Annotated in this window: 51 protein-coding genes, 8 tRNA genes, 1 other RNA gene and 1 pseudogene (1 of these 61 running past the window's edge); 30 read left to right on the plus strand and 31 right to left on the minus strand. The window is 41.6% G+C overall.

Going from position 1 to position 57671, the window contains the following annotated elements:
- From H3V11_RS10255 to folD, 18 genes are all read right to left on the minus strand, one after another.
- Positions 1-2714: calcium-binding protein (locus H3V11_RS10255; RefSeq protein ID WP_198224844.1), on the minus strand; the 2714-nt coding region annotated here is incomplete at its 3' end.
- A 406-nt stretch (positions 2715-3120) separates the two neighbouring features.
- Positions 3121-4380 carry a UDP-N-acetylglucosamine 1-carboxyvinyltransferase gene (gene murA, locus H3V11_RS10260; RefSeq protein WP_198224846.1) on the minus strand — a complete coding sequence of 420 codons (1260 nt, stop codon included), beginning with the start codon at positions 4378-4380 and terminating at the stop codon, positions 3121-3123.
- 39 nt (positions 4381-4419) lie between these two features.
- A complete protein-coding gene (locus H3V11_RS10265; protein WP_025329856.1) occupies positions 4420-4668 on the minus strand; it encodes a BolA family protein in 249 nt (82 codons plus the stop codon).
- Between the two features lie 52 nt (positions 4669-4720).
- Entirely contained in the window at positions 4721-5482 is a 762-nt protein-coding gene (locus H3V11_RS10270) for an ABC transporter permease (protein WP_078475028.1), read from the minus strand.
- Positions 5479-6399, minus strand: coding sequence for an ABC transporter ATP-binding protein (locus tag H3V11_RS10275; RefSeq protein ID WP_198224848.1), 921 nt, complete (start codon positions 6397-6399; stop codon positions 5479-5481). Before H3V11_RS10275 ends, H3V11_RS10270 begins: the two co-directional genes overlap by 4 nt.
- 46 nt (positions 6400-6445) lie before the next feature.
- Positions 6446-6643, minus strand: coding sequence for a DNA gyrase inhibitor YacG (gene yacG / locus H3V11_RS10280; protein ID WP_025329859.1), 198 nt, complete (start codon positions 6641-6643; stop codon positions 6446-6448).
- The gene (zapD, locus tag H3V11_RS10285; RefSeq protein ID WP_110413830.1) at positions 6643-7395 is read right to left on the minus strand and encodes a cell division protein ZapD; all 753 of its coding nucleotides are present in this window, start codon (positions 7393-7395) and stop codon (positions 6643-6645) included. The genes yacG and zapD overlap by 1 nt, the downstream gene beginning before the upstream one ends.
- A 5-nt stretch (positions 7396-7400) precedes the next feature.
- Entirely contained in the window at positions 7401-8015 is a 615-nt protein-coding gene (gene coaE / locus H3V11_RS10290; RefSeq protein ID WP_084565125.1) for a dephospho-CoA kinase, read from the minus strand.
- Positions 8012-8863: an A24 family peptidase gene (locus H3V11_RS10295; RefSeq protein ID WP_198224850.1), complete on the minus strand. Its 852-nt coding sequence runs from the start codon at positions 8861-8863 to the stop codon at positions 8012-8014. The genes coaE and H3V11_RS10295 overlap by 4 nt, the downstream gene beginning before the upstream one ends.
- Before the next feature lie 6 nt (positions 8864-8869).
- Positions 8870-10102, minus strand: a complete 1233-nt coding sequence (locus tag H3V11_RS10300) for a type II secretion system F family protein (protein WP_084547381.1) — start codon at positions 10100-10102, stop codon at positions 8870-8872.
- A gap of 46 nt (positions 10103-10148) precedes the next feature.
- The gene (gene pilB / locus H3V11_RS10305; protein ID WP_198224852.1) at positions 10149-11828 is read right to left on the minus strand and encodes a type IV-A pilus assembly ATPase PilB; all 1680 of its coding nucleotides are present in this window, start codon (positions 11826-11828) and stop codon (positions 10149-10151) included.
- A gap of 200 nt (positions 11829-12028) precedes the next feature.
- Positions 12029-13726 (minus strand): single-stranded-DNA-specific exonuclease RecJ, encoded by a 1698-nt coding sequence (gene recJ, locus H3V11_RS10310; protein ID WP_198224854.1) that lies wholly within the window; start codon positions 13724-13726, stop codon positions 12029-12031.
- Positions 13723-14697 carry a hypothetical protein gene (locus H3V11_RS10315; protein ID WP_198224856.1) on the minus strand — a complete coding sequence of 325 codons (975 nt, stop codon included), beginning with the start codon at positions 14695-14697 and terminating at the stop codon, positions 13723-13725. The genes recJ and H3V11_RS10315 overlap by 4 nt, the downstream gene beginning before the upstream one ends.
- 102 nt (positions 14698-14799) lie before the next feature.
- Positions 14800-15336: a tyrosine-protein phosphatase gene (locus H3V11_RS10320; RefSeq protein ID WP_100115605.1), complete on the minus strand. Its 537-nt coding sequence runs from the start codon at positions 15334-15336 to the stop codon at positions 14800-14802.
- Between the two features lie 44 nt (positions 15337-15380).
- Positions 15381-17141, minus strand: coding sequence for a M61 family metallopeptidase (locus H3V11_RS10325; protein WP_198224858.1), 1761 nt, complete (start codon positions 17139-17141; stop codon positions 15381-15383).
- A 203-nt stretch (positions 17142-17344) separates the two neighbouring features.
- Positions 17345-18373 (minus strand): type I glyceraldehyde-3-phosphate dehydrogenase, encoded by a 1029-nt coding sequence (gene gap, locus H3V11_RS10330; RefSeq protein WP_084551535.1) that lies wholly within the window; start codon positions 18371-18373, stop codon positions 17345-17347.
- 123 nt (positions 18374-18496) lie between these two features.
- Positions 18497-19075 (minus strand): hypothetical protein, encoded by a 579-nt coding sequence (locus tag H3V11_RS10335; RefSeq protein ID WP_174829712.1) that lies wholly within the window; start codon positions 19073-19075, stop codon positions 18497-18499.
- A gap of 189 nt (positions 19076-19264) precedes the next feature.
- Positions 19265-20128 (minus strand): bifunctional methylenetetrahydrofolate dehydrogenase/methenyltetrahydrofolate cyclohydrolase FolD, encoded by an 864-nt coding sequence (gene folD, locus H3V11_RS10340; RefSeq protein ID WP_198207796.1) that lies wholly within the window; start codon positions 20126-20128, stop codon positions 19265-19267.
- A gap of 212 nt (positions 20129-20340) precedes the next feature.
- Here folD and H3V11_RS10345 point away from each other — a divergent pair.
- From H3V11_RS10345 to rnhB, 5 genes are all read left to right on the plus strand, one after another.
- Positions 20341-20418: transfer RNA gene (locus H3V11_RS10345), tRNA-Pro, on the plus strand.
- A 38-nt stretch (positions 20419-20456) separates the two neighbouring features.
- Positions 20457-20533, plus strand: a tRNA-Arg gene (locus H3V11_RS10350).
- A 19-nt stretch (positions 20534-20552) separates the two neighbouring features.
- Positions 20553-20628, plus strand: a tRNA-His gene (locus H3V11_RS10355).
- 131 nt (positions 20629-20759) lie between these two features.
- Positions 20760-21932 (plus strand): lipid-A-disaccharide synthase, encoded by a 1173-nt coding sequence (gene lpxB, locus H3V11_RS10360; protein WP_110413809.1) that lies wholly within the window; start codon positions 20760-20762, stop codon positions 21930-21932.
- Positions 21929-22534, plus strand: a complete 606-nt coding sequence (rnhB, locus tag H3V11_RS10365) for a ribonuclease HII (protein WP_198224860.1) — start codon at positions 21929-21931, stop codon at positions 22532-22534. The genes lpxB and rnhB overlap by 4 nt, the downstream gene beginning before the upstream one ends.
- 216 nt (positions 22535-22750) lie before the next feature.
- Here the strand turns inward: rnhB and dksA are convergent, their stop codons facing one another.
- The 3 genes from dksA to proC all read right to left on the minus strand — a co-directional run bounded on the left by dksA (position 22751) and on the right by proC (position 25476).
- Positions 22751-23167 (minus strand): RNA polymerase-binding protein DksA, encoded by a 417-nt coding sequence (dksA, locus tag H3V11_RS10370; protein ID WP_025329875.1) that lies wholly within the window; start codon positions 23165-23167, stop codon positions 22751-22753.
- 162 nt (positions 23168-23329) lie between these two features.
- Positions 23330-23893 (minus strand): YggT family protein, encoded by a 564-nt coding sequence (locus H3V11_RS10375; RefSeq protein WP_025329876.1) that lies wholly within the window; start codon positions 23891-23893, stop codon positions 23330-23332.
- Positions 23894-24678: 785 nt separating this feature from the next.
- Complete coding sequence (gene proC / locus H3V11_RS10380) at positions 24679-25476, minus strand: pyrroline-5-carboxylate reductase (RefSeq protein WP_198224862.1); 798 nt, start codon at positions 25474-25476, stop codon at positions 24679-24681.
- A 311-nt stretch (positions 25477-25787) separates the two neighbouring features.
- On the opposite strand from proC, the gene H3V11_RS10385 reads away from it, so the two are divergent.
- Together H3V11_RS10385 and pdxY are read left to right on the plus strand one after the other, a co-directional pair.
- Positions 25788-27539, plus strand: a complete 1752-nt coding sequence (locus tag H3V11_RS10385; protein WP_198224864.1) for a VWA domain-containing protein — start codon at positions 25788-25790, stop codon at positions 27537-27539.
- A gap of 644 nt (positions 27540-28183) precedes the next feature.
- Positions 28184-29050 (plus strand): pyridoxal kinase PdxY, encoded by an 867-nt coding sequence (gene pdxY / locus H3V11_RS10390; RefSeq protein WP_174831045.1) that lies wholly within the window; start codon positions 28184-28186, stop codon positions 29048-29050.
- Between the two features lie 77 nt (positions 29051-29127).
- On the opposite strand, the gene H3V11_RS10395 is transcribed toward pdxY, so the two are convergent.
- Positions 29128-29847, minus strand: a complete 720-nt coding sequence (locus H3V11_RS10395) for a YggS family pyridoxal phosphate-dependent enzyme (RefSeq protein WP_198224866.1) — start codon at positions 29845-29847, stop codon at positions 29128-29130.
- Positions 29848-30006: 159 nt separating this feature from the next.
- Between H3V11_RS10395 and H3V11_RS10400 the strand changes: the two genes are divergently transcribed.
- From H3V11_RS10400 to ruvC, 4 genes are all read left to right on the plus strand, one after another.
- Positions 30007-31050 (plus strand): type IV pilus twitching motility protein PilT, encoded by a 1044-nt coding sequence (locus tag H3V11_RS10400; protein WP_084547955.1) that lies wholly within the window; start codon positions 30007-30009, stop codon positions 31048-31050.
- Between the two features lie 395 nt (positions 31051-31445).
- Positions 31446-32675, plus strand: coding sequence for a PilT/PilU family type 4a pilus ATPase (locus H3V11_RS10405; protein ID WP_198224901.1), 1230 nt, complete (start codon positions 31446-31448; stop codon positions 32673-32675).
- A 131-nt stretch (positions 32676-32806) separates the two neighbouring features.
- Positions 32807-33508 carry an N-acetylmuramate alpha-1-phosphate uridylyltransferase MurU gene (gene murU, locus H3V11_RS10410; RefSeq protein WP_198224868.1) on the plus strand — a complete coding sequence of 234 codons (702 nt, stop codon included), beginning with the start codon at positions 32807-32809 and terminating at the stop codon, positions 33506-33508.
- Between the two features lie 130 nt (positions 33509-33638).
- On the plus strand, positions 33639-34190 hold the full coding sequence (gene ruvC / locus H3V11_RS10415) for a crossover junction endodeoxyribonuclease RuvC (RefSeq protein WP_198190467.1): 552 nt from the start codon (positions 33639-33641) through the stop codon (positions 34188-34190).
- 104 nt (positions 34191-34294) lie between these two features.
- Here the strand turns inward: ruvC and H3V11_RS10420 are convergent, their stop codons facing one another.
- A complete protein-coding gene (locus H3V11_RS10420) occupies positions 34295-35080 on the minus strand; it encodes a DUF2071 domain-containing protein (RefSeq protein WP_198224870.1) in 786 nt (261 codons plus the stop codon).
- A 387-nt stretch (positions 35081-35467) separates the two neighbouring features.
- Between H3V11_RS10420 and dprA the strand changes: the two genes are divergently transcribed.
- The 10 genes from dprA to rpsJ all read left to right on the plus strand — a co-directional run bounded on the left by dprA (position 35468) and on the right by rpsJ (position 42515).
- Entirely contained in the window at positions 35468-36646 is a 1179-nt protein-coding gene (dprA, locus tag H3V11_RS10425; protein WP_100125049.1) for a DNA-processing protein DprA, read from the plus strand.
- A gap of 11 nt (positions 36647-36657) precedes the next feature.
- Positions 36658-37116, plus strand: a complete 459-nt coding sequence (locus H3V11_RS10430; protein WP_025329887.1) for a DUF494 family protein — start codon at positions 36658-36660, stop codon at positions 37114-37116.
- Between the two features lie 141 nt (positions 37117-37257).
- Positions 37258-39552, plus strand: a complete 2295-nt coding sequence (gene topA, locus H3V11_RS10435) for a type I DNA topoisomerase (protein WP_198224873.1) — start codon at positions 37258-37260, stop codon at positions 39550-39552.
- Between the two features lie 78 nt (positions 39553-39630).
- Positions 39631-40203 (plus strand): 16S rRNA (guanine(966)-N(2))-methyltransferase RsmD, encoded by a 573-nt coding sequence (gene rsmD, locus H3V11_RS10440; RefSeq protein WP_198224875.1) that lies wholly within the window; start codon positions 39631-39633, stop codon positions 40201-40203.
- 91 nt (positions 40204-40294) lie between these two features.
- Positions 40295-40549, plus strand: coding sequence for a YfhL family 4Fe-4S dicluster ferredoxin (locus H3V11_RS10445; protein WP_037392355.1), 255 nt, complete (start codon positions 40295-40297; stop codon positions 40547-40549).
- Positions 40550-40662: 113 nt separating this feature from the next.
- Positions 40663-40746 (plus strand) — tRNA-Tyr (locus H3V11_RS10450).
- Between the two features lie 37 nt (positions 40747-40783).
- A tRNA-Gly gene (locus tag H3V11_RS10455) sits at positions 40784-40857 on the plus strand.
- A 22-nt stretch (positions 40858-40879) separates the two neighbouring features.
- Positions 40880-40954, plus strand: a tRNA-Thr gene (locus H3V11_RS10460).
- Between the two features lie 41 nt (positions 40955-40995).
- The gene (tuf, locus tag H3V11_RS10465) at positions 40996-42186 is read left to right on the plus strand and encodes an elongation factor Tu (RefSeq protein WP_025329891.1); all 1191 of its coding nucleotides are present in this window, start codon (positions 40996-40998) and stop codon (positions 42184-42186) included.
- Positions 42187-42203: 17 nt separating this feature from the next.
- Positions 42204-42515: a 30S ribosomal protein S10 gene (gene rpsJ, locus H3V11_RS10470; RefSeq protein WP_025329903.1), complete on the plus strand. Its 312-nt coding sequence runs from the start codon at positions 42204-42206 to the stop codon at positions 42513-42515.
- A 294-nt stretch (positions 42516-42809) separates the two neighbouring features.
- Here the strand turns inward: rpsJ and H3V11_RS10475 are convergent, their stop codons facing one another.
- The 3 genes from H3V11_RS10475 to H3V11_RS10485 all read right to left on the minus strand — a co-directional run bounded on the left by H3V11_RS10475 (position 42810) and on the right by H3V11_RS10485 (position 45655).
- On the minus strand, positions 42810-44006 hold the full coding sequence (locus tag H3V11_RS10475) for a PLP-dependent aminotransferase family protein (protein ID WP_174829729.1): 1197 nt from the start codon (positions 44004-44006) through the stop codon (positions 42810-42812).
- Positions 44007-44265: 259 nt separating this feature from the next.
- Positions 44266-45492 (minus strand): diaminopimelate decarboxylase, encoded by a 1227-nt coding sequence (lysA, locus tag H3V11_RS10480; RefSeq protein ID WP_198224877.1) that lies wholly within the window; start codon positions 45490-45492, stop codon positions 44266-44268.
- Positions 45485-45655, minus strand: a complete 171-nt coding sequence (locus tag H3V11_RS10485) for a lipoprotein (protein WP_078474526.1) — start codon at positions 45653-45655, stop codon at positions 45485-45487. The genes lysA and H3V11_RS10485 overlap by 8 nt, the downstream gene beginning before the upstream one ends.
- Positions 45656-45787: 132 nt before the next feature.
- Here H3V11_RS10485 and cyaY point away from each other — a divergent pair, with 132 nt between their 5' ends.
- Together cyaY and H3V11_RS10495 are read left to right on the plus strand one after the other, a co-directional pair.
- Positions 45788-46111 (plus strand): iron donor protein CyaY, encoded by a 324-nt coding sequence (gene cyaY, locus H3V11_RS10490; protein WP_084586041.1) that lies wholly within the window; start codon positions 45788-45790, stop codon positions 46109-46111.
- Between the two features lie 22 nt (positions 46112-46133).
- Positions 46134-47033: a LysR family transcriptional regulator gene (locus tag H3V11_RS10495; protein ID WP_078474528.1), complete on the plus strand. Its 900-nt coding sequence runs from the start codon at positions 46134-46136 to the stop codon at positions 47031-47033.
- Positions 47034-47190: 157 nt separating this feature from the next.
- Here H3V11_RS10495 and H3V11_RS10500 read toward each other — a convergent pair whose 3' ends face one another.
- On the minus strand, positions 47191-48606 hold the full coding sequence (locus H3V11_RS10500; RefSeq protein WP_198224879.1) for a pyridoxal-dependent decarboxylase: 1416 nt from the start codon (positions 48604-48606) through the stop codon (positions 47191-47193).
- Positions 48607-48803: 197 nt separating this feature from the next.
- Here H3V11_RS10500 and thiL point away from each other — a divergent pair, with 197 nt between their 5' ends.
- The 3 genes from thiL to H3V11_RS10515 all read left to right on the plus strand — a co-directional run bounded on the left by thiL (position 48804) and on the right by H3V11_RS10515 (position 50984).
- Positions 48804-49766 carry a thiamine-phosphate kinase gene (thiL, locus tag H3V11_RS10505; protein ID WP_198224881.1) on the plus strand — a complete coding sequence of 321 codons (963 nt, stop codon included), beginning with the start codon at positions 48804-48806 and terminating at the stop codon, positions 49764-49766.
- Complete coding sequence (locus H3V11_RS10510) at positions 49750-50301, plus strand: phosphatidylglycerophosphatase A (RefSeq protein WP_370524692.1); 552 nt, start codon at positions 49750-49752, stop codon at positions 50299-50301. Before thiL ends, H3V11_RS10510 begins: the two co-directional genes overlap by 17 nt.
- Before the next feature lie 131 nt (positions 50302-50432).
- Positions 50433-50984 carry a ZapG family protein gene (locus H3V11_RS10515; RefSeq protein WP_198224883.1) on the plus strand — a complete coding sequence of 184 codons (552 nt, stop codon included), beginning with the start codon at positions 50433-50435 and terminating at the stop codon, positions 50982-50984.
- 68 nt (positions 50985-51052) lie between these two features.
- Here H3V11_RS10515 and H3V11_RS10520 read toward each other — a convergent pair whose 3' ends face one another.
- Positions 51053-52471, minus strand: coding sequence for a 3'-5' exonuclease family protein (locus tag H3V11_RS10520; protein ID WP_198224885.1), 1419 nt, complete (start codon positions 52469-52471; stop codon positions 51053-51055).
- Positions 52472-52708: 237 nt separating this feature from the next.
- On the opposite strand from H3V11_RS10520, the gene H3V11_RS10525 reads away from it, so the two are divergent.
- Positions 52709-52785, plus strand: a tRNA-Arg gene (locus H3V11_RS10525).
- Between the two features lie 7 nt (positions 52786-52792).
- Positions 52793-52867 (plus strand) — tRNA-Glu (locus H3V11_RS10530).
- Positions 52868-52974: 107 nt separating this feature from the next.
- On the opposite strand, the gene H3V11_RS10535 is transcribed toward H3V11_RS10530, so the two are convergent.
- From H3V11_RS10535 to H3V11_RS10545, 3 genes and pseudogenes are all read right to left on the minus strand, one after another.
- Positions 52975-53703 (minus strand): SIMPL domain-containing protein, encoded by a 729-nt coding sequence (locus tag H3V11_RS10535; protein ID WP_198224887.1) that lies wholly within the window; start codon positions 53701-53703, stop codon positions 52975-52977.
- A 118-nt stretch (positions 53704-53821) separates the two neighbouring features.
- An RNA gene (gene ffs, locus H3V11_RS10540) (signal recognition particle sRNA small type) lies at positions 53822-53919 on the minus strand.
- Positions 53920-54214: 295 nt separating this feature from the next.
- A pseudogene (locus H3V11_RS10545) lies at positions 54215-55451 on the minus strand (DEAD/DEAH box helicase); the annotation flags it as partial.
- A 430-nt stretch (positions 55452-55881) separates the two neighbouring features.
- On the opposite strand from H3V11_RS10545, the gene recA reads away from it, so the two are divergent.
- Complete coding sequence (gene recA, locus H3V11_RS10550) at positions 55882-56931, plus strand: recombinase RecA (protein ID WP_198224891.1); 1050 nt, start codon at positions 55882-55884, stop codon at positions 56929-56931.
- Positions 56932-57241: 310 nt separating this feature from the next.
- Positions 57242-57671 carry the 5' portion of an anthranilate synthase component I gene (trpE, locus tag H3V11_RS10555; RefSeq protein WP_198218879.1) on the plus strand. 1046 nt of this gene lie beyond the right edge of the window, so only the first 430 of its 1476 coding nucleotides appear in the window; it begins with the start codon at positions 57242-57244; its stop codon lies beyond the right edge, outside the window.

Raw genomic sequence — 57671 nt, forward strand, 5'->3', positions numbered from 1 at the left:
TTACCATCGCCGCCATAGATAATAGCCCGGCCATTTTTTAAGGTGATGGAATCATTGCCGGTAGTGCCATAAAGCACCATACCTTTAGTCCGTAAATCATCCAGAGTGAAGGATTTGTCTTTAAAGACAAAATTTTCGATAGCGTAAGTATCACTATAGAAGAAATCGGTGACGCGGATAGAATCTCCTTTGTTATAATCATAGATAATTAAATCATTTTTATCTTTGCGGAATTTGACTTCGTCAGAATTAACATCGGTAAACTGGATGGTATCAGAAGCACCCTCAATATCATAAATTCTGTCCTGTCCATGACCTTTGGAAAATATATAAATATCGTTTCCCTTACCACCTTCCAGATAATCGTTGCCATTACCGCCAAACAGGATATTATTAGAGTTATTACCAATTATGGAATCATTACCATCCATTCCAAATATAATATTATTATTTTTAATGATGTCATCATTATTAGATCCGATGTATATTCCAGCTTTTAATAATGTTTTTTGATCAATTTGATTAAACCAGTCTGTTGTTAAATTATTTATTTCGGCATATTGTATATATTGTGCAAATATTGAATTACTTTCAACCCATTCATTACGTATCTCTGGCTTGTATGCAAATAATTCTATTAAATCATTAAATGCAGTTAATGGATTTTCTTGAAATACTTTATCAAACTGAGTAGCAACACCGCCATAGTCTGCAATATACTGACTATCCTGTTTAAAATAATCAATCTGTGTAATATATTGTTTTAATCTTGTCTGAAATAATAACCCTTCATAAATTCCTTGTGCCATATTGTCATAACTTGATCTGATAGCATTCAATAAATTTTGCTGGTCAGTTTCAGTTAAGGCATAGAATTTTGAAGAAGTTTGACCTGTATAAGTATTTAAAATATTTACTTTCTTGGTCAATTCCTGAAAGCTGGCAATCCATTCATTACTCGGTGTATGTTGACCGCGATTTACCTGCCCGGGGGTAAGTCCAATGCCTTCTCCGCTGGTTATCACCCAATCTTCACTTAATGCTATACTTTTATTGATATCAAAAGCAGGGTCTGTTTTTGCCCATTCAATTATTAGTGAATCCAGTAATTTTAATTGTTCTTCTTTGGTTTTAGCCTTTGAATATTGCTCAAGAACTGATGCTAAATCTTTTGATAATGCTGCTGCTTCCCTTAGATCACGTAATCGTCCAATACCTCTAAGATTAGCTGATTGCATCTGCTCTTGAGTTAAATCTATATGATTAGTAAATTTACTATATAAACTATCATACATGAAATTGAGATCACCCATAGTACGTTCAGTACCATCTATGGTTTCGTAACTGCCTTTTTGGGCTAATATATTGCCATTTCCAAGTGCAGTATTAGTGTCTTCATATTGTAATTTGAGTGATTTTATTCCCAGTTCTTTTAATGTAAATAATTCATTTTCCTGACTAATGCCATCCTGATTTAAATCGCGCCAAACTTTCAGCTGATTAAAGTTGACATCTTCATCGTTAATGATACCATCGCCATTACTATCAAACTCACTTAATGCTTGATAACCATTAGTGGCTTTTGAGCCATCTGAAAGAATAGTTCCGTCACCAAAAAGTTCACTACCGTCATTAATAATTCCATCACCATTACGATCAACTACCAGAAAACCATCATCAGGTTTAACCCAGCCGGTCGCTGTCTGTATACCACTTTTATCATGGTCAAACATAGCACCTTTAAAACCACCAGCAGCAACAGTCTCAATTCCATCACCGTCTAAGTCTAATACCAGCGGATCATAGAGATGGTATTTCCCATCCCGATTTAAATGTTGCCAGTCACCAAAATTAGGTAAATCACCATTCCAGCCTGTTTTATCGTATACAAAACCGAAAAAGGGATCAAATGCAGGTTCATTGGGGTCAAGTCCAAGTTTCTCTCCTACATTAAAATAATCCCATAACCAGTTTATTCCCATACCCACTCCAAAACCTACACCTGCTGCAATAGCTGCTGGAGCTGAGGCTCCGGCAGCTGCTGCAATAGCCCCAGCAGCAGCTGCTGCAGCCATTGAGCCTAGGATCGATACTCCTGTTTTGGCAATTTGATTTGCATCATTACTGTAAAGAGCCTTTCCCATTTTAGCTATTTTAAATAGAGAACCTAACATACCCATACTATCTTTGATGCCATAGCTGCCTATATCATCAGGAATATATGTTGGTTTCATTTGATTATAAATATTGTCAAGCGATGGTTCTAAAGTATTAAGAGCCTGAGTACCGATATCTTTAGAAAGCAATCCTTTTGAGGTAAAATTATTCAAGCCGTCTATAACTTTTTGGCTGCTATTCATAGCCATTTGCTGATAGGCATTCTGATTTGCTAAAGCTTTAGTATATTCATTACTTTCATTATTTTCTGACTTATATTTAGCAACCTGATTTGCATAATATTGAGCTTTAGCAAGATTTATATTTTTCTCAAAATTGTTACTTACTATTTCGACAAGTTGCTGACGCTGTACGTCTGATAATTCAGTTTCATCATACGTATATTTTATATATTCATTAATAGTATTTTTCAGAGTATTAGAAATAATTGTAGGTTTATCAGGCTGAAAACAAGTTTTAATTTCATTCCATAATGAATTAATTTCATTATCAGAAAGATTAAATGATTGTTGGGAATTTTTATTAAAGTTTTCCATAAGACATGTCTCAGGTGGTTGAAAAATATATACGGTATTGCGAAAGCAGAATAAATAAAATTAACAAAATTATTTATATATATTACAAATAAATAACTTTAATTTACATATAAAATTCATTATATATATTTTTTTTATATAAATCTAATGCTTATGTTATTTTTATAAAAAATGTAAAATTTTTTTATATTTAGGTATTTTGAAAGTACAGGATATAATTTATTTAAAATTGCATTTCAAATTTCAATTGAAGTATATTTTTATAAGTTAAATTAAATTTATAAAATTTAAAATATTATTTTTATATTAATTTATTAGATTTATTAATTCAATGTTTCTAAAGTATAAATATAAATAAACAGAGCTATTTAGAAATTTCTAAATAGCTCTGTTTGATATATATCAATTAGTGGTCATTAATGCGTTCAATAATTGCGCCCACTCCGCCTAGCTTCTGTTCTATATTTTCATAGCCGCGATCAAGATGATAAATACGTTCAACAGTAGTTTCACCACTGGCCACCAGACCGGCAAGTACCAGACTGGCAGAGGCGCGTAAATCGGTAGCCATAACAGTTGTACCAGATAATTGTTCTACACCTTCCACAATTGCAGTATTGCCTTCAGCGGATATCCGGGCACCCATACGATTAAGTTCGGGTACATGCATAAAACGGTTTTCAAAAATGGTTTCTACTACTTTACTGTTACCGCTGGCAATACTATTCATTACCATAAATTGTGCCTGCATATCGGTAGGAAATGCCGGATAGGGGAGAGTGCGGATATCGATAGCTTTGGGACGCTGTTGCATGTCGATGCTGATCCAGTCGTCACCGGCTTCAATAATTGCGCCGGCTTCACTCAGTTTTTCCAGAATAGCCTGCATGGTTTTAGGTGCAGTATGTTTAAGAACGACTTTGCCGCCGGTCATAGCCACTGCACACAAAAAAGTTCCGGCTTCTATGCGGTCGGGAACGACACGGTGACTGCATCCATGCAATTTTTCTACACCGGTAATAGTAAGAGTCGGTGTACCTATTCCCTGAATATTGGCACCCATTTTAACCAGGCAATCGGCAAGATCGGTAACTTCCGGTTCCATGGCAGCATTTTCCAGAATAGTCGTTCCGTTTGCCAGTGTTGCAGCCATTAACAGATTTTCTGTGCCGGTTACGGTAACCATATCCATAACAATATGTGCACCTTGCAGACGTTTTGCCCGGGCTTTGACATAACCATGCTCAATACTGATTTCTGCCCCCATGGCTTCAAGCCCTTTGAGGTGCTGGTCTACCGGTCTCGATCCGATGGCACAGCCTCCGGGTAGGCTGACCTGAGCCTCACCAAAGTGTGCCAGTGTGGGACCCAGTACCAGAATAGATGCACGCATGGTTTTAACCAGATCGTATGGTGCACAGGTATTATTGATACTGTTACAGTTTATTTCAAATTCCTGAATATTATCGGTAAGTACACGTGCTCCCATGCCCTGTAACAGTTTTTGGGTGGTTTTAACATCACGAAGCATGGGCACATTGGTCAGATGCAGGGTATCACGAGTCAGTAAGGAGGCACATAACAAAGGTAAAGCGGCATTTTTAGCGCCGGAAATAACAATTTCACCGTGTAATGCGCCGTTAGCACGGATTTTTAATTTTTCCATATGGATTCTCAATTATGGCAATAGTGTCTGTTTGCCGGATTAATGCTGTTTGACAGCCCATTCGTCAGGAGTGGCGGCAGTGGTAATGGATAATGCATGTAATTCATTACTGGCAATCTGCTGCGCCAGCCCGTCTTTAATCATACGATGGCGTGCCAGACGATTTTTTCCGTTAAAGGCACTGGATACAATCCGGGCAAAGAAATGGTGACCATCGCCTTCAACCTCAAGATATTCGCAAGGCAGAAGGTTTGCAATCATGGTTTTAACTTCTTCTGGTGTTAACATAACGTGCTCCGGAATAGTTATTAATAAGGCGGCTATTATAGCGTTGCTGTGTCTAATTGCGTAATTTCCAGCCTGATTTCAGGATACCGCAGACAAGAATACACAGGACGACGGCAAAGCTGCCGACTACCGTTAGTGCAAGCCAGGGAGAGGCATCACTCTGACCGAAAAAACCAAAACGGAAGCCGTCAATCATATAAAAAACCGGATTGAAATGGCTGAGTGAACGCCAGAATTCAGGCAGACTATTGATAGAATAGAATACACCGGACAGAAATGTTAAAGGCATGATAAGAAAGTTCTGAAAAGCAGCCAGCTGATCAAATTTTTCTGCAACAATGCCGGCAAGTAAGCCAAACATACCCATAATGGCACATCCGAGCAGTGCAAATGTTATTATCCAGCCGATATGATGTGGCATGGTTAATCCGAAAAAAGCTGTTACTGCTATGACTCCAATACCTACCATCAGTCCGCGCAGGATGGAAGCGCCGACATAAGCGCAAAAGAAAGCAATGGTACCCAATGGAGGCAACAGAATAAATATCAGATTACCGGTAATCCGTGACTGAATCAGGCTGGAAGATGAGTTGGCAAAAGCATTTTGCAGCATAGACATCATAGCCAGGCCCGGTATCAGAAATACATTGTAACTGACTCCCGGTAATATATCAGGACGCCCCTGCATTACATGAGCAAATATCAGCTGATACAGCAGGGCGGTGAGGATAGGAGCAGATAAAGTTTGAAAACCTACTTTCCAGAATCGCAATACTTCTTTTTTAAAAAGGGTGTAGCAACCAATTGTATTCATTTTGTGCCTTTCACATGGTCACTGGTCAGGCGCAGAAAGACGTTTTCCAGATCGTTTTCCAGAATATTCAGATTGATAACGTTAATTCTCTGAGTCTGCAGAATTTGTAATAAGGCTGTTAGCTGGTTGTAGTCAGCGAGTTTAAGCAGATAATGGTTATTATCATCTTCTTTAATCAGATAATGACGTAAATTATCCGGTAATGTTTGATCTGTAGTTAATGCCAGCCGTAATTCTGTTTCGGTATCCAGCAAATTGCGTGTGCTGTCCAGTGCGACAATTTCGCCATGTTTCAGCATGGCGATGCGATTGCATAATGATTGTGCTTCTTCCAGATAGTGCGTGGTTAGAATAATGGTATGGCCGTCTGTATTCAGCCGGGTAATAAACTGCCACAGATTCTGACGTAATTCTACGTCTACTCCGGCTGTGGGTTCGTCCAGTACGATAACAGGCGGCCGGTGTACTAAAGCCAGAGCAACCATAACGCGGCGTTTCATCCCGCCAGACAGATTACGTGTATTCGTGTCGGCTTTATCTGTCAGTCCGAGACCGGCGATAATTTCATCTATCCAGTCATCGTTATTACGCTGACCAAAATAGCCGGACTGAAACTTCAGTGCTTCACGTACATTAAAAAAAGGATCGAAAACCAGTTCCTGCGGAACGACACCCAGAAGTTTACGGGTAGTGTTTGCTTCCAGTTGTACATCATGACCACAAATGCTGATTTGTCCGGAAGTCAGGCGGCTTAGTCCGGCCATTGCAGAAATGAGAGTAGTTTTGCCGGCACCGTTAGGACCGAGTAAACCAAAAAACTCACCGGGCTGGACACTAAAGCTGACACCTTTTAAAGCAGTAAAACCATTAGCATAGGTTTTTACTGCTTGTTTAATACAAAGAGCAGGGGAAGTCATAAAATTGAATATTTGTGAGGTTATAAGTGATATTTGCCGCTGTTTATCAATGCTTTGATGGTGTTATTTCTTCACTTAGCGGCTGATCTTCATCGGCTGGCAGATTATAATTTTCACTAGCCCATGCTCCCAGATCAATCATTTTGCAACGCTCTGAACAGAACGGACGAAAGCGGCTGGACGGAGTCCAGTCAACATTTTTCCCGCATATCGGGCAAATTACAGTGGTGATTTTTTCAGTCATTATTTGATTACCGGATCAAAGCTGCACATGACCAGAGTAAATGGTATATCAGTGGTTAAAACCTGGCCGCGTGCCTGTTGTTGTGATGCCTGTAAAAAGCGAATATGGGTAAAATATTTATTGGCAGATACTTCGGGCAGTGCAGTGGCATTCTGGGAAACATTAATACCCAGTAGATGAATGTTCTGTGCAAGGCTGTTGTGCTGATAACTTCCGCTTGTTGCCAGACAGTCTACAGACAGACTGTTTTGACGCAGAATTTCCAGTAGCAGTTTGATGGCTTCATAAGTAGGTAACAGACTCTGGATCCACTGGCGTAACTGTAATTCACGTTCTGCCGGCTTTTTTTGCTGCCAGTAATAATAGGAAGGCAAATCATATGGGCTGGTACCGCCGGGTACGAACATGCGCTGCTTGATTGCCATCAGCCATTCATTTTCGCGCAAATGCTGTCCGAATTTTTGCTGAACACTTTGCAGATTTGTAATTGCAGTTTGTATATCTACCAGGACATTTTTACCTTCTTCACCACGTTGTCTGGCCAGACTTTTTTGTCGTTCCAGTTCTTGCAGAATATCCAGTTTCAATTCGGCACGTGCTGCAGCTTCCATGATTTCGAATAGTGAGAATAATGCACAATGATGTGCCCAGATTTCACTGCGTATCACTACTTCATGGAAGTGTTTGAACAGATGTGCTATGCGCAGGAAATTACGGACGCGCTCAGACAAAGGATGTTCGAAATGGATAATATCTGTCATAACTTGGCTGGTGTTAGAGCTTGATAGAAATGATGCAGCTGGATAACTTTCCGGTTTAGTTCCTGCCAGTTGCCATCGTTGATAATGATGTCATCGGCAATGGCTTTCCGGCTATTGCTGTCAGCCTGCTGCGCCATGATAGCACGGATTGTTGATTCGTCCAGATTACTGCGCTGCCGAACTCTTTGAATACATATGTTAACCGGTGCTTCGATAATGAGTATACGTTGTACCAATTGTTGAAATTCTGGTTTTTCTGCCAGTAAAGGAATTTCAATAATTCCATAATGCTGATTCAAAACGATTTGCTGTTTGGCTTGTTGAAGACTTTGCAGAATTAACGGATGGAGAATATTTTCCAGCAGAATACGATTCTGTGAATCGGCAAACACCCAATTACGCAGTTTTGGCCGATCCAGACTGCCGTCAGTAAGAAACAGATTATTCCCGCACTGTCTGCGGATTTCAGGTAAAGCCAGACCACCAGGAGCAGTAAGCTGGTGTGCGATTTCATCTGCATTCAGTACTGGTATGCCCAGAGCAGTAAAACAGCTTGTTACGGCAGATTTTCCACTACCTATGCCACCGGACAGACCTATCCAGAACGTCATGCATTAAACCCGGAAAGACGCAGCCACCAGTAAATCAACTGATTAATCTGACTGTTTGTCATCCACACAATCCAGCCTGCAATGGCCAGTGCCGGACCAAAAGCCATAGGCTGGCTGCGGGCAACTCTGAGAATAAGTGAAGCAATAATACCGACAATTGCTGCCATAAATACAATTAAGGGCAATGCCGAAGCACCCATCCACGCACCAAGGGCAGCCAGTAGTTTAAAATCACCATAACCCATACCATCTTTACCGGTCAGCAGTTTGAATAACCAGAAAAGTGACCACAAGCTCAGATAGCCCAACGCAGCACCCCAGACAGCAGAAGCTAAGGGAACAAACTCACAATACCAGTTAAACAGTAAACCCAGCCAGAGTAGAGGTAAGGTGATTTGGTCAGGCAACAGCTGGGTTTCGGCATCTATAAAGGTCAGTGCAATCAGTGCTGCAGTCAGTATCAGACCGCCCGCAGCAACAGGTGTGACATCATAACGCCAGACTACTGCAGCAAATGCAATACCGGTTAATAATTCCACACAAAAATAGCGCGGGCTGATGGATGCTGAACATGAAGCACAGCGTCCGCGTAGTAGTATATAACTGACAAGAGGTATGTTCTGCCACCAGCGGATTTTATGCTGACAGTACGGGCAGGCTGAATGCGGAACACAGAGATTAAAGCGACTGGTGTGTTCTGCAGGCAGTTGCAATGCCATTCGTGCTTCTGCCTGCCAGCTTCGTTCCATCATAATGGGTAAACGATAGATCACTACATTCAGAAAACTGCCAACAGCACATCCCGATATTAATGCAATGACGCTAAAAAACAGAGTATCAGTTAACATCAGGTATTAACCTACGGCATTACCGATATTAAATAGCGGTAAATACATGGCAACCAGAATTATCCCGACAATACCACCGAGTACAACCATAATAATCGGTTCCATCAATGAAGACAGTTGTGCAACGGCAGTATCTACATCTTCTTCATAGAATTCTGCGGCCTTATTGAGCATGTCATCCAAAGAACCTGATTCTTCACCGATTGACGCCATTTGCATCACCATGTTCGGAAACAACTCTGTTGCCTGCATGGCTGAGGTAAGAGAAATACCCTGATTAACTTTGGCACGGATTTCCTGAGTAGCTTCTTCATAGCGAATATTACCGGAAGCTCCGGCAACTGAATCAAGAACTTCTACCAATGGTACGCCTGCTGCAAATAGAGTTGCTGTTGTACGAGACCAGCGTGCAATGGTGGCTTTACGAACGATTTGGCCGAAAATAGGCATTTTTAACAGCATATAATCAAAACGTTTTTTCAGATCATCTGAGTTCTGATACCACTTAAATAAGCCAATTGCACCACCTATCAGTGCGATGATGACAAATACGCCGTAATGTACAAAGAAATCGGAAATATTCATCATGAACTGAGTTAAACCAGGTAATGGTACGCCCATACCCTCGTAAACTTTACCGAATGAAGGTAATACGAACATCATCATGACGATTACCAGTGCAATTGCAACAACTACAACTACAGCTGGGTAGGTCAAGGCACTTTTAACTTTTTTCTTGATACCCTGAGTTTTTTCTTTATATACTGACAGCTTGTCAAGAATAGCCTCTAGTACACCACCGGCTTCACCCGCATGCACCAGATTACAGTAAAAATGATCGAAATATTTCGGATGTTTGGCAAAAGACTCTGCCAGAGATGTACCTTGCTCAACATCAGAGCGGATTTGCAACAGTAGCTGGGTCATTGCCGGGTTAGAATGGCCTTTGGCTGCAATATCGAAAGCCTGCATCATAGGCAGACCGGATTTCATCATGGTGGATAATTGCCGGGTAAAGACGGTAATATCTGCCTGACTGATTTTCTTTTGGCGCTGTTTTTTGACCTTGGCAATCTGTATTACACGAATTTGACGCCGGGTTAGCTTGGCGCGTGCATCAGCCTCGTCTTTTGCGACAACTTCTCCGCGTACAATCTGTTCAGTTTTAAGATTTTTACCTTCAAAACTGAAACTGGTTCCGGAGGATTTGGTTTTGGATACTGCTACGGGTTTATTCATAGTGTTCTCTCACAGTATTAACTTAATTGTAGGTGAGCAATCAGTTTTAATCATTGGTGGTTGCCAGAATTTCATCCAGAGACGTTATGCCTTCCATGACTTTCAGTAAACCGGCATGACGTAAATCAACTAGCCCTTCCTTGAGTGCCTGATTGCTGATATCAACTTCATTACCATTATTCATGATAATACGTTGCATTTCATCACTGACCGGCATAACTTCATATACGCCGGCACGTCCTTTATAGCCTTTACCCTTACACCTTTCACAGCCGACCGGCCGATAAAATGTCCATTCTTTGGCGAGATCTTCATCTGAAAAACCTGCTTTTTTCAGTGCGAATTCAGGCGGACGCTCTGCCGGTGCCTTGCAGGTACATAAACGCCGCACCAGACGCTGTGCCATAATCAGATTTACTGAGCTGGCAATATTAAACGGAGCAACGCCCATATTCAGCATACGGGATAATGTAGCAGGGGCATTATTGGTATGCAGAGTTGAAAATACCATATGGCCGGTTTGTGCAGCTTTAATGGCAATATCTGCGGTTTCCAAATCACGGATTTCCCCCACCATAATGATATCCGGATCCTGGCGCAGAAATGATTTTAACGCTGCAGCAAATGTCAGTCCCTGTTTATCATTAACATTTACCTGATTAATACCGGGCAGGTTAATTTCCGCAGGGTCTTCAGCAGTGGAAATGTTAACACTGTCGGTATTAAGAATATTAAGGCAGGTATACAGTGATACGGTTTTACCGGAACCGGTAGGGCCGGTAACCAGCACCATACCGTATGGCCGGTGGATGGCTTCAAGCAGTAATTCTTTCTGAAATGGCTCAAAACCAAGTTGTTCAATATTCAGACTAGCCGCATCCGAATTCAGGATACGCATTACGATTTTTTCCCCAAACAGAGTGGGCAGTGTGCTGACACGGAAATCAATTGGCTTGGCACCTTTACGGAACTGAATCTGAATACGTCCGTCCTGAGGAATACGTTTTTCTGAAATATCCAGTTTGGCCATCACTTTAATACGTGAAGCGATCTGGCTGCGAATATTCAGTGGCATACGTACCACTTCACGCAACTGTCCGTCAACGCGAAAGCGTACTCGTGCCATTTCTTCATAAAATTCAAAATGTATATCTGATGCGCCGCTATTTAATGCATCACCTAGTATTTTAAAAACAAATTTTGCAATTGGTCCATTTTCGCCATCTTCGTCATCTGCAGACATGGCGTTATTTTCTACAGCACTGGAGTCACCAATTGAATCCATATCTTCCAGAAGGGTGGTGGATTCCTGACCAAGATTTTCCAGTAATTGGCGTAACTGACTATCGCGGACTATAACCAGATTCAGTACGCAGCCGGCATCTGTGGCAATTTTCTGGTAATGCTGAATTGATGTAGGATCAGATACAGCTAAAAACAGTCGATTACCGCGCTTGAATAGCGGCACGCAAATGTATTGCTGCATAATTTTCAGATTAATTAGATCCAACGGTACCAGATTTTGGTTATATGGCTCCAGATTCAGGTAAGGAATACCGAATACACCGGACAGAAAGCTGGCCAGTTTATCAGCACTGATGGCTCCAGATTGTAGTAATGCCGGTATAACCGGATGTTTCTGTTCCAGTTCCTGACGCAGCTTTTCTGCTTTTTCTGCGTCAATAATCTGGTGCTTATATAAAACCCTGATCAGTCCAAGACTCATACAAATTAATTCCCGTCTCCATAACTTCTGAGTTTACATTTGGTAAATACTGTACCTGTTCAGGTTTGGCTGAAATATTACTGCATACAGCACACTTTTTTCTAACCTGTATCAGATAAAAGACCAGAGTAAATTCATGTTAATGTTTAATTGTGCTAATTATAAGTGAATTTGTGTATTTAAACAGCCTATATATCGGTTTAATTACAAATTTCCCAGTAATCTGCATATAACTGTAATTCCATTTGCTGGTGCCACTGGTTGGCAATTAGCCGGTAAACCACGCGAATATGTTCCGGTAAGGTGGCTGTACAGCGGAAAAACATAACTTCATATTCACAGTTGTTCTTGTGTAACACTGCTTTAATATGGCCGGTACCCACTATTTGTTGTCTGATTACTTTAAATTCATCGCAAAAACAAGGTTCAGGAAAATTCTGGCCCCATACCAGAGCCGCCAATTGCTGTGCTGTGGCTAAGTTCAGATATTGATTGTCTAATGAACCATCAGTCTGGTACGTATAGTTTAAATCTGCCGGCCGTATGAGCTGCCTGCAGACTGCCTCAAATTCATTTTGGAAAGCTGCCAGATGTATTTCGGAAATACTTAAGCCAGCAGCCATAGCATGTCCGCCAAACTTCTGGATAATATCCGGCCGGCGTTTACTGACTATATCCAGTGCATCACGCAGGTGTAAACCGGTAATAGACCGGCCGGAGCCGCGTAATGTACCATCTTCTGCCTGAGCAAAAACAATACTGGGTCGATGAAAGGTTTCGCGTAACCGGCCTGCTAAAATTCCGGTTACTCCCTGATGCCAGTTATCATGATAAGCAACGATGCTATAGCTGTTTTCTGTATTGAAGCCGGCCAGTTGCAGATTAGCTTCATCCTGCATGCTGCGCTGAATCTGACGACGTTCATGGTTCAGATCATTCAGTTGTTCGGCCAGATCGGTTGCACTTTCCTTATCATCGCTCAACAGACAGGCTATACCCAGACTCATATCATCCAGTCTGCCGGCAGCATTAAGACGGGGGCCGATAGCAAAACCCAGATCAAATGCATGTGCCTGTTGCGGGTTGCGTTTGGCCACTGCAAACAATGCGCGAATTCCTGCTTGCATTTTATCAGCTTTAATTCGTCTGAGCCCCTGAGCTACCAGCAGGCGATTATTCTGATCGAGAGGTACCACATCGGCGATGGTGCCCAGTGCCACCAGATCAAGCCATTGAGCAAGATTGGGTTCCGGATGTTTACTAAACCAGTTTTGCTGGCGCAGATGGTAACGCAAAGCCATTAGTACGTAGAACATCACACCCACACCAGCCAATGCTTTACTGGGAAATTGATCACCTGGCTGATTAGGATTAACAATAATACATTCAGGCAGTTGTTCACCCGGCAGATGGTGGTCAGTAATCAGAACGTCCATGCTTAGCTGTTGTGCGCGTTGTACGCCAGCTACACTGGCAATACCATTATCCACGGTAAGCAGCAGGTTTGTACCTGCCTGAGCAGCAAGCTCAGCAATTTGTTCAGTTAATCCATAACCATGTTCAAACCGGTTGGGGACGAAAAAATCGGTTTGCGCTCCCATTGCCTGTAATCCGCGTATCCCTAAGGCACATGCTGTGGCTCCGTCTGCATCATAATCGGCAACAATCAGAATTTTTTCCTGCCGTTCGATTGCCTGAGCCAGTCGCTCACTGGCGGCCTGAATATTTTTCAAATTCTGAAACGGTAACAGTGCAGACAAATTGTATTCAGTTTCACTTTTGTTTTTAACTGCCCGTGTTGCATACAGTTTGGCTAGCAGAGGATCAACACCCTGAGCAAGCAAAGTTTGCAGAGCATCAGTATCTACCGAACGGGTAATAATATGTGCCGGCTTCATAAATTCAATCCGGTAAAAGGTTGGGTTTTAGGCAGGAACAAACGAAATCTGGGCTTGCGAATCTGAAGCAGTCCGGCTTCACAGCGAATATTCAGCTGGCTGATATGTCTGTTTTTTAATCCTGACAGCAAAGGTTGCCACCAGTCTTGTTCCCATTGTTGGAGTATTTGTGCATAGGTATAAACATCCCCCTGATTTACTGGTAAGCATAAACTATCATTAAACAATACAATTTCCTGCTGGCCTGAATCTGACAGAGTATCCATTAATGCTGCGTAATTTGCCGGTAATTCATGCGCATGCAATGCCCACGAACTATTGGTATAAAGTAGTGTGTCGTGCTTTGCTGTGCCATTAAGGTCTTTTTCAAACCATAAACCATTAATCGTGGGCAGACCGCGTGTGCTGCGTTCCTGATTCAGTGGATGCTGATGCAGCAACATTTGCAGCTCAGTTTGCTGTTGCAGAATCAGGGTTGCATCTTTACCCGAAGGTTTGGCGGTACCATCTATGCAACCTGACAAATCAAGTAAAGATGACAGGGTAAAATCAAATACCCGTGGCGTGGTAACTAGCCATAAATCCGGTCTGACCGGAGAAAACCGCCAGCCATCTGGCTGTAACCATGTGCTTAATACTTCACAGAAAGCTTTTGCCTCTTCTGGATTCAAACCAAGAGCATTTCCGTCAAGATACTGAAGCTGATGCATGCCGGCTGTCTGGTTTATAGGTGTGACAATAAGGCCGCAATATTCCCGGTTTAGGTTTAATTGCTGCTGAGCCTGTTGTACCCATGAACCTTCCCACAGATATTGCCGGTATAACTGACTTCTGTTTATGGTTTGTAATGTATGCTTGCTCCATTGCCGTAGTGTATTCAGTGCCGGTAGCTGTAAGTCAGGTAACGCAGCTTCTTGATGCGGCCATAATAAACCCGGCAGAACGAGAGTTATACTTAAATCGGCTGACATGAATACACAATTTCCCAGTATAAAAGTCAATATCACTTTGAATTTTTTATCAAATCAGATTGTTAATTTGATGCTATACTTTTAATTTATTTCATCACGGAATTATTCGAATACAGCCTGACGAATTTTTTCAACATCAACATCTTCAATATACCTTTGTATGTTAGGGTAAACATTGTAATGATGTTCCAGTTCAGGCTTCATTAATTCATCAATAACCTGTTTTTTAGTCCAATTTTGAAAGATTAACCGATACATCGCGATAACTACTCCGGTGCGGTCACTGCCATGCCAGCAATGAATTAATATCGGTTTAGGCGAATTTTTGATGGCTTTAAGGATTTGAATTATTTTTTCATCAGTAACCTTACCTGCCCGCATATTAATCCGAACCTCAGCAATTCCGGTATTGGTCAGTTTATCCCGATCACTATGCCATAAACGCAAATTAATTATCGTTTTAATCCCTATCGTATTAAGCTGTTCAATCTCTTTTAAAGAAGGTTGTTCAGACCGGTATATATCGTCAGATACTTTATAAAAGTTGTCGGGTAACTGATTAGAATTATCATTGGATCGACAGCTGCTAATGATTAAACATAAGCAGCACCATAAAAAAATGTTCGCTATTTTTGTCATTCTAAAACCATTGTAAAGATAACGGTAAAAATATGCGGTTGAATTTAAGATTGTGGTTGTAACCATTGCTGTAACAGCAATACATCATCAATACTTAGCAGCGCAGTATCTGTTAATGCTGCCTGCGCCTGTAAGGTAGTCTGTCGCAGCAAACCATCACGGATGAAGTGTATCTGTACTGTTTCACCAACATGAATACGTGCCCACTGCTTATTAAAATCGGTAATAATTTCATCATTAATAGCAATCAGCTGGTCACCGGCACACATACCGGCATTCTCGGCACTGCCTTGATTAAATACTTGTTGCAGGCTGACGCCGAATGAGGCTGGCTGAACGCGGGCACCCAGATCTGCACCGGGCTGTTCGGCAACGGAGTAATGCTCAATATATGCACCACCATGCTGGCGAGGCAGGGCAGCCCAGTGAAGCTGTACACCAGCCTGCTGTAGTTGTTCTGCCAGAGGCAAGTCTGCCGTGGTCATAATATATTGCTGATAAACCTGAGTTAAGTCTATTCCGGTAGCTTGCTGGGCTATTTTCAGCCATTCATTTTCAGCCAGCCCCATACTCCGCTGACGCCAGTCCTGATACAGGGCACGCATAATATCATCCAGATTTTTTTGCTGGCCGGTATGCCGGCGGATATAGTGATCGAGACACAGGGCTGCCAGTGCGCCTTTCTGGTAATAGCTGACAATACTGTTGGCACTGTTTTCATTCTGTTTGTAATATTTTGTCCATGCAGTAAGGCTGGAATCTGCTAGGCTTTGCTTTAAACGGCCGGTACCCTGTTGCACACGGGTAATGGTTTTGGCCAGTAATTGCAGATACTGTTCTGGTGTAATCACACCGCTGCGTACCAGAAACCAGTCATCATAATAGGAAGTGATACCTTCAAAAGCCCATAACAGCTGTGTATAAACTTCATCATCCAGTTTGCTGTTTAAAAATGCAGAAGGAATAATAGATTTTACGTTCCATGCATGAAAATATTCATGGCTGAACAAACCTAGTAATGTGATATAAGCGTCGGTATTTTTTCCGTCTTTTTGCGGCAGATCATGCCGGTCGGCCATGAGGGCAGAGGAAGATTTATGTTCCAGTCCGCCATAAATGCCGTTTCCGACAAAAAGTAAAAAGCTGTAGCGTTCAAACGGTGCCGGTGCGGCAAACATAGCAATTTCACTGGCACATATTTTGCTTACATCATCTACCAGACGCTGCTGATCGAAAGACGAGAAATGGCCGCTGATAACAATTTCATGTTCAATGCCGCCTGCACTAAATGACAGACGCAGCAAATAGCCCATTTCCACTGGATAATCAATTAAAGAGCGGTAATTATTCACCTGATAAACATGGGGCTGTGATGTTTGCGGCATGGTAGTGGCAATATCCCAGTTTTCAGGCAGACCGGTAATGATTAACTGGCAATTCTCCTGTTCACGTTGATTATGACGTAAAAACAGACAGGCACCATCAAAGAAACCTCGTTCAGTATTTAAAAAAGAGCCGCGCACTGAAGTATCGAAAGCATATACCAGATAAGTGATCTCCCAGTTACCTGCCTGTCCGTTGCAAGCCCAGGTATTTTTATTTATCTGTTCAGCTGATGCCGGTGTATTGTTGCAACTGGCCGATAAAGTGACAATATGACGGGCAAAATCACGAATCATATAACTACCGGGTACCCAGCTGGGTAAACTCAGACTGAAATTCTGATTATCCAGTTGTGTAAAACTAAGGCGTACTTGCCACAGATGCTGAGTCAGAGAATGGGGTTGCAAATGATAGTTAAGCATAATTTGTGCCTCAATGAAGCGGAAAAGAAATATCAGCGCTGTCTGTCAGAGAAAAATTGCCTAGATTAATATTAATTTGGTTGAATTTGTTCTGGTGTTTGTATGGCAAACAGGTACTGATTCTGTTTGCCACAATAGGCTCAGGCTGTCTGAAGCCTGTAAAAGCGAATTCAGACAGCCTGTACTTCTGCTGGTAAAACGATTTAAGCGAGTGGTGTAACTTCCATGCCAAACATAGCACGTGCGGTATTCAGCATCTGGCAGCTAAAACCCCATTCATTGTCGTACCAGGCCAGTACTTTTACCATATTACCATTGGTAACTTTAGTTAATGTACTGTCAAATATCGAAGCCTGAGTTGTATGATTAAAATCGGTGGAAACCAATGGTAGAGTATTGTAGCCCAGAATATGTTTCATACTGCCTTCACTGGCTGCTTTAACTATGGCATTAACTTCTTCGACACTGGTGTTACGAGCGGCTTCAAACGTTAAATCAACCAGTGAAACATTAATTGTGGGAACACGTACTGCAAAGCCATCAAACTTACCCTGTAATTCCGGTAATACCAGTCCGATAGCCTTAGCTGCTCCGGTTTTGGTCGGAATCAGATTTTCAACAGCACTGCGGGCACGGCGTAAATCTTTATGGCGAACATCAGTCAGTACCTGATCATTGGTAAATGAATGAATGGTTGTCATTAAGCCTTTTACCATTCCCAGTTCGTCGTTAATGGCTTTTGCCACCGGTGCCAGACAGTTGGTTGTGCAAGAACCATTGGATATTACTGTCATTTCCGGTGTTAACACCTGATGATTAACTCCGTATACCACGGTGGCATCCACATCGGCACCGCCGGGTGCGGAAATCAGAACTTTTTTGGCACCACTTTGTAAATGAATGCTGGCTTTTTCTTTGGTAGTAAAAGCACCGGTACATTCCAGCACCAGATCGATACCCAGTTCACCCCAGGGTAATTCTGCCGGGTTACGGGTAGAAAAAAAACGGATGCGGTCGCCATTAATAATTAAAGCATCATCATCAGATGAAACATCTGCGGCAAAACGGCCATGAACTGTATCAAATTTTGTCAGGTGTGCACTGGTTTCCAGTGAACCACTGGCATTTACCGCAACAATTTCCAACTGGTTGCTCAAGTTATAGTCATAGATTGCACGCAATACCTGGCGGCCAATACGGCCATAACCATTAATGGCAACTTTTAACGTCATGCTTATTCCTTTTTAGATCAACAAAACCAATCAGGCAAATTTGGGATGTACAGGGCCAAATGGTTTAAACCGTACCAAAAACATCATGTATTATAGCTGAATCAGCCTGTTTCCACATCTGTATCAGCGCATACCTGTTCCAGCTGACTGTGCTTCCAGCATTTGCCGGAATGCATCTGACATGCTGTTAATATCCACCCAGCCCATGGTGCTGAATAACAACAGCAGTATGCCTCCGGCCAGACAGGTAATTAAGAAATAGATAATATATCCCAAAAATACTTTAAATATATTTTGCTGACTGATGCGAACAAAGCCAAAGATCTGTACTATCAATGTCCATAGTAGCCATAAAGATCCCGGAGCAGCTAATACCTGTGGCCAGTATAGTGTGGCCAGTGTAGGCAGGATCAGCACCTCAGTGGCCAGTACATAACCATACCAGTGTCCTGGCTGCTTATTGTAATAGCCTAGAATGATCTCCATTGCCATGCTCAGAACACTCCAGCGCACTACCGTTAATACAATGACAAAGATGGTTATGCCGGTTTGCCGTCCCAGAATCTGTGACATATTGGCCATATTCATCAGACCAAGCGCAAGTAAAACGGTAACGAAGATTAATGGATTGTAACGATAATGTGTTTTGGGATAAAAGCGCAGGCGCAGAGCAGCACAGGCGTCCAGAAAAAATTGATACATCAGGTCAATACCACAATTAGGGTTGTAAATAAGGATAGCTATTCTAACCGGCAGCCATTCTACAGCATCATAATCAAGTACAGGTCAGAAGACTGGTATGTCTATTTTATCAAGCAAACATGTTTGTTGTTTTGTATGATGGCTGATATTATTGTGTAATCAATACACAATATAGCTTTACCGATAGCATCACGATTGTTTTGTATCGTGAATTTCTGCTGCTTTCAATGTGTTTTCCATTAAGGTAGCTATGGTCATAGGGCCTACTCCGCCCGGTACCGGTGTAATCATAGATGCACGTTCTCTGGCTGCATCAAACTCTACATCCCCGCACAACTGTCCGTTTTCCAGACGGTTAATTCCCACATCTATTACTACAGCCCCGGGTTTAATCCATTCACCTTTAACAAAGTTCGGAATGCCGACGCCTACAACCACAATATCAGCAGCAGCAACTTCCTGTGCCAGATTCCGGGTAGCACTATGACAGATTGTGACTGTCGCACGTGCCAGAAGTAATTCTAACGCCTGCGGTCGGCCGACAATATTTGAAGCGCCTACTACAACAGCTTTTTTACCGGTGATTGGTACCTGATAGGCATCCAGTAATGTCATTACTCCTTTAGGTGTACACGGACGCATTAATGGCATTTTTACCGCCAGCCGGCCAACATTATACGGATGAAAACCATCTACATCTTTATGAGGCACAATCCGTTCCAGTACCTGCTGACTGTCAATATGTGCAGGCAGTGGTAATTGCACCAGAATTCCGTCTATACCATTATCTGCATTCATTTCGTCAATCAAGGCCAGTAATTCGGCTTCAGTGGTATGTACAGGCAGCTCGTAACTGCGGGATTCAAAGCCAATGGTTTCACAGGCACGCTTTTTATTGCGTACATATACTGTACTGGCCGGATCTTCACCAACCAGAACCACAGCCAGACAGGGGCGGCGTAGCTGATTATCCAGACGCTGCTGTACACGAATGGTTAATTCTTGCAGGATTTGTTGGGAAATTTTTTTACCATCAATGAGTTGAGCGGTCATGAGAAAATTCCAGAGAAAAAGATTATGCCGATGGCAGGTAACTATCAGCTAATATTTACAAAAATAGCATTGTCGCATTTTTTTTAAGCGGTTTCATCTGCTTTTATATATAGCCATTCATATAAATCAGCCATATTTCAAAAATATGGCAAAAAAATTTACTTTACCTCTTGACGATAGTTTTTCAGGGCTGTATAGTTCGCCTCTCTCGTCGGGGTGTAGCGCAGTCTGGTTAGCGCATCTGCTTTGGGAGCAGAGGGTCGTGAGTTCGAATCCCACCACCCCGACCATATCGACCGAATCCTTGTCCGGATAGATTTGAGAGTACGCGCCCGTAGCTCAACCGGATAGAGCACCGGCCTTCTAAGCCGGGGGTTACAGGTTCGATTCCTGTCGGGCGCACCAAAGTTTGAAAAGTTTTATGGTGGCTGTAGCTCAGTTGGTAGAGCCCTGGATTGTGATTCCAGTTGTCGTGGGTTCGAGCCCCATCAGCCACCCCAATATAAAAGCCCAAGCCGTTTGCTTGGGCTTTTAATTTTTATGATACCCTTCGGGAATACACTATCGCCTGCTAAACTTGCTATCTATTACGTCTTACTATAATAGTTGCTTATAAAACTGCTATCCTGCTATGAATAAAGCTGCAACTGAACTTCCCATTTTAACCATAGCCTTGTGTGCCGGCGAAGCATCTGGTGATTTACTGGGTGCCCATTTGATGAATGCGATCCGTGCACGTTATCCGAGGGTACAGTTTGTTGGTATTGGCGGACCGCGGATGCTGGCAGCCGGAATACAAAGTCTCTATGATCAGGAAAAACTGGCAGTACGCGGTTTTGTTGAAGTTGTCAAAAAACTACCGGAAATTCTGGCCATTCGTCGCGGTCTGATTCGTTCACTGAAACAAATCAGACCACAGGTATTTGTCGGTATTGATGCACCGGATTTCAATCTGGGTGTTGCCGAAAGTTTAAAACAGGCCGGTATTGCTACCGTACATTATGTCAGTCCGTCTGTCTGGGCATGGCGGCGTAAACGGGTAAAAAAGATTGTTAAACAGGTGGACGAGGTATTATGCCTGTTTCCGATGGAACCGGAACTATACCGGCAGGCAGGCGGACGGGCACGTTTTGTCGGGCATCCTCTTGCTCAGACTTTGCCACTGGTTATTGACAGAAAGGCGAAAAGGCAGCAGCTGAAACTTTCTGAACAGGCACCAGTGTTTGTTTTAATGCCGGGCAGCCGGGTCAGTGAAATTGATTTCATGGCACCGATTTTTTTACAGGCTGCTGAAATTATTCACCAGCGTTATCCTCAGGCTCAGTTTTTACTACCACTGGCTACGGCGGCAACACGGCAGCGTATGCAGGATATTCTGGCTCAGCCGGTGTGGCAAAAATTGCCGATACGTTTAATGTCTGCACATGCAGAAATGGCCTGTCAGGCAGCCGATGTTGCACTGGTTACCAGCGGTACGGCCACGCTGGAAGTGGCTTTATGCCAGTGCCCGATGGTAATCAGCTATAAAATTTCACCTTTAACCTATGTATATGTCAAACATAAAATTAAAGTGCCGTATGTTGGTTTGCCTAATATTCTGTTAGACAGAGGTGTGGTACCTGAATTACTGCAAAGTAATGCAACACCACAAAAACTGGCAGAGGCTGTGATTCACTGGTACGAATCGCCACAGGAAGTACAGGATTTGCAGGCAGACTTTTCAGCACTACATCAGCAGCTGCGTTTGAATACTGATGAACTGTCTGCACAGGCGGTATTGCAGCATGCAACGGGGCAAATATGAATACAGAGCTGATGGTATTACCCAGCCATGCCGGTGTAGACGAAGCCGGTCGTGGTCCGTTAGTTGGCAGTGTATATGCAGCAGCTGTTATTTTACCGGCAGATTATGATTTACCCGGTCTTACTGATTCAAAAAAATTGTCTGAGAAAAAGCGTGATGAGCTGGCAATATTAATTAAGCAGCAGGCAACTGCATGGTCTGTAGCTGCAGCAGATGTGGCAGAAATACACCAGTATAATATTCTGTTTGCTACTATGCGTGCCATGGCTCGTGCTGTAGCCGGTTTGCATATTCAGCCGGATAAAGTGTGGATAGATGGCAATCGCATTCCTGTTGATATGACTTTGCCGGCAGAAGCAGTAGTTAAAGGCGATCTCAAAATAGCCGCTATTTCAGCCGCCTCTATTCTGGCCAAAACGGCACGTGATGCAGAGATGTATGAGCTGGATAAATGTTATCCGCAGTATGGTTTTGCCCGTCATAAAGGCTATGGTACAGCCGCACATCTTGCTGCATTGCAACAGTTTGGTGTACTGCCACAGCACCGGCAGGATTTTGCACCTGTGAAAGCCTTGCTGGCGCAGGGAAAATACTGTCTCTGAGGCTATTCAACCGCGGGATTGTACTTTTATGCTTAATCTGTACATCGCTGTTATATTAATATTTTATGATTTCTGTTGAATTAATATCAAATAATTAGCAGCAGTTAATAATTATGCAAATCAGCGGTGAGGCATGCATTATCGCAATGATGATATGTAGCAATAATGCAAAAACGCTTTCCGGCAGGAAAGCGTTTTTAATCCATAACAGATAAATTAATCAACAAACTGTTTTTTAATTCGTTCACGTCGTTCCTGCGCTTCTACCGACAAAGTTGCAGTAGGGCGAGCGAGTAACCGTTTCAGACCAATAGGTTCGCCGGTATCCTGACAAAAGCCATAATCGCCTTCGTCTAGTTGGCGCAATGAAGCCTGAATTTTACTTAATAACTTACGTTCACGGTCACGGGTGCGCAATTCTAATGCATATTCTTCTTCCAGTGTTGCGCGGTCTGCAGGATCAGGCGTAGTAGCCTGCTCCTGTAAATGTCCGGCCGTATTGTTGGCATTATGAATCAGCTCATCCTGGAGTTTTAACAGCAAATCACGGAAGAAAGCTTGGTGTTCTTCATTCATGTATTCTTCTTCAGGGCCATTCCAGGCCTGGATGTCTTGTTCTGTGAGTTTGGCCATTGTACAGTCTTTCTTTTGCATAGCTCGATTAAGCAATTAGCTCAGGAACTGACAGCTTAATCTGGATTTGAAAATAACAGATACTGGATTTCAGGCTGTTAAAAAAGTTCGGGCATAATAGCATGTTTTTATAATTTATTAATAATTTTGCATTCGACAACATTATCCGAATATCAGCCAGTATGAAATCTTACTGCTTGCCTGCGGCAGCCACCATTCGAGACAAAGCCAGAGCACAAGCAGAATAATTGTCGCAGAAAAATCATATTTACCAATACGCATAAAGGCAAACGGACGGGTTAACGGAGCATAGATACGTTGCAAGGTAAATAGCAGTATTGAATAAGGTTTGCTCAGACTTAAAAACATTCTTATTACCAACCCGATGAATAATACATAGCACAGTGCTTTCAGGGAAAACAGAATGCAAAGAGCCAGACTGGCTGCAATAGTGCGAATATCCGGTAATACCCATCTAAGGCTGATAAACAGATTTAACGTACATGCCAGGTAATAAATAATGACAGTAGCCAGAATGCAGGCAATATCCCATTGGTACAATGGTGGTATAATTTTACGCAGAGGGCGTACCAGCCAGTTGGTACTACGTACACAAAACTGAGCCAGAGGATGCAGAAAAGGTAATTTAGCCCACTGTAACAGAAGCCGGGCCCAGCATATAATACTCAGTGCACTGGCTAATAAAAATAATGTTTTACTAATCACATATTGCCTTTAATGTCCGACGGATATTGAACTTTCTTTTTATAGAAAAAGATTCGGGCGGATTATATTATGGAAAAATTTGAACAAACAAATTCTGACTTAAGATTATATTGTATACAATATAAGAGATAAATAATGATATTTGATAAATATGATTTGTTTATTTAAAGTCGGGTTTACCGCTGTAATAATACAATCCATTGATTGTGGGCGGAATTCATAGTCTAAAAATCTGATCTGAATTGCAGTGCTATGATATGAGCAGCTTTTCTTGGTTTTGAATTTTGCTTTGACTGTTAAAGTATATCTGTAGCAGCTAATAAAATTTTTTCTTCTGCACTCCGAGTAAATATTGGTTTACTTTAACTATATTAATAATCAAATCATGTATTGTTATTTTATTCATTTTGTACCCTTCACAAGAGTACATTTGTTTTGCTGATTAATATATTTGATGTATTTTTATTGATGATTAATACAGTGCCAATAATTGCATAGAGAGAAAGTATTTTAATTTTACTAATTAATCAAAACCAATAAATTAAATATGTAAAACAAATCTTTGTTAAGTAAAAGCCAGAAATATAGATTTGGATTAGTCGATTAACATTGAAGTATTTTTAAATACTTAATATAAACAAGATAAAATATCAATAAATGAAGTACATTATAAGTGAATATGTTAAAAATATACTCTTTAATGTACTTCATAAAAACGCCTGAAGTTTTTTATAATTAGGTCAAAATAATCTAATTAATGTGACTCTATATCAAAATAATAACTTTTAAAAAGGTGCAAGTTGTTGCTGCATTTCTTCTGCTCGCGCAACACTGGCAGCAACACCGTCAATTACAACCTGTGTCAGCTGATGCCGGTCAAAAACTGAAGTCGCAGCAAATGTGGTGCCACCTTTAGATGTTACATTTTTTTGTAGTTGAGCAAATTCGGTGCCAGACTGTTCTGCCAGATTTACCGCACCTTTGAATGTATCAAGTGTTAAACGATGAGCCTCTTCAGGGCTGAAACCCTGTTGTATGGCAGCCTGTTGCAGGGCATTAAGAAAATAGAAGACATAGGCCGGACCACTGCCACTAATACCAGCGATACGATTAATGCCACTTTCTTCTTCCAGCCATACTACTTCGCCTGTTGTGCGCATGATATTTTCTGCTATGGTTTTGTCTGCTTTACTTATGCCTGCCGGTGCATACATACCGGAGATTCCCTGGCCAATCTGGCAAGGGGTATTGGGCATAATACGGATAATACGCTGGTGATTACCCAGAAATTGACTTAAAGTACTTATTGTTAAGCCTGCTGCTATGCTTAATACAAGCGCACCGTTAAGCCGGATACCGGTAGTAGCCTGCTGCATATCTTGCGGTTTAACTGCCAATACCAGGATATCTGTGGCTGCTAGTTCAGTTAATTTAGTACTGGTACGTACCTGATATCGTTCGCTTAGATATTGTCGTTTATTCTGATTACGGTCAATTACTTCAATCTCATAACCGCCTTGCTGAGTCATACCGGCTACGATAGCTGTTGCCATATTGCCACCGCCAAGAAAATATACGTTCATACGATTTTCCTCAGTTTTTATTAAAAATAATTAACTTAATCGGTAATATTGTCTGAATTGAATAAATTTAAACAATATTGGTTTGTAAAGACTTTTTATATTCAATATTAGCTTAATTATAGGTTCAATGTATAACGGATATAGTCAATATGGATTGCAGCTTCATATTCAGCAGCTAAATATTAACTAATTAATATTTTATTTTACTGATTTTATTGATTTTAAAGCTGATAAGAAACAAATAAAATTACTGGTGTTAATTAAACTGTTATGTTAATAATGTATTTTTATCTGATAAATAAAGAATATTTATGTTAAAAATAAAATCAATAGGTCGTAAGGCTTCTTATGGTTTAGTCTTGGTGTTATTAACCAGCATACTGAGTGCTTGTAATACGGCTAGCACCAGTAGTACGGATAAGACTAGTAATAAGGTTAGCGCCAGCAATCAATCAGATGGTCACTATGAAAAAATGTCAGCGGGATATGAGACTTCGTATTCTGGTGCCGACCTGGCACTTAAGAGTAAATCATCTTCGTCCAGGGTGGAGTATGAATCCAGAATAGGATTCAGGGGGGCAGACTATCAGAGTCCAGGCTCAAGGGCTGTATTTGAAACTCAGCAGCCGGATACTGCGCAATATAAAAATTATTCTGATAACCCGGTAAAACAGGTAGTTACTGAACCTGTTAGTACATTCAGTCTGGATATGGATACAGCCAGTTATGCAAATAGCCGACGGTTTATTGCACATGGCCGGATGCCGCATCCGGATGCAGTGAGAGTAGAAGAATTTATTAATTATTTTCCAAGTACTTCGAATGAGAAATTAACGTCAATAACAGGTTCTCCTTTTTCTGCCGGTTATGAGCTCGCACCCAGCCCATGGAACACAGATAAGGTTCTGTTAAGAGTTAATATTAAGGCAAATGATGTCAATTTTAATCAATTACCCCCCTCGAATCTTGTTTTTCTGGTAGATACATCCGGTTCGATGTATGGTGAAGACAGACTGGATTTGCTCAAAGAATCATTAAAATTACTGGTAAATAAACTGCGGCCCCAAGATAAAGTTTCTATTGTTGCTTATGCCGGAAGTGCCGGAGTGGCACTGGAACCCACTTCTGGTAGTAATAAAGCCAAAATTCTGGCTGCTATTGATAAATTTGAAGCCGGAGGCAGTACCGCTGGCGGAGAAGGGCTGCAACTGGCTTACAAGATGGCAGAACGGGGCAAAGTAAACGGTGGAATCAATCGGATATTGCTGGCTACTGACGGTGATTTTAATGTTGGTATTAATAGCACAGAAGAACTGAAAGCATTTGTCAGCAGAGAAAAAGAAAAGGGTATAACATTATCTACACTTGGTTTTGGTACTAATAATTTCAATGATGCAATGATGGTTCAGATTGCCGATGCAGGTAATGGTAATTACAGCTATATCGATAGTCTCGAAGAAGCGCAAAAGGTATTGCAGGAGGAGATGAGTGCCACTTTGGTTACGGTAGCTAAAGATGTCAAAGCTCAGATCGAATTTAACCCGGCTCAGGTACTCGAGTATCGCCAGATTGGTTATGAAAAACGGCAGTTAAAGCAGGAAGATTTTAATAATGATAAAGTTGATGCAGGTGATATTGGTGCAGGGAAAAAGCTGACGGTTTTATATGAACTGACGCTGGCCGGTGGTAAACCAAGTATTGATCCTTTACGTTATCAGAGCAAAAAATCTGCAACAGCTACAAATGCAAACAATAATGAAATTGCTTTTCTTAAATTACGCTGGAAAGCACCACGTGGTCAAAAAAGTGAACTGGCTTCCCTGCCTATAGAAAAGAAAGCTCTGACCAGTTCTTTTGCTAAAGCCGGAGTAGAAACACGGTTTATGGCCGCAGTAGCAGCATACGGACAAAAATTGCGTAATAATCCTGAACTGTCTAAAACATCTTATCAGCAGATAGCAAGCTGGGCAAATAATGCCAAAGGTGAGGATAAGCAGGGCTATCGTGCTGAATTTGTAAAATTAGTCAGAAAGGCAGCTGCTCTGGAAGATAAAAACAACTAAGGTATGATTCAGTAGCATATTAAATTCTATTTCTAATAGAAAATAAACAGAGTTATTGAACCGGATAGTTTAATAACTAAAAAAGCCAGTTTTTTAAAGCTGGCTTTTTCGTTTTTATTGCTTATGAATCAGTCTTGTTTGCTCACTACAATTATCAGATTTGATAGATACAAACATTTATGCTTTTGAAGTAATTTAAAGGTTGTAATTTATTTCAGTAATAAAAATAATTATTTTTAGTTTAATTCAATTCAACTATTGTCTGGTTTATGTTCTGCAATCAGAATCTGTATTGTTCAGGTCATGATATGCAGTATGTATTCTGAATGTATAAAACCAATAATTATTGGGAAAAAATAAAATACAAGGTTTGGCTGTTAGATGAATATCTGTGTATTTTGTAAATAAATTTTATATCGTATTATTTTTGCAATGCTAGAGATAAATCCGGACAAATTATGTCGTAATTAGTGTGTATACAGGTATGAAAAGCAAGATTCCGGGCTGAGGTGTTGATATAAGTAATGATTTATCCGAACCAATATAATCTGAGTATAATCAGTTTTGTCAGCATGTTTAGCTGATTATCAGGTTTTTATGAAATCCGCCGGGTAAGCACTCATCGGATTGTAAATGGCATTATTATGAAAAATATACTTTCAATTCAGTCTCACGTGGTATTTGGTCATGCAGGTAACAGTGCTACTGTTTTTCCTATCCGTCGGTTAGGTGTCAATGTCTGGCCATTAAATACAGTACAGTTTTCTAACCATACTCAGTACAAGCAATGGAAAGGTATGGTAATGCCGGCTGCACATTTACTGGATATTGCAGATGGTATTGCTGCAATTGATGAATTAAAAAATTGTGATGCTGTACTAAGTGGTTATATGGGTTCAGCTGAGCAAGGCAATGCGATTACTGATATTGTCAGAAAAGTGAAACAGGCTAACCCGCAAGCCATTTATTTTTGTGATCCGGTAATGGGACATCCGGAAAAAGGCTGTATTGTGGCAGGTGGTGTAGCTGAATTTTTGTGTGATGTGGCTTTGCCGCTGAGTGATATGATTGCGCCGAATCTGTTTGAGCTGGAAGAATTGAACAACAAACAACGTATTCATAATGTTGAGGAAGCAGTTGCAGCCTGCCGTGCTTTATGCAATAAAGGTCCGCGGGTGGTTCTGGTGAAACATTTGAGCCGTGCCGGCTATAAGACAGACTGTTTTGAAATGCTGCTGGTCACTGCTGAGGAAGCATGGCATATTCACCGGCCACTGGTGGATTTTGGTGAGCGGCAGCCGGTAGGTGTGGGAGATATGACCAGTGGTATTTTTCTGGCTGACTATCTGTCCGGTAAGACCTTGCTGGAATCATTTGAGCATACTACTGCTGCAGTATACGGCGTTATGCTGGAAACTCTGAAACGCCGGCAGTATGAGTTGCAGGTGGTCGCTGCTCAGGAAGAAATTGCTCATCCTGCACATCGCTTTCAGGCTGAGAAAATAGCCTGATTGATTTATATATTTATCATAATGATGATAATTTTTTGTGCTGCCGGTAAGAAATCCTTACCGGCATAATTTTATTTCTAAGAATTATTTTCTGTCTGAGTGTAGTTGCGCTGCCCGAAAATTGCACTGCCTACCCGTACATGAGTAGCTCCGCAAGTTATAGCAATACTTAAATCCGCGCTCATACCCATTGATAATACATCAACTGCAAAACCGGCCTGGTGCAAGTACTGTAACAGGTTTTGCATCTGATGGAACTGTTGCTGTAATTCAGAGTCTGTGCTGCCGGCCTTGGCTACACACATAAGTCCGCGAAGTTTAAGACGAGGTAATTCGCTGATCATATTAGCCAGTGCCAGTAATTCGCTTTTATCCGGGCTAATACCATGTTTATTGCTTTCTGCTGAAATATTCACCTCAATACAGACATTGAGGGGCGGTAAATATTCAGGACGCTGCTCATGCAGCCGCCGGGCAATTTTTTCACGATCAATAGTGTGTACCCAGTGTGCCCGTTCTGCCACAATTCGGCTTTTATTTGACTGAATATGCCCTATCATGTGCCAGACAACATCCAGCTCAGCGAGCTGACTGGTTTTTTCGCTGAATTCCTGAATATAGTTTTCACCAAAATCACGCTGACCAGCCTCATATAAAGTAATGATATCATTGGCAGGAAAGGTTTTACTGACAGCAATCAGCTGTACCGGCTGTGGTGCCGCAGTTTGCCGACAGACATCATTTATGTTTGCCAGTACCTGTTGCCAGTGTTGAATTAAGATGTCTGTATTTTTCATAATTAATGGTGTTTTTCAATTTTTCTGATTAAATCTAATTATATTTGTAAAAATTTTGACATAGTGACAAATATTTTCATTTTAAAGATACGACAACTTGATTAAAATAAGAACCATATTTTGTGCCTGTATCATGCAGGCAAGCATAATGGAGTAAATATGCAGATAACCGATTTATTGGCCTTCGGCGTTAAAAATAAAGCTTCTGACTTGCATCTGAGTGCTGGTCTGCCTCCCATGATACGCGTTAATGGTGATATCCGCCGTATCAATCTGCCTGAACTGAGTGCAGAAGAAGTAGGTAAAATGATTGCTTCTATCATGAACGATTATCAGCGCAAGGAATATCAGCAAAACCTGGAAACTGACTTTTCGTTCGAATTGCCCAATGTATCTCGGTTCCGTGTGAATGCCTTTAATACTGAACGCGGTCCTGCAGCCGTTATGCGTACCATTCCGAGTAAAGTTCTTACACTTGAAGAACTGAGGGCTCCGGCAATTTTTCAGAAAATTGCAGAACTGCCGCGCGGGCTGGTACTGGTAACCGGTCCTACTGGTTCCGGTAAGTCAACTACACTGGCAGCAATGATCGACTACATCAATAATAATGATGCCGGTCATATTCTAACAATTGAAGACCCGATTGAGTTTGTACATCAAAGTAAAAAATCGTTGGTAAACCAGCGTGAACTGCATCAGCATACTCATAGTTTCGCCAATGCCCTGCGTTCGGCACTGCGTGAAGATCCGGATGTGATTCTGGTAGGCGAAATGCGTGACCCTGAAACGATTGGTCTGGCCTTAACTGCTGCCGAAACAGGTCACTTGGTATTCGGCACTTTACATACCACAGGTGCTGCTAAAACTGTTGACCGTATTGTGGATGTATTCCCGGCAGGTGAAAAAGAAATGGTTCGTTCCATGCTGTCAGAAAGTTTGCAGGCAGTGATTTCTCAGACTCTGCTTAAAACCAAAGATGGTAACGGCCGTGTGGCAGCACATGAAATTATGATCAGTACTCCGGCAGTACGTAATCTGATTCGGGAAAACAAAATTGCTCAGATCAACTCCACCTTACAAACTGGTCAGAAATTCGGAATGCAGACACTCGATCAGTGTTTACAGCAATTAGTGCGTGAAAACCGTATTAGTATAGATGTTGCACGTGCCAAAGCAGTAAGTCCGGATCAGATGGTAGGCTAATTGTTTGTTGTTTTTATATAGGAAAGTGTATTGATATGGGTACGTTGAAAGGTTCTGCTGAGGAGTCGTCCGCTTTGACTGATTTACTTGCAGATATGGTTAAACATTATCAACATCCTGCAGCAACCGGGGCTGCCGATAATTCTGCTTCCGGTACAGCTGCCAATACATCCACAGTGACAACAGAACAACCGCAGTCTAATGTTGTTGCAAAAGAGGTTACGGTAACGACAGCAAACCAAATACCAGCACCGAATACAACAGCCACAACAGCAACTGCAAGAAATATGACAAAATCTGCTGTTACAGCGGTATCACAAACTGAAAAAGCTGTATCTGTACCGGTTGCAGAACGTATTCCTGCAAAGACTTCTGTTACTTCTGAAATCAATACAATGACAAAACCTACAAGCACAATGACAGATTCACATACACCAGATATCAGTGCAGCTGCCTCTGCCAGTTCTCCTGCTTCCCTTACTCTCGAACGGGAAACCATCCACCTCCATCCGGTACTGGAAAAAATGGCTGTGGAAGCTGTGCGTTTAAATGCTGCTGATATCTTTATCAGTCCCGGATTCCCGCCATCATGGAAAATTGATGGTAGGATCACACCGGCGCCTACTAAGCCTTTAACTGCTGATGAAACTGCCAAAATTGCTATGTCAACCATGACTATGGCGCAACGTCAGCGGTTTATCCAGGAACTGGATCTTAACTATTCCATTATTGCTAAAAACGGCGTGCGCTTCAGAGTAAATGCCTATCATGAACAAGGTCGGGTAGGCATGGTACTGCGCCGGATTACCACCGATATTCCAACTACTGAAAGCCTTTTTCTCCCACCGGTGCTGGATGAGCTGGTAATGAAAAAACGCGGGCTGATTATTCTTGCCGGTCCTACCGGTAGCGGTAAATCCACTACTATGGCTGCTATGCTGGATTATCGCAATGCTAATTCTGCCGGCCATATTCTGACTATTGAAGATCCGATTGAATATGTTCATAAACCTAAGAAAAGCATTATTACTCATCGCGAGGTAGGCGTAGATACGCTGAGCTGGGATAATGCTATGCAGAGTGCACTGCGTGAGGCTCCTGATGTAGTCTGTGTGGGGGAGGTGCGCAGTGATGAAAGCATGGAGTATGCATTAAAGCTGGCTCAAACCGGCCACTTATGCTTTTTTACTCTGCATGCCAGCAGTGCAAATCAGGCTATTGAACGTATTCTGAATTTTTATCCGGAAGAGCAGCATAAACAAGTATTGATGGATTTGGCACTGAATCTGGTATGTATTATTGGTCAGCGTCTGGCTTCGAAAAAAGATGGTAAAGGCCGTCGTGCTGTGGTTGACTTACTTATTAATACTGCTACTGTTCAGGACTATATCTACAAAGGCGAATTAATGCAGATAAAAGAACTGATGGCTAAAGCAGGTAATGATGGCATGCAAACTTTCGATCAGTGTCTGTTTCAGTTATATGCTGATGGTATTATTGATTTTGACGAAGCCTTGCGTCAGTCTGATTCACCCAATGACTTACGTTTACGTATTAATCTGTATGAACAGGGTGAAAAGGGTGCGGCAATCTTTGATACTGGGGCAGATTTGAATCTGATTTAAACTGATTAAATTTATTAATCAGCTATGATTTCGAATATTCAGGCAAAGCTATATGCTTTGCCTGTTATATTATCGGCTTGATCTATCAGCCTGTAATTTTAACTGTATTTACTACGGAATAATCAATCACCATGAAAGCCATGATTCTTGCTGCCGGACGCGGTGAGCGAATGCGTCCACTGACAGATACTTGTCCGAAACCATTGATGAATGTTGGTGGTCTACCTTTAATTGCTCATCATTTACGGCGGTTAAAGGCAGCCGGAGTTAATGATATTGTTATTAATCATGCCTGGCTTGGACAACAAATTGAAGATACTTTAGGCTCAGGGCATGCTTATGGCGTGGATATCCGTTATTCAGCAGAAGCTGAGGGTGGGTTGGAAACGGCCGGAGGGATTGCTACAGCCTTACCTTTATTGGGTCATGCCCCTTTTCTGGTTATAAACGGAGATGTCTTAACCGATATTGATTTTGCACAGGCTTTCAAGATTAGTAAAAAGTTACAGCAAACAGGTAAGCTGGCACATTTATGGCTGGTTAATAATCCGGGACATCACCCAGAAGGTGATTTTAGCCTGACGGACCAAGGGGATATTATTGAACGACAGCCAGAAAACCCGGCATTTACTTTCAGTGGTGTAGGTGTTTATCATCCAGCTCTTTTTAATGAGATACCAAGATATACCCGGGCTAAACTGGCACCTTTGTTGCGTACAGCTATGCAAACCGGGCTGGTGAGCGGTGAGTATTATGATGGCTATTGGCTGGATGTAGGTACAGTAGAGCGATTGCAACAAGCAAATCAATGGTTTGCTGAAAAAATATCATGAATCACTAACAGATATGATTAATATACGGTAACATAATTTACTCAGCTGGCAGAGCGAATATCCGTTTTATAAGATAGTGTCACAACCGGTCAGCATAAATCCTTGTTTTTCAGCGATTAAGTAGTAAAACATGCAAAAACAGCCGACAGAGCAAACTCATATTCGAATTCTGGGCGTTGATCCTGGCAGCCGAGTTACCGGCTTTGGAGTTATTGATGTCATCGGTAGCCAGCATATTTATGTGGCTTCCGGTTGTATTAAAACGACTTTAGGTGCCCCATTAGCTGAGCGTATCCGTATAATCGTTCAAAATTTACGTGAGGTGATTACAACCTATCAGCCAACGCAAACTGCTGTAGAACAGGTTTTTGTCAATGTTAATCCTGCTGCAACATTGGTACTGGGACAGGCTCGTGGAGCCGTATTGGCAGCATTAACCCTGGGAGAACTGCCTGTATTTGAATATACTGCATTACAGGTCAAACAGGCTGTAGTAGGTAAGGGGAAAGCTGCTAAAGAGCAGGTGCAGCATATGGTGGTGCAAATGCTGTCACTCTCGGGTACGCCTCAGGCTGATGCTGCGGATGCTTTAGCGGTAGCATTAACTCATGCTTTACGAAATTATAGTCTGGCTTCAAAAATTCAACAGGGGCTAACCATTAAATCTGGTCGTTTTCGTTGAATTCTGTCTGCCAGACGATATTCTGCTATTTGTCAAAGTACTTATTTCTATTTTCTATGTGCAGAACAATACAATTAGTAAATTATAATTTTTGTTGATAAAATCTATAACGCTGTAGGTGGTAAATAGATGGTAAATTCGTTGATAGGCTGAAGTAAAACGCTGTAGGGATGCTGCTGTTCATCCTGATTAACTAAATTCATTCTACTTAACAGGCCAAATTGTGCTGACTCAAGTTTTGCCGGCTTTACGTCCAGTCGATCATGCCAAACACGGTAAGTTCCCAATTTACCATTACGCCGGTAGTAGAAGCCGGCCAGTGGATGAGTCAGATATACCAGTGCCGTTTCATTATCAGGAAACCCCTGAAAATGAAATTGTTGGTCTGGCTGCTGGCTTAATTGTACCTGTGCAGGTGCCCAGTCAGACTCTGTATGCATTTCATAGTGCTGGTAACATTTGGAAAGTGGGTCAAAGTGACAATTGAAACTTATTTTGCCCCGATGCCAGGGTAATTTCCATACATTCCGGGGTACCATAATCGTCCAGGAATCCAGAGTTGTGCCTAAAAACCAGACACAGCGTTCACCAGTAGTGGTATCTATAATATAAATTCTATAGTTGGTTTGCCCCATGGTAAAAACAGGGAACGGATAAACGGCTGAAGTGAAATCAACATCCATAAAAGGTACTACTGATAACAAGCCTTTTTGCTCACCATTAATTATGACACTATCCAGCTGAAAACGTGATGGAAATAATCCTGCAAATCTCTCTGCATCAATCGCGTAAGTAATAATAGCAAAATGTTTTAATTTACAGTCTACATCTATGCCTGATGTAGCCGGACGCGGATGCAGAAAATCTTTAAATTTAAGAGGCGTTAGCATATCAATACCTTTAATTCTTATCTGGAAATCTAATCAGTATCAGGAGTCATAAATTTTCCTAAATTTAGTATATATATTAAATTTACAAAAGTAAACATTATTTAAAATAAATTATTAAATTTATTTTAAATATTTACATTATAAAAAATAATAATTTCATATCATAAATTAATTTTTTTATATATAAAGAATATTAGATAAAATTATATTTTTAAAAGCTAATTAATTAGCTTATGGTAAACGGGGAATTATGTATTTAATATGTTTGTCATAATTGTAAAATTATTTGATTTGAATATTATGTGAATAAATAATAATAAAAAACAAAATTTGTTTATTTTTAATAATTTTGTCATAATCAAATGTAATAAATATTAAAAATATAATATGGATACACAAGAACGCCTAGCCTGGATTGAATTGGCATTGACTCCGTTTGTAGGTGCTGAAACTTTTCTTCGCATAATTAAATATTTTGGTTCCGCGCAAAATGCTCTTAGTGCATCGGCTGCTGAAATATCGCCTTTTTGTCAACGGCAAATCAGTAAGTATTGGCATAGTGATGTAGCAAAGCAGGCAACTGAAGCAGCTATAGAATGGGAGCAAGCGCATACTGATGCACGTTTATTACTACTGGCAGATAATGATTTTCCGGCAATGCTAACCAAGGGTTTAACACCGCCTCCATTATTGTTTGTTCGTGGTGATAGTCAGTGTTTGCATCAACCTGCTTTATCAATTGTTGGTAGTCGGCATGCAACACCACAAGCCATGCGCATTACACATGATTTTGCAGCTGCACTGGCACGGAAAGGTGTAACAATTGTTTCAGGCATGGCTAGTGGCGCAGATACAGCAGCACATCAGGGTGCTTTGCAGGCAATCGGTACAACAGTGGCAGTTTGGGGTACAGGTATTGACAGAGTATATCCGGCACGCAACAAAAATTTAGCCACACAAATTGCAGCTCATGGCTGTATTATTTCTGAATTTCCCTTGGGTACTCGTCCTTCGCCGGGAAATTTTCCGCGACGTAACCGCTTGATTGCTGCACTTAGTCAGGGTACGCTGGTAGTTGAAGCCGCAACTGAATCGGGCTCATTGATTACTGCAAGACTGGCTGGAGAAATGGGGCGGGAAGTTATGGCGATACCGGGTTCTATTGATAACCCTTTAAGTAAAGGCTGCCACGCATTAATCAAACAAGGTGCCAAATTAGTAGAAAATCTGGAAGATATTTTGCAGGAATGTCCACGCCTCTTGCAAAAAAAAGATTTGCAATCATATAGCAATCGTCCTCATCTGCAAACTGATGATATAAGTAAATCATCTACAAATACTGATAGTTCAGAAGATTCATTATCAGTTCATTCACCAGATTGTATACTTAACCCGATGGAGCAGCAGGTGCTGGACGGACTGGGTTACGGCATAATGCATCCGGATATGTTAGTTACAGCACTTGGCATGGCTGCTACAGATGTGTATGCTCATCTCGTGACATTGGAGCTTGGTGGCTGGATTACCACTCTGCCAGGCGGTTGTTATCAACGCATTAAATCTTGAGAGGAAAGCAAATGATTGATGTAATAGCGTTTTTGATTGAGCACTTTCAAGACGTTGATGCATTTCCACCGCGTAAAGACTTAGGCGTATTGTTGGAAGAAGTCGGTTTTAATGATGAAGAAATCGGCGACGCTTTATCCTGTCTGGACGATTTGCGTTTTGAACCATTAATTCCGGCAGAAAAGTTACGCAATAGCACTGGATCACGCATTTATAATAATGAAGAGCTCGATGCGCTTCCGCTTGAAGTGCGTGGACTGGTACATTTTCTGGAGCAGAATGGTGCTCTTAATCCGGAGCAGCGTGAATTTGTACTCAATGCCCTGATGAACTTACCTTACGAAGATATTACGGTGGATCATGCTAAAGTATTAGCTTTACTGGTGTTATGGGCACACCGCTCAGAATTACCGGTGCTGATAGGTGATGAATTAATGGCTGCGCTCAATGGTGAAGCCGTCATGCAGTAAGTTACTGAAACGATACAGTTGCTTGAAAGCTTTCAGTCAGCGTGTCTGAAAGCTTTTTGCATTGTTCAAATGTATTTATTAGAATAATCCAGACTAACAACATATCACAAATATTTAAATTACGAATGTGAGCCTGAACTAATGGCAAAAAACCTGTTGATTGTTGAATCTCCATCTAAAGCGAAAACGCTGAAGAAATATTTAGGTAGCGATTTTGAAATTCTCGCTTCCTACGGTCACGTGCGTGATCTGGTTCCCAAAAGCGGTGCAGTGGATCCGGAAAATGACTTTGCTATGAAATACCAGTTAGTAAGTCGTAATGCCAAACATCTCGATGCAATTGTGGCTGCAGCTAAAGAGGCTGATGCATTGTATCTGGCTACCGACCCGGATAGGGAAGGTGAAGCCATCTCATGGCATTTGCAGGAAATACTGAAATCCAAACGCGGTCTGAAAAACCTGCAGCCAAAGCGGGTAGTGTTTCATGAAGTGACCAAAAAAGCTGTACTGGATGCAGTAGCCCATCCGCGTGAATTGTCACAAACGCTGGTAGATGCACAGCAGACAAGACGGGCACTGGACTACCTGGTGGGTTTTAATCTGTCACCTTTATTGTGGAAAAAAATTCGTCGTGGTTTATCTGCTGGCAGAGTACAAAGCCCGGCATTACGCATGATTTGTGAACGAGAAGAGGAAATCCGCGAGTTTACTGCACAGGAATACTGGACTGTACACCTTGATAGCCATAAAGCACGTACTAAATTTACCGCTAAACTAACCCATTGGCAGGGGCAGAAGCTGGAACAATTTGACATTCCTGATGAAGAACGTCAGCAAGGTATCGTTTCAGCTTTGGCCGGTCAGCCAGCACATGTATCTAACGTAGAAAAGAAAAAGCGCAGCCGTAATCCTGCAGCTCCATTTACCACTTCGACTATGCAGCAGGAAGCAGTACGTAAGCTGAGTATGACAACTGATCGTACCATGCGTACCGCACAGCAGTTATATGAAGGTGTGGATGTCGGACAAGGAGCTGTGGGTCTGATTACGTATATGCGTACCGATTCGGTTAGTCTCTCAGATGAAGCTGTAACAGAAATACGTCATTATATTGACAACAAAATCGGTAATGAATTTTTACCTTCATCGCCCAAAATATACAAAACCAAATCTAAAAATGCACAGGAAGCGCATGAGGCTATTCGTCCTACCTCAGTGTATCGCACGCCAGAAGCAGTAAAACCATTTCTGACTGCCGACCAGTTTCGCTTGTATCAGATGATATGGCAGCGGGCAGTGGCCTGTCAGATGGCGCCTGCACGCTTTGATACTACCAGTGTTGATATTGTTGTGGGTAAAGGTATCTTCAGAGTAACCGGACAGGTACAAACTTTTGCCGGTTTCCTCAGTGTCTATGAAGAGGGTGTGGACGACAGCGAAGAAGATGAGAATGCCAAAAAATTGCCGGAACTACATGAGGGTGACAGTTTGCCGGTTGACAGGATTTTTGGCGAGCAGCATTTTACCCAGCCGCCACCACGTTATTCTGAAGCCAGTCTGGTCAAAGCACTGGAAGAGTATGGTATTGGTCGCCCATCAACCTATGCCAGTATTATTTCCACACTAAAAGAGCGGGAATATGTTACTCTGGAGCAGAAACGTTTTATGCCCACTGATACCGGTGAAGTGGTTAATAAATTTCTGACCGAACATTTCGGTCAGTATGTGGATTATAACTTTACTGCCAGACTGGAAAATCAGCTGGATGATATAGCCGGCGGTAAACGGGAATGGAAACCCGTAATGCAGCAGTTCTGGAAAGGCTTTGATAAAGAAATCAAAGCTAAGGAAGATATACCCCGCGCAGAATTAACTGCCGAAAATCTGGATGAAATCTGTCCTAAATGCGGTACCCACCAATTACAAATTAAATTTGGTAAGCGCGGGCGTTTTATTGCATGCAGCGGTTATCCGGAATGTGACTACACCCGCAATGTTAATGAAACAGCCGAGGAAGCAGCAAAGGCAGCGGAAGAACCGACAGTTGTAGAAGGGCGGGTTTGTCCGAAGTGTGAAGGACAACTGGTATATAAACGCGGACGTTACGGCAAATTTATCGGTTGTTCCAATTATCCTAAATGTAAATATATTGAACCGCTTGAAAAGCCAAAAGACACTGGTATTGAGTGCCCTAAATGTCATAAAGGCAATCTGATTGAGCGTAAAAGCCGTTATGGTAAATTATTTTACAGTTGTAATACTTATCCGGACTGTGATTATGCTGTCTGGAATCCGCCGGTTAAAGAAAGCTGTCCGCAGTGTGGCTGGCCAATAATGACCATCAAAACAACTAAGCGGCATGGAACTGAAAAAGTGTGTCCGCAAAAAGAGTGCGGTTATACCGAGCAGATTGAACCACCTGCACCAAAAGAATAAATCAGGCTGCTTTAAAAAATTAGATGTATCAAGACTTTCAGAATGCCTGAAAGTCTTTTTTTATCGGAGTGAGTATACGTGGCAAAAGTACAGTATCAGCATCGCAATCAGGTACGCATTATTGGCGGTACTCATCGCGGACGTAAATTAACATTTCCGGCAGCCGAAGGACTGCGTCCGACTGCAGATAGCGTGCGTGAACGATTGTTTAACTGGCTGGGACAGGATTTAACCGGAATGGCAGTTCTGGACCTTTTTGCCGGTAGTGGGGTAATGGGGCTGGAGGCTGCATCACGAAATGCTGCCAAAGTTACTATGATAGAAAAAAATCGTCAGGTTGCTGCGGCAATAAAAAGTAATGTGCAACAATTGAATTTTGGGCAGATAGAGCTTATCTGTACAGAAGCACACAGTTTTCTCATAAATAATCACCAGCAATTTAACATAGTATTTCTCGATCCGCCGTATGTCTGGCAGCAATGGCATGAATTGCTGGATGCTCTTTCATTACATTTGCTTCCGAATGCGCGCGTATACATGGAAAGTAACACATTACCTGCACTTCCAGCTGGCTGGGAGGTACTTAAACAAGGAAAGTCAGGTATAAGTCGTTTTGAATTATTAACTTATCATAAAATTAATACTGAGTAGAGAGAAAGACCGGATTGCAGGAGAGAAAACAAAATAGTGCTATAATCCGCGCCCAACGGTTTAGAGTTAAATTTAACGATAAAGGAAAAACATGTCACTCTTGATAACAGATGAGTGCATTAACTGCGATGTATGTGAGCCTGAGTGCCCGAACAACGCTATTTATCAGGGTGATGAGATTTATGAAATCACCCCTGAGCGCTGTACACAGTGTGTCGGCCATTATGATGAGCCGCAATGCCAGCAGGTTTGCCCGGTAGACTGTATCATTATTGATGAAGAACATCCGGAAAGCGAAGAAGAGCTGGAAGCAAAATATCAGCAGCTAATGGCGGAAAAAGAGTAAATTTTTCCAAGCATGAAATGTATTTGAAACAGTTGATTACTATTTTAAGCAAAAAAAAATGCTGAATAGACTTGACGAAGTGGCAAATGAACATTATCATGCCGTTCTCTTTTGGAGGGATTCCCGAGCGGCCAAAGGGGGCAGACTGTAAATCTGTTGCGAAAGCTTCGAAGGTTCGAATCCTTCTCCCTCCACCAAAATTCCAGTCTTACTTGTAGTTTTTTAAGTGAGTATGCGGGTGTAGCTCAATGGTAGAGCAGAAGCCTTCCAAGCTTACGGTGAGGGTTCGATTCCCTTCACCCGCTCCAGATAAGTAAATACCTACCGTACGCCCATGTAGCTCAGGGGTAGAGCACTCCCTTGGTAAGGGAGAGGCCGACAGTTCAATTCTGTCCATGGGCACCATAGAATTGATAAACCTAATCATCTTTAGATAGGAAGTAGCCATGGCTAAAGAAAAATTCGAGCGGAGCAAACCGCACGTAAACGTTGGCACCATTGGTCACGTTGACCATGGTAAAACCACTTTGACTGCTGCAATGTGTACCATTCTGTCCCAGAAATTTGGTGGTGCAGCCAAAGCTTATGATCAGATTGACAATGCCCCGGAAGAAAAAGCCCGTGGTATTACCATTAATACATCACACGTAGAATACGAAACCGCAGAACGTCACTATGCACATGTTGACTGCCCGGGACACGCTGACTACGTGAAAAACATGATTACCGGTGCTGCCCAGATGGACGGCGCGATTCTGGTGGTTTCTGCAGCTGACGGTCCGATGCCGCAAACCCGTGAGCACATCCTGTTAGCTCGTCAGGTAGGTGTACCTTACATTATCGTTTACATGAACAAATGTGACATGGTAGACGACGAAGAGTTGTTGGAACTGGTAGAAATGGAAATTCGTGACCTGTTGTCAAGCTACGAATTCCCGGGTGATGATGTTCCTTTGATTAAAGGTTCAGCTCTGAAAGCACTGGAAGGTGACCAGTCAGACATCGGTGAAGCTTCAATTATGGCTTTGGCAGATGCACTGGACAGCTACATTCCTACACCGGAACGTGCAGTAGACAAACCATTCTTGTTGCCGATTGAAGACGTATTCTCAATTTCAGGTCGTGGTACCGTGGTTACCGGTCGTGTAGAACGCGGTGTAATCAATGTAGGTGACGAAATTGAAATCGTTGGTTTGAAAGACACCCAGAAAACCACATGTACTGGCGTTGAAATGTTCCGCAAATTGCTGGATCAGGGTCAGGCAGGTGATAACGTAGGTGTATTGCTGCGTGGTACCAAACGTGAAGAAGTAGAACGTGGTCAGGTACTGGCAAAACCGGGCAGCATCACTCCGCACACCAAATTCAAAGCCGAAGTATACGTACTGAGCAAAGAAGAAGGTGGTCGTCATACACCGTTCTTTGCGAACTACCGTCCGCAGTTCTATTTCCGTACAACAGACGTAACTGGCGCAGTAAGCCTGGCGGAAGGAGTGGAAATGGTAATGCCGGGAGAGAATGTAACGATAGACGTAGAACTGATTCATCCGATTGCGATGGAAGAAGGCTTACGCTTTGCGATTCGTGAAGGTGGCCGAACAGTTGGTGCCGGTGTGGTTGCTAAAGTTATCGCTTAATCAGGAAGAATATAGATATGAAAAACCAGAAAATCCGTATTCGTCTGAAAGCTTATGACTACGCTCTAATTGATCGTTCTGCACAGGAAATCGTAGACACTGCCAAACGTACTGGCGCTGTGGTAAAAGGTCCGATTCCTCTGCCAACCAAAATCGAACGTTTTAATCTGCTGCGTTCTCCTCACGTGAATAAAACTTCACGTGAACAGTTGGAAATTCGTACTCATTTGCGTCTAATGGATATTATCGATTGGACTGATAAAACCACTGATGCATTGATGAAACTGGACTTGCCAGCTGGTGTTGATGTTGAAATTAAAGTTCAATAATTAATTGAATTACTAAAACGGACTGGATATTTTCCAGTCCGTTTTTTATTTATTCTTAATTCGGCTAATTGAGTAGGCTAGAATAACCAATCCAAAATTTTAGGCAAAATCTGTTCTGTGATAGGTAAGGTGGATATTTTACGATTAATGATTTTTCCATTAATTCGGAATTTATTAGCCAGCTTGAATTAGTGTGCAGAGTATTTAGTTAATAGTTTAAGCCATAAAAAAACCAATACCATACTGGGTATTGGCTGTGGTGGAAAAAACAGATTGATGCAGTTTGCTAATATTTCACAGCAATTGTTGTTGAATGTGATGTTTAATTATATCTGCCATTTTTTTTATTCCTATATCAATTTTTTCTTCTGAAACAGTTACAAAAGCCAGCCTTAAACAATTATTTTTTTCACCGTGTACATAGAAAGTTTCACCGGGAGCAAAAACTATTTTCTGAGCAATGGCTTCTTGGAGTAATTCAGTAGCATTAATATATTCAGGTAATTCAACCCAGATAAACATACCTCCTTCAGGTTGATTCCAGCTAACTTCTTTAGGCATATACTGTGCTAATGATTGCAACATATACTGGCAGCGGGCATTATAGAGCTGGCGGATTTTCGGAATATGATGATTGAGAAAATTATTTTTACTAAGAACCTGATAAGCAATGTACTGGGTCAGGCTAGGGGTATGTAAATCAGAAGCTTGTTTTAGCGGAAGCAGTTTACTGATGAATTGCTTATTCGCAACCAGATATCCTAAGCGGAGCCCCGGCGCTAAAATTTTGGAAAAAGAACCTAAATAAACAGTGTTTTCTGGTGCCAGCGTATATAAAGCAGGCAAACGCTGACCCTGATAATCCAAATCGCCATAAGGATCATCTTCAATCAGCAATAAATTATTCTGTTTTGCTTTTGCGGCTAAAGCTTGTCGTCGGTGTAATGGTAACCGACGTCCGGTAGGGTTTTGAAAGTTTGGAATGCTATATAGAAATTTTGCAGAGCTTGCCAGTTCATTATCAATAGTTTCAGGAATTAAGCCTTCATTATCACTGGCAATAGCTATATATTCGGGATTGTATTGATTAAAGGATTGTAATGCCCCAAGATAAGTCGGAGTTTCTACCAGTACTTTATCGTTAGTATCAATTAGTGCTTTCCCGATTAAATCCAATGCCTGCTGCGAACCAGTTACTATCAGAACTTCATCACTACTGACAGATACATGATCACGTTCAGATAAATAATTAGCTATCCATTGCCGTAAAGGTGTATAGCCTTCACTTGGTCCATATTGTAGTGCACCATAAATATCCTGGTTTTCCAGTAAGGCATTAGCTGCATCTTTGATTTCTGATAATGGAAATGTATCTGGTGCCGGTAAGCCGCCAGCAAATGAAATAACATCTGCCTGTTCGGTGACTTTAAGGATTTCTCTGATGGTTGAGCTTTTTAAATTTTGTGCACGTCGGGAAAATTTCCAAGGCATAAATCTGACCTTTTTAGATGATATTTGCTTAATTGTTAAAATATATTTATCTTATTTGATTTTAAAATTATTTTTTAATTGTGGTTTGGATAATGCAACGAATTTTATATCGTACTTATAAAGCGTAATATCAGCCGGAGAATATTCAATATCTGAAAAGCTTTTCGATGAGTAACATAAAATTAGTATAGCGTTTGTGCAAAAATACTGGCAGATGACGCTATACTTGTGCTTTATTATTACAATAAGTATGGATTATTCATAAGCATGCTGTTTCGGTAGCCAACAGACTGTCAATTGTTTCTCGCTCTCGAATCAGATGATGTTCTGTACCATTAACCAATACCTCAGCGGCACGACAGCGAGTGTTATAGTTACTTGCCATACTGGAAGCATATGCCCCGGCACTTTGTATTAACAGTAAATCACCTGCTTTAGCCGCAATGGTTCGGTCTTTAGCCAGAAAATCCCCGGTTTCGCAAATTGGTCCGACGACATCAGCAACAAATTTATCTGCAGTTGTCGGACTGGCGTTAATAATATTGTGATAGGCCTGATATAGTGAAGGCCGCATCAGATCATTCATGGCCGCATCTACAATCACAAAGTTCTTTTCTTCACCTTGTTTAATGTATTCAACTGTAGTGAGCAAACTGCCGGTATTACCAATCAGACTGCGCCCGGGTTCGAGTATTAATGGCAGGTTACGCCCGGATAACAATTTGCTGACTGCTGCTGCATAAGCATTCAGATCAGGCACATTTTCGTTTTGATAAACAATACCTATGCCACCACCCAAATCAATATGCTCTATCTGGATTCCCAGTTCGTCGAGTTTGTCTACTAGTACCAATAATCGTTGCAATGCTTCGATTAAAGGTGATAAATCAGTGAGTTGTGAGCCAATATGGCAGTCAATTCCTGTAATTTTTAAGTGCGGTAACGTAGCTGCAAGCTGATATGCTGCTAATGCATCCTGACTGGCAATTCCGAATTTATTGGCTTTTAACCCAGTAGAAATATACGGATGGGTATGAGCATCAACATCAGGATTAATACGCAATGATACCGGAGCAATTTTATTCAGACGCTGGGCAATACTATTAATACGTTCCAGCTCAGCCAGTGATTCAACATTAAAACAGCGAATATTGTTTTTCAGGGCAAATTCAATTTCAGCACTGCTTTTGCCCACGCCGGAAAAGATGACCTTGTCGGCAGCTCCGCCAGCCAGTAACACCCGTTCTAATTCTCCGCCTGAAACGATATCAAAACCGCAGCCCAGACCGGCAAAATAGCGCAGAATAGATAAATTTCCATTGGCTTTGACTGCGTAACATATTAAAGGTTTTAAATCGGCAAAAGCCTGCTGATAAAGATTAAAAGCATCTGTCATTGCTTTCTGGCTATAAACATATAATGGTGTACCATACTGTGCAGCCAGTACAGAGTAGGGTACTTGTTCACATTTCAGGGAATTAGTCATGTTTAGGTAAATTTTTCTGATCAATCGGATCAATAGTCAGTCCGGTTTGTACAGGTCCGTATTTAGCTTTATCTCCCTCTTTTGGCAAATAAAGATCACCCTTATAACCACAGGCCGCTAAACAACTGGTTGCAATTACAGTTAAAAAGAAGAAACGAAACATTAATCTGACCTATTGTAGTTAAGCTGGCAGTGAACAGCTGTACTGCCAGAACGGATAAAACTAGGATTTAAACATATTATATGGCAAGATAACAGTGTGAATGTAATAAAATGCAGGGGTATGGTAAGTAAGATGACCGAAAGTGAATTTTTGCAATATAGTGATGATTTGTTTGGCTATATTGAGGAAAAAATAGATGAGGGCGGTTGGGATCTCGATTGTGAAGCTGGCGGAAATGTACTCACAATTGAAGCAGAAAGAGGTGAGCAGATTATTGTAAACCGGCATGCTGCCACTCAGGAATTATGGATAGCGGCAAAAAGTGGCGGTTATCATTTTGCCTGCAAGAACGGTCAATGGCTTTCAGCACGGGATGGCAGTGAATTTTTTGCGGTCTTAAATCAGGTGCTGTCTGCCGCCTGTGATGATGACGTATCTATTCCGGTTCTGAGCTGATTTCTGATATGGGGAAATAGTGATGTTGCATACCTTGATTAAACATGATTTGAAGGCTTTACAGGCATTTGTGGCCATTGTTGAATGTCAGGGTGTGACTGCTGCACAAAAACGGCTGAATATGTCACAATCGGCAATCAGTATGCATTTGGCGCATTTGGAAGAAAGTCTGGGCGTGATATTATGCCGGCGCGGTCGTTCCGGTTTCGGGCTGACTAAAGCCGGACATCAATTATATGAAGCTTGTACATTACTTTTACAGGCAACCTCTGAGTTTCATCGGGAAGTACAGAATATTAAATGGCATCGTTCTGTGCTTTCCGGTAAGTTGCGAATTGGCTTAGTTGAGTATTTACCACCTGATTTTCAGCGTATTTTTAATCAGGTCATTGCCAGTGCCTATCAGCATTATCCGGAGCTGCGTCTGACTATTGATATTTGTGCGCCACATGATATCGAAACCGCTATTGCCAATAATCAGATGGATTTTGGTATCGGCTATTACTATAGCCTGCTGAAAAATTTGCAATATCAGATAGTTTTCGAGCAGCGTGAGCATGTTTATTGTCATGCAGAACATCCGGCTGCAAAAGTTAAGGATTTAACGTTAAATCAGCTTGCTGAAGAATATCACTGGGTAAAACGTACCTATGCTGATTTTCCGGCTAATGCCGGCTTTTCTGCCGGAGTAACTACGGCTACTGCAGATAAAGAGCGGGCAACATTATTGTTTATTCTCGCAGGCAGCCATCTTGGTTTTTTGTCACAAGATATGGCTGAGCCTTACGTTCGTACAGGTGAACTGGTGCCATTACTGGCACAGCAGGCGACTAATATAGTAAATCATTTTGCTGTTACCCGTCCTACGCCTGATCCACGGGTAAACTGGTTTCTGGGAGAGTTAAGCGGTCTGTTGCCTTAAGGCAGTTAAGAACGGAGTACTCCTTTAAATTAGATAGCTAGCCAAAAAAATTACAAGGCAATAAATAATAAGTGAATTTTTATTCAAAGTAAGTATTTAAATAAAAATAGAAAACCGATAAACGGGTAAACCAATAATATGTATAACTTCTTATAGATTATTTAATATTGATCATGTTTTCAATTAATGAACATACTAATTTAATATCTTCAATAGTAGTTCGCCAGTTTACAAATGCTGCACGAATGCCTTTTTCATGATTAAAAGTGGTTGGTGTCATAAATACAAGGCCGGTTTTATTTAATTTTTGCAGAAATTCAGCGGTATCGCAGGCGGCAGTAACTTTAAAGCAGACAATATTTAAACGTACTTCAGCCAATAATTCAAAATAGCTGCTTTTACGTATATAGTTACCAAATTCTTGAGCCAGCTCAATAGAATTATCCACAATATACCGATACCCTTCTCTGCCATAGGCCAACAGGCTGAACAATACTGGTAATGCTTTTAGTCTTCTTGAATTTTCCGGCAAGATATTCATAAAGTTAAAATTTTCCAGTTGATTTTCCAGATATGGAGCGCTGCTGTTTTTAAACTGGTTAAACTGTAAGCTGAAATGCTCTTTTCGTATAAAAAAGCAGGCGTTTTCATAAGGTACGTTTAACCATTTATGGCAATCTATGGCAATGCTGTCAGCCATTTCCCAACCATTAAGTAAATGCGGATAGTGTGAAGAGCAGGCGGCAAATGCTCCAAAGGCGGCATCAATATGTATCCAACAGTTATAGCTATGTTTCAACTCCATAATTTCCGCAATAGCATCAAAATCAGCTGTATTGGCTGTACCGGCATTTAAAACCAGAATAAATGGCTGATGTTTGAAACGATCTTCAATAAACGGTTTTAATTCGGCTACGTTAATGGCTTCACGCTGATTTGAAAGAGTAGGAATGGTAATTAAGTTATTTCTGCCTAAACCAAGCATAGCCAATGATTTTAATACTGATGAATGAGGGGTAGCCGATATAACTGGCAGTGATAGATTTATTAAACCATCAGCAGCAATATCCTGTTTAAACTGAGTGCCATACCATTGTCTGGCCACAGCCAGCGCAGAAAAATTTGCCATGGTCGTGCCGGTGACAAATCCGCCGGTAAATTCTCTTGGCAGATTGAATAAATCCAGTAATAAATCAGTTGTCTGAGTTTCAATACGTGCAGATACATCCCCCTCGCCGCTGATAGCCTGAGTATTCTGATCGTAAATAGTGGCCAGAATATCGCCTATTATTGCAGCCGGTGTACTGCCTCCGGTTACATACCCCCAATATCTGGGACCGCCTGAAGCAACAATAAACTCTTTAAACTGAGTATTAAATTGATTTAAGGCCGCTAATCCGCCATAACCTTGTTCGGGTAGATTTAGTTGCGGCAAACTATTTTGCTGTTGCTGAGTTAATTGGCAACATGTTGGCATACTGTCGAGGTTGTTTAGAAAGTCGATAGATTGATGAAAAGTATTTTCTAATAGTTCATTGATGGCAGTTAAATCGTTTTTTAATGTTTTATTCATATATATTTATTGTATGGATTTATCTAGAATTAATTGTATAACTTTTTAATTATTGGAGAAATTTCTTTTAAATTTAAGCAATGATATCTTTAGATAAGGCAATAAACTCTGCCTGGTTATGGTAATAGACTTTCTGGAAAGATTCAGGCAGACATCTTAAAATCTGAATCTGATTTGTATTCTAAAGTCTGTCTATCGTGAATGAATTTGATTTTATTCGTCAATATTTATATCGTCAGCAGCAGGATGAGCAACTTATTCTGGGTATTGGGGATGATGCCGCTATTATAAGACCTCGTAATGGCTATGATCTGCATTTCAGTACTGATATGCTGATAGGCGGAACACATTTTTTTCCGGATGTTGCCCCGGGGGATCTGGCGCATAAAATACTGGCTGTTAATTTGTCGGATATGGCCGCTATGGGAGCCAGTCCACGCTGGGCATTGCTTAGTGTGGCGCTGCCTGAGCTAAATAAAGAATGGTTAACAGCGTTTTGTGATGCTTTGTTTGCTCTTGCTGCGCGTTTTGGGGTAACACTGATTGGTGGTGATACCACTAAAGGTAACTGGATATTTAATGTTAATATTATTGGTGAAGCACCTAGAGGACAGGCTTTGCGACGTGATGCCGCAAAAATCGGTGATGATATCTGGGTATCCGATCAGTTGGGGCTGGCTGCCGCTGCATTGGATATGCACTGGGGAAAAGTAAAATTACCCGCAGATGTATATAAGACGTGTGAACAGAAACGTCTGCGTCCGGAACCACGGGTTGCACTAGGAAGACAGCTGCTCTCCCTTGCGCATGCTGCGCAGGATATTTCTGATGGTCTGGCTCAGGATCTCGGACATATTCTGGCTGCGAGTAAGGTGGGTGCACAGTTGAATGTCGATGCTATTCCCGGCTTACAGACTTTACGGCAGATATCTGATGATGAGCAGCAATTAAGGCAATGGATGCTGGCCGGAGGTGATGATTATGAACTGGTATTTACTGCACCTCCTGTACAACGTGAAGCAATTTTAACCGCAGCTCAGACTACTGTTACACCGGTAACACGAATTGGTGCTATTACTGCATCAGGACTATTGCAGTTAAAAGATAATGCGGGCAATATTATCAGCTTATCTAAACAAGGATTTGACCATTTTGGCTGAACAAGATTTGACTACTGCACCGGTAACACCTACCTGGCGCTGGTTGTGCCGGCATCCGGTATGCTGGCTGGGTTTTGGTTTTGGTACGGGATTAGCGCCGAAAGCACCCGGAACATTCGGGACACTACCAGCCATTCCATTGGCCGCATTATGGCTTATGCTGGGATTACCCCTGTGGCTGAATATCATTTTTGCTTTGTCGCTGTTTCTGGTTGGTATATTTATTTGTGATTATACTGAACAAGCATTGCGCCGGCAGGATTATGGAGGCATCGTCTGGGATGAAATTGCTGCTATGATGCTGATTTTATTTTGTATCCCGGCAGGCTGGATATGGTGGCTGGCTGCTTTTGTTATTTTCCGTTTTTTCGATGCTGTAAAACCATGGCCTATTCGCTGGTTTGACGCCCGGGTACACGGCGGTTTCGGTATTATGCTGGATGATTTGATTGCGGCAATTTTTAGTTTACTGGTGTTATTACTGGCGGGATACTGTATATCATCTTATGATTCAAACTTGAATATATTCAGATAAAATTGCATAAAACAGTTAAATCTTTAATCAATAATAATCCGGAATGCGTTATGCTATGCTAACCATAATGATAAAGTAATCTGCATGGGGCTGATGTCAGATATGATATTCAACAGGAAAAGGAAAACAGCATGAGTGGTCAGGTTTGGTTGTATGTATTAATTGCTGCAATAATCGGTTTGGTGCTTGGTATGGGACTGATGTGGCTGTTATTGCGGCGCAGTAGTCAGAATCAGCAATATCAGTCAGTTAAAGCCAGCTTTGACAGTTATCGTCAGCAGGTAGACCAGCATTTTATTCATACGGCCAGTGCTGTAGATGAGTTAAATCGCTGCTATGAAAAAGTATTGCAACAACTCAATATTGATGCAAAGCAATTGATGGAAAAAAATACTTTGCAGGAACTGCTACAGAAACGTGCTGATAAAAGTGTCACTTTGGCATTTATGACCAGTTCAGAAAATAAAAATCCGCAAACAGATGCGGATTCGACCTTGCCTTATACTGATGTGATGCAAGCGGCCGTCATCCCAATTAACGGCATGCCGGATCAGGTACCTGATCGTATCGGTCCTAACGTGATACCTAGCCATGAGCAGCTGACACACCCTAAAAGCAAAAATGTTACACGTGACAGTGGATCAACAGAAAAATCAATTGATTTACAACAGAGTAAATCCTGATTAGGGTTTAATGCATTAAAAAATCAGGCTGTAGCAAAATTTTTGCTACAGCCTGATTTTTATTTTAATTAGCGTATAAATTCGATATTTTCCGGTTTTTTCAATCGCTGTTTAAGTAGTTTAGGTAAAAGAGGATGAAAATACCAGTGCTGGTCATCCAGCCGGATACAGCCTGCCTGAGCCTCAATCGTCACATTCGTATCAGTTACTGCATCTGTTTCAGTAACACGTATCTGATGCCATTTGCCCCAGTCGCAAACCGGTAACAATGGCGCATATTGGATAACTTTGTCATTTTGGTCAGCCATAGCTGTTTCTTTACGGCAGTGACCATCACATAAATGAGCAGCTTGTTTCGGACAAGGCTCATGAGTGCTGATGCTTTGCGGCAGAATATCCAGTACCGCTGGGCACAGATCATAGCGGCGTGCCCAGTCAGATAATGCACGTTTTGCTGCACGCGGATGAGCAAATAATCCGTAAGGCGGATGTTGCAATATTTCTTCCTGTAGTCGAATAATTCTTGCCTGTAATTGTCTGCGCTGATTGGCTACAAAAGAAACCGTATACCAGTTAGCAGGTGAGGAAGATTTGGATAAATGTGTCTGTGTTTGTGGGTGTAACTGATAGTAACCATATAGCCATAATGCATGCAAAGAGCTGACTGCGGGAATAAAATTAATTTCTGTAGTATTTTTCCAGTAGCTTTGTGTATTTTGGCGCTGAAATTGTAGACATATATCGGTAAAAGCCCGTTCCACTATCATTAAAGATTCAGGCTGATTCGGAGAATGTTGTAACAGAAGCCCGGAGCTGTCTGGCAGGGCATATAATTGCTGACGTAATTCAGGTTTAAGCCATGCAGGGAAATAACCCGGTTTAATCATTGCCCGCCACTGAGACTGCCAAAGGGCATTATCATGCTCACGCAAGCTGCGCTGTAAAAACTCAGTTAAAGCAAGAACGTCACCCATGGCACGATGGCGGTCGGCTGCGTTCAGATCAATTTCGAAACGCGCAATAATGGCATCCAGATTATGTTTGAAATGCTGCGGGTATAATTTGCGTGAAAAGGGGACTGTATCAAGTGTTGGTGCTGCAAAATTAATATTATTGCGTGCAAAAGCATGACGCAAAAAAGTGTAATCAAAGCGACTATTATGTGCGACCAGAAGGTGCCCGCGCAGTAAAGGTAGAAGCTCATCTGCAATGTCGGTAAAGCTCGGTGCATCCTGCACCATTTCGTTGCTGATACCTGTTAACTTAGTAATAAAATCGCTGATGGGTTGCTGCGGATTAACCAGCCATTGATGTCGGCTGATACAACCCTGATGAAAACGTAAAATAGCAATTTCAGTAATCCGGTCCTGAGCGAAATGGCCACCAGTGGTTTCAAGATCGACTATGGCAACAGGCAGAGGCAGCGTACAAAAAACCGCTGCCAGCTCGGCAAATGCAGCGGCGTCATCGTTGGTAACAATACTCATGACGCAAATAACTAACGCTTAAAAAATAGTCATTCTATACTAAAATGCATGTTATGGAATAATGCCTTTATACTAAGAAGTTTAATGAATTTATATAAACACTATCTATACAGGTCTTCAGAATTTAAATATGAATTTATCTGTCGATAAAACAGTATATTGCTTAATATTGCTATTTTTTAATTATGACTGGTCTTGACAGTAATGCCGATGTTACCTATACTGCACATCTTTCTCGCACCCGTAGCTCAGTTGGATAGAGTATCTGGCTACGAACCAGAGGGTCGGGCGTTCGAATCGCTCCGGGTGCACCAAGTTTCCGCGCCCATCGTCTAGCGGTTAGGACATCGCCCTTTCACGGCGGTAACCGGGGTTCGATTCCCCGTGGGCGTGCCAGTTAATAAGAAAAGCCAGCTTTTTTAAGCTGGCTTTTCTTTTATCCAGATTTCTGTTCAGAATTCATATAGGTATTGAACTAATTTAAGTAAGAGTGACTGATTTTTTTATTCAGGTAGTCCGGTTATCTGAATTTTTCCATTAATGTTTAATGTGAGACGAGTTTCACCGGCTGCAATATCCTGAACCGGAGCAGAACCGGCTGTACGGCTTAGCATCATAGGTTGAGCATAGGCTGCATAATTCTGGGTAGACTGGCTATTGCCTAAATTTATATTCACTATTTTGTATCCATGACCGCCTAGTTCATGAGTAATTTGTGTTGCACGCTCCTGAAAACGGGCAATGGCCTGTCGGGTTAATTTTGTTTCATAGTTGTTCAGTGTTGTATCCGCAACCTGATAATTTATAGCTTCAATGGTTGCCAGATGCTGTACTGTAGCAGCGAACTGATTTAAAGCCGCTAAATTTGTACTTTTAATCTGTATCAGAGCACTGTCCTGCCAGCCATTATCGATGCGTTTATCTTTTTGATAATCAAATCTTGGCTCAACCGCACGCGTTAATTGTGTGGTATTAAAATCAGCATGCCGGTGTGCATTAGCCAGAATCTGATTCAGTTGACTGGTAACTTTATTGCTGATCTGTTGTCTGTCCGCTCCCTGTTGCTGAATCTTCAATACCAGCACCATTTCATCCCGGGTAATGGTTTGCGACGCCTGTGCACTCAGCTCTACTACACCATAATTTAATTTTATTTCTTCTGCCAGACTGCTACTTGTTGAATATACAGATAGTAATACTATGAAGATATATGAAATAAAGCGGCGGTTCATTGTACAAACCTTTGTCACAATATAATTAAAGCAGATTAGCAAGGTGACAGATTAAATACAATAATTATTTGATAATAATGGGAAAAGATGAGGAATATACAGAGAATTTAGAAATAAGGGTGGCGAGCCAAACCCCCGGCACTGGTCGCTTTAAGATGGGCTGCTTGCTTCCGCACCTGACCCGTTGTCCTAAATAACCATGCGGGGAGACCCGCCACAGCGCGGTATTATACCGGTAGTTAGACTAATTCCCAACTATTTTCTTAATTTTAATACAAACAAAAATAGCTATTGTTAAAACAATAGCTATTTCAAATAATTAATCGCAAAAATTAAAGGCTGATTTTGGTTTTACGTACACCATAATCCGGTTGAAGCAGAGCGCATTGCGGATGATTATGACGGCTGAAACGGCGCGCACGTCCCGGAATTTGCTGACAGCTGACACTTACGTCATTACTATCCTGAGTTCTGCCTGTCTGATTATTTGCATTAGCCTGATTGGCTTTAGCTGTTCGTTCGCGCTGACGCGGTTTATCACTCTCAACTTTAACCGAAGAAGTCTGTGACGCTTTATTTTCAGCGGGTGCCTGTTCCCACCAGCGCGGTTCAAAGCCTTCAATGCGTTCAATTTGCAGGTTATTCTGAGTTAATTCTTTTATTGCATTAAATACTTTTTGTTCCTGCTCATCCATCAGGGAAATAGCTACCCCTTCAGCGCCGGCACGACCGGTACGTCCGATACGATGTACATAATCTTCGGCATTCAAAGGTAGCTCATAATTGATTACAAACGGAAGTTCAGCAATATCCAGACCGCGTGCCGCTACATCCGTAGCCACCAGAACACGCAAACTGCCTTCCTTGAATTGTGCCAGTGTTTCCAGACGTGTTTGCTGGGATTTATCGCCATGAATAGCTTGTGCACTTATTCCGCGGCGGTTCAATTCGCGATTAACCTGATCAACACTTTGCTTAGTATTACAGAATACAATTACCTGATTCATGTTCAGATCACAGATCAGCCGCTGCAGAAGTGAACGCTTGCGTCCGTTATCCAGTGCAATAATATGCTGTTCCACATTGGCAGAAGTGGTATTTTGTGCTGCTACCTGAATTTTTTCCGGATTATGCATAAAATCCTGAGCGAGCCGCTGAATGGCAGGTGCAAAAGTTGCTGAAAACAGTAAAGTCTGACGCTGTGATGGCAGTATTTGCATGATTTTGCGGATATCGTCAATAAAGCCCATATCGAGCATTCGGTCTGCTTCATCCAGAACCAAAATTTCTACTTTGTTTAGCTGGATATTTTTTTGTTGTACGTGGTCAAGCAAACGTCCTACTGTGGCAATAACAATCTCGCAGCCCTGACGTAAATCCTGTTTCTGAATCTCCATATTCATCCCGCCAAACAGCACAGTCTGGCGTAAAGAAAGATTTTTCAGATAACTCTGTACATTCTGATCAATCTGGTCAGCCAACTCACGGGTTGGTGTCAGTACCAGCATACGAACAGGATGCATTGCCGGAGATGTACTGGTATTAGCATAGCGTTTCAGCCTTTCCAGACTGGGCAGCATAAAGGCTGCAGTTTTTCCTGTACCTGTTTGTGCGGCAGCAAGTAAATCCATACCTGCCAGCGCTTTCGGAATAGCCGCATACTGTATAGGTGTAGGTTCGTGATAACCTTGTTCTGTTAGCGCAGAAACAATTTCCTGAGATAAACCCAGGCTGGCAAAAGCATTCATTTTGACAACCTCCAGTTGTTGTCTGCAAATACATACAACTGTTACGAATTGGATAGAATAGATGACTGTTCAAATATCATTATTTTTAGAAAAGCACCATAACGGTAGATGGCAATCATTGATGTTATGGTTATCGTGACAAAATAGTCACTAATGTAAACCAATAGTGTATCATCTTTATCAACCTGTTATAAACCTGACTGCTATCTGGCTAAAATTAAATAAAAATTCGTAAATTAGCATTTGAATGAAGTCATTACAGCTTTGTATAACCTTTTGCAGACGGGTATTCAGCTATTAAGTAACAGATAACAAAATCGTATAATTCAAATAGATAGCATAAATAAGCTTTTGCTAAACATCTAATCATAGGCTTATGAGATAATTAACTTTATTAAGTTAATCATACAGTACAAGTGAGCATATCAATATGTCAAATGAAAAAAGCAAGGCTTTGGCTGCGGCACTGGCGCAGATAGAAAAGAATTTTGGTAAAGGTTCCATCATGAAAATGGATGGCAGCCATACCGATGAAAATCTCGAAGTAATCTCTACTGGTTCACTCGGACTGGATCTGGCTCTGGGTGTAGGTGGTTTACCACGTGGTCGTATCGTAGAAATCTACGGACCGGAATCTTCCGGTAAAACCACGCTGTGTCTGGAAGCCATAGCACAGTGTCAGAAAGATGGTGGTGTATGTGCATTTATCGATGCCGAGAATGCCTTTGACCCGATTTACGCCCGTAAACTTGGGGTAAAAGTTGAAGAATTACTGGTATCACAACCTGACACCGGCGAACAGGCTTTGGAAATTTGTGACATGCTGGTTCGCAGTGGCGGGGTGGACATGGTTGTTGTTGACTCGGTTGCAGCTCTGGTACCCAAGGCTGAAATTGAGGGCGAAATGGGTGACAGTCATGTCGGCTTGCAGGCCCGTCTGATGAGTCAGGCTTTGCGTAAACTAACTGGTAACATCAAAAAAACCAATACTCTGGTTATTTTCATTAATCAGATTCGTATGAAAATCGGTGTCATGTTTGGTAATCCTGAAACCACTACTGGTGGTAATGCACTGAAATTCTACTCATCTGTACGTCTGGATATCCGTAAAACCGGCCAGATTAAAAAAGGTGATGATGTTATTGGTAATGAAACACGCGTTAAAGTAATCAAAAACAAAGTAGCTCCGCCATTTAAACAGGCTGAGTTCGATATTTTGTATGGCGAAGGTATCAGCTGGGAAGGTGAGTTGATTGATATCGGCGTTAAGCTAGGCATTGTTGAAAAATCAGGTGCATGGTACAGCTACAATGGCAGCAAAATAGGTCAGGGTAAAGACAATGTACGTCAATGGTTGAAAGATAATCAGGAAATAGCCGACGAAATTAATCTTAAAATTCGCAATAAAGTAGGCATCACTGCTCAGAATACCGAAGGGCAGTTGGATGATACTGATGGTGAAATGCCTGCCGAAGACTAAACGGGTCTGTTTTAAAAAGCTGCTTAGCTACACTAAGCAGCTTTTTTATTAGCTTATATGAGTTAAAAATCGACTGGAAAATTCTGGATAGTATATAGTTAAAAGAAAGGTAATTGCTTATGGAATAAGCAATACCATTGATAATACGGAAATGAGTTGCAGAGTCAGAGACCATTCCATTACTTCAGGTATACATCTGATAAATGCTTTTAAAGCGGATTTAAGTTATGATATTGAAAAGGAAAATAGTACTATTTGTAAAAATTTCCAATCAGAAACCACACCTTTTAAACAACACCAAGCATAAATCATGATCACTTTAGCTGAATATCAGCAACAAATGACTGCCGGCTATACTCATATTCCATTAGTACAGGAAGTGCTGGCAGATATGGATACACCATTATCACTTTACCTGAAACTGGCAAATAAACCATTCAGCTATTTGCTGGAGTCGGTAGTAAATGGTGAGCGTTTTGGTCGATATTCTTTTATCGGTTTGCCCTGTGATACCTATATTAAAATATCCGGACAAAACACAAGGGTATACCAGAAAAATCAGCTAATAGAAACGCATCAGGGTAATCCGCTGGAATTCATTAAAACATTTCAGAACAGATATAAAACTCCTGATATTCCTGACCTGCCAAGATTTACAGGCGGATTGGTAGGTTATTTCGGATATGAAACCATTTATCACTTTGAACAGATAGCCCACCGGCTGAAGCAGGCAGACAAAC

The organism is Snodgrassella sp. W8158 (assembly GCF_016100435.1).
Lineage (GTDB): Bacteria > Pseudomonadota > Gammaproteobacteria > Burkholderiales > Neisseriaceae > Snodgrassella > Snodgrassella alvi.

Excerpts from the sequence above, each read along its gene's own strand:
- murA (WP_198224846.1), bottom strand. The coding sequence starts at position 4,380 with ATGGAAAAATTAAAAATCCGTGCTAACGGCGCATTACACGGTGAAATT.
- H3V11_RS10265 (WP_025329856.1), bottom strand. The coding sequence starts at position 4,668 with ATGTTAACACCAGAAGAAGTTAAAACCATGATTGCAAACCTTCTGCCT.
- H3V11_RS10270 (WP_078475028.1), bottom strand. The coding sequence starts at position 5,482 with ATGAATACAATTGGTTGCTACACCCTTTTTAAAAAAGAAGTATTGCGA.
- H3V11_RS10275 (WP_198224848.1), bottom strand. The coding sequence starts at position 6,399 with ATGACTTCCCCTGCTCTTTGTATTAAACAAGCAGTAAAAACCTATGCT.
- yacG (WP_025329859.1), bottom strand. The coding sequence starts at position 6,643 with ATGACTGAAAAAATCACCACTGTAATTTGCCCGATATGCGGGAAAAAT.
- coaE (WP_084565125.1), bottom strand. The coding sequence starts at position 8,015 with ATGACGTTCTGGATAGGTCTGTCCGGTGGCATAGGTAGTGGAAAATCT.
- H3V11_RS10295 (WP_198224850.1), bottom strand. The coding sequence starts at position 8,863 with ATGTTAACTGATACTCTGTTTTTTAGCGTCATTGCATTAATATCGGGA.
- H3V11_RS10300 (WP_084547381.1), bottom strand. The coding sequence starts at position 10,102 with ATGAATAAACCCGTAGCAGTATCCAAAACCAAATCCTCCGGAACCAGT.
- pilB (WP_198224852.1), bottom strand. The coding sequence starts at position 11,828 with ATGAGTCTTGGACTGATCAGGGTTTTATATAAGCACCAGATTATTGAC.
- recJ (WP_198224854.1), bottom strand. The coding sequence starts at position 13,726 with ATGAAGCCGGCACATATTATTACCCGTTCGGTAGATACTGATGCTCTG.
- H3V11_RS10315 (WP_198224856.1), bottom strand. The coding sequence starts at position 14,697 with ATGTCAGCCGATTTAAGTATAACTCTCGTTCTGCCGGGTTTATTATGG.
- H3V11_RS10320 (WP_100115605.1), bottom strand. The coding sequence starts at position 15,336 with ATGACAAAAATAGCGAACATTTTTTTATGGTGCTGCTTATGTTTAATC.
- H3V11_RS10325 (WP_198224858.1), bottom strand. The coding sequence starts at position 17,141 with ATGCTTAACTATCATTTGCAACCCCATTCTCTGACTCAGCATCTGTGG.
- gap (WP_084551535.1), bottom strand. The coding sequence starts at position 18,373 with ATGACGTTAAAAGTTGCCATTAATGGTTATGGCCGTATTGGCCGCCAG.
- H3V11_RS10335 (WP_174829712.1), bottom strand. The coding sequence starts at position 19,075 with ATGTATCAATTTTTTCTGGACGCCTGTGCTGCTCTGCGCCTGCGCTTT.
- folD (WP_198207796.1), bottom strand. The coding sequence starts at position 20,128 with ATGACCGCTCAACTCATTGATGGTAAAAAAATTTCCCAACAAATCCTG.
- lpxB (WP_110413809.1), top strand. The coding sequence starts at position 20,760 with ATGAATAAAGCTGCAACTGAACTTCCCATTTTAACCATAGCCTTGTGT.
- rnhB (WP_198224860.1), top strand. The coding sequence starts at position 21,929 with ATGAATACAGAGCTGATGGTATTACCCAGCCATGCCGGTGTAGACGAA.
- dksA (WP_025329875.1), bottom strand. The coding sequence starts at position 23,167 with ATGGCCAAACTCACAGAACAAGACATCCAGGCCTGGAATGGCCCTGAA.
- proC (WP_198224862.1), bottom strand. The coding sequence starts at position 25,476 with ATGAACGTATATTTTCTTGGCGGTGGCAATATGGCAACAGCTATCGTA.
- H3V11_RS10385 (WP_198224864.1), top strand. The coding sequence starts at position 25,788 with ATGTTAAAAATAAAATCAATAGGTCGTAAGGCTTCTTATGGTTTAGTC.
- pdxY (WP_174831045.1), top strand. The coding sequence starts at position 28,184 with ATGAAAAATATACTTTCAATTCAGTCTCACGTGGTATTTGGTCATGCA.
- H3V11_RS10395 (WP_198224866.1), bottom strand. The coding sequence starts at position 29,847 with ATGAAAAATACAGACATCTTAATTCAACACTGGCAACAGGTACTGGCA.
- H3V11_RS10400 (WP_084547955.1), top strand. The coding sequence starts at position 30,007 with ATGCAGATAACCGATTTATTGGCCTTCGGCGTTAAAAATAAAGCTTCT.
- H3V11_RS10405 (WP_198224901.1), top strand. The coding sequence starts at position 31,446 with ATGACAAAACCTACAAGCACAATGACAGATTCACATACACCAGATATC.
- murU (WP_198224868.1), top strand. The coding sequence starts at position 32,807 with ATGAAAGCCATGATTCTTGCTGCCGGACGCGGTGAGCGAATGCGTCCA.
- ruvC (WP_198190467.1), top strand. The coding sequence starts at position 33,639 with ATGCAAAAACAGCCGACAGAGCAAACTCATATTCGAATTCTGGGCGTT.
- H3V11_RS10420 (WP_198224870.1), bottom strand. The coding sequence starts at position 35,080 with ATGCTAACGCCTCTTAAATTTAAAGATTTTCTGCATCCGCGTCCGGCT.
- dprA (WP_100125049.1), top strand. The coding sequence starts at position 35,468 with ATGGATACACAAGAACGCCTAGCCTGGATTGAATTGGCATTGACTCCG.
- H3V11_RS10430 (WP_025329887.1), top strand. The coding sequence starts at position 36,658 with ATGATTGATGTAATAGCGTTTTTGATTGAGCACTTTCAAGACGTTGAT.
- topA (WP_198224873.1), top strand. The coding sequence starts at position 37,258 with ATGGCAAAAAACCTGTTGATTGTTGAATCTCCATCTAAAGCGAAAACG.
- H3V11_RS10445 (WP_037392355.1), top strand. The coding sequence starts at position 40,295 with ATGTCACTCTTGATAACAGATGAGTGCATTAACTGCGATGTATGTGAG.
- tuf (WP_025329891.1), top strand. The coding sequence starts at position 40,996 with ATGGCTAAAGAAAAATTCGAGCGGAGCAAACCGCACGTAAACGTTGGC.
- rpsJ (WP_025329903.1), top strand. The coding sequence starts at position 42,204 with ATGAAAAACCAGAAAATCCGTATTCGTCTGAAAGCTTATGACTACGCT.
- H3V11_RS10475 (WP_174829729.1), bottom strand. The coding sequence starts at position 44,006 with ATGCCTTGGAAATTTTCCCGACGTGCACAAAATTTAAAAAGCTCAACC.
- lysA (WP_198224877.1), bottom strand. The coding sequence starts at position 45,492 with ATGACTAATTCCCTGAAATGTGAACAAGTACCCTACTCTGTACTGGCT.
- H3V11_RS10485 (WP_078474526.1), bottom strand. The coding sequence starts at position 45,655 with ATGTTTCGTTTCTTCTTTTTAACTGTAATTGCAACCAGTTGTTTAGCG.
- cyaY (WP_084586041.1), top strand. The coding sequence starts at position 45,788 with ATGACCGAAAGTGAATTTTTGCAATATAGTGATGATTTGTTTGGCTAT.
- H3V11_RS10495 (WP_078474528.1), top strand. The coding sequence starts at position 46,134 with ATGTTGCATACCTTGATTAAACATGATTTGAAGGCTTTACAGGCATTT.
- H3V11_RS10500 (WP_198224879.1), bottom strand. The coding sequence starts at position 48,606 with ATGAATAAAACATTAAAAAACGATTTAACTGCCATCAATGAACTATTA.
- H3V11_RS10515 (WP_198224883.1), top strand. The coding sequence starts at position 50,433 with ATGAGTGGTCAGGTTTGGTTGTATGTATTAATTGCTGCAATAATCGGT.
- H3V11_RS10520 (WP_198224885.1), bottom strand. The coding sequence starts at position 52,471 with ATGAGTATTGTTACCAACGATGACGCCGCTGCATTTGCCGAGCTGGCA.
- H3V11_RS10535 (WP_198224887.1), bottom strand. The coding sequence starts at position 53,703 with ATGAACCGCCGCTTTATTTCATATATCTTCATAGTATTACTATCTGTA.
- recA (WP_198224891.1), top strand. The coding sequence starts at position 55,882 with ATGTCAAATGAAAAAAGCAAGGCTTTGGCTGCGGCACTGGCGCAGATA.